Raw genomic sequence first — 57,671 nt, 5'->3', positions numbered from 1 at the left:
GCATCCCCCAAAGTTCATCCACCCTGCCCCGGCCTGCGCCGTGTGACATCCCCAGCTATACGATCCAACCCTGCTAACGCTTCCTTCACGGAACGTCCAGCGATCTCAAGCTCCGGCTCCAGCTCGGCAAGGGGTTCCAGCACGAAGACACGGTCAAAAAGATGACGATGAGGGAGCGTCAGAAGAGGATGGCACACGGTGCCGTCCCCATGAAAAAGCAGGTCCACATCCACCGCCCGCTCCCCCCAGCGTCGCCCGGGCACACGGCCCAGCGACCGCTCGATCTCCTTGCACAGCCCCAGAACGGCCTGCGGGGGCAGGACCGTCCGCCCCAGGGCGGCGATGTTCACGAAGGGAGGCTGATCTTCCACACCCCACGGAGCACTGTCGTAAAAAGAGGAAACGGCCTCGATCTCCAGCCCCGGCTGATGGCCCAGAGCCTCCACGGCAGCCCGCAGCACGGCCTCCCGCTCGCCCAGATTGGCCCCGAGCGAAAAACCGACCCGATATTCCCGCTGCTGCGTCACCGTGACGGACACATCCTCCACCGCATGAGGCACGGGGGCTGAAGGCTTGCGCACCGTGACGGACACATCCTGCACGGCGGGACAGTCTGCCAGCACGGCAGTGCCTATCCGCCCGGCCAGAGTTTCGATCAGCCGGCAGGGACCAGCCTGAAAGACCCGCTCGGCACTCTGGCAGAGCTGCCCGTAACAGACGGCCTGCGTATAATCATCCCCGGCGATCGCTGCCGACAGGTCAGCCCGAACCTCCAGCGACACATAGAAACGCTGGCCGAGACGGTTTTCTTCCTCATGCACGCCATGATGCCCGAACAGGCAGAGATCATGCACCCGCACATGGGTCAGGGACGGAATGATCACCCAACATCTCCCTTCACCATTCCATTCACGGCCAGCAGGGCGGTCATGTCCAGCATGTCCCTGTGTGCCTGCACGTCATGCACCCGCACCATGCAGGCCCCCTGCGTCACCCCGTAAAGATTGACCGCCAGCGTCGCTGGCAGACGGTCATGCACTTCCCGCCCCAGCAGCCTGCCGAACATGGATTTGCGGGACACGCCCAGCAGCACGGGCAGGCCGTAATAGGCCTCCAGCCGCCGCATGTTCTGCACGGCCCAGAGATTCTGCATCACCGTCTTGCCGAACCCGACGCCGGGGTCCAGAAGGATGGTCTCACGGGCGATGCCTGCCCGGTCGGCCAGCTTCAGGGACCTGTCAAAGAAACGCCGCCAGTCATCCCAGAGATCGATGCTGGCATCGACCACCTCACGGTTGTGCATGACGGCCACCACGGCACCGGCGGAAGCCACGACGGAGGCCATGTCAGGATCGGCCTGCAACCCCCACACGTCATTGACCATCTGCACGCCAGCCACCAGTGCCTTCCGGGCCACGGATGCTTTTGTGGTATCGACGGACAGGACCGCCCCCTCCCGGGCCAGAGGCGTCAGGACAGGTTCCAGACGCCGCCATTCCTCTTCCGCATCCACAGGCGTGAAACCCGGCCTCGTGGATTCCGCCCCGACATCCAGCAGGTCGGCTCCCTCGGCCAGAAGGGCATGGGCCTGCTTCAGGGCAGCCTCCGGGGCGAAGAACTTTCCGCCATCTGAGAAAGAGTCCGGCGTGACATTGACAATCCCCATCAGCAGGGGCTGCCTCCACGAAGGAGAAGGACGTGCGGCCAGCCAGGCGGCCATCTGCTCCGCAAGGGTCATCATCTCAGCCTTTCACCGGCAGGGGGAGGATCACCCCTTGCGGGCTGCCTCGAGAAACTGCTCCATCTGCTCCATGCCCAGCGCACCGGGTGCCACGGCAGCCTGACCGAACAGGAAGGTCGGCGTCCCCTGCACGCCCACGCTCTGGGCCTGACCAAGATTGGCCGTCAGCAGCCCCATGACGGCCTGCCCCTTCAGGTCCTTCTCGAAGCGGGCCACGTCCAGCTTCAGGCTCTTTGCCACATCACGGAGATGCTCCAGGCTGGGCCTGGCCGTCTCCTCCATCAGGCGGCGGCGCATGGCGTCATACTGCCCCTGGAAGGCTGCCGCATAGATGGCCTGTGCATCCAGCAGGCTGGCATCACCCAGAACGGGAATGACCTTCTCCACCAGCCGGACATCCGGGTGTCTGGCAAGGAACTGGTCCACCACCGGGGCCATGCGGCGGCAGTAGGTGCAGCGCGGGTCCAGAAATTCCACGACCGTGACCTGCCCCTGCGTGTTGCCCCGCACGGCATAGGAGGGAGCCGTGGACAGGGCCTGCCAGTTGGCCCGCACGGCCGCCTTCACATGGGCTTCCTGCTGGGAACTGGCCTGCTGCTGCATGGACCGGATGGCATCAGACAGGATGCCCGGATCATTCTTCATGGCCTCACGGACGATCTGCACGATCGCCGCCCGCTGCCTTGCGGTAAAGACCTCCTCATCCGCCGCCTGCCCCACGCCGGGAGACAGCGGCCCCGCCATGAAAAGACCGGCCATCAACGCCAGAGACAATGACTTCACATGGTTCTTCATGGCCGTATCCTCCACAGGGCCGATCATCACGGCCCATCTGCAACCTGCATTCTCCGGTCCCCGCCCTGACAGGGCGGCCCCGGCAACCAGCTCCGTTAAACAGCAAACCCGCCCGTTTTTGAAGCCCTGTCATGCCGGGAGAGGCCCGGAAACCTGTTCTCAGGCTTACAGCCCAAGCATGAAGGAGCGGTTAAAACCGCCAGATACGGACTTGCCCTCCCCTCCCCGGCAGTTTAACGCTATGATGCCTGGGCATGGGAGCTGCCTGCGGCTCCCGCCATCCCTGCCCCATGACCTTGTTAGTTGCGACCTGAAACACTGGAGAGCTGCCACCGTGGTAAAGCATGACAGCCAGACCCCCCATCATCCCTGCCTGTCTGACAGACCAGCCCCCCGGTGGGCACGCAGGCTCAGCCTGCTGGCCTCCCTGAGCCTCCTGGGTACCAGCCTCGTCGCCTGCTCCAGTGGCAGAAGCCTCAAGCATCACCTGTTCGGACCGACGACGCCTGCCGTCAGGAACGGCACGGGCATCGTCGTCGCCGACGAGCCACAGGCCGCCCTGATCGGCCGTGACGTTCTCGCCCGTGGTGGCAATGCCGCCGATGCGGCCACGGCCACCGCCTTCGCCCTGTCCGTCACGCTGCCATCCCGTGCCTCTCTGGGTGGCGGGGGTGCCTGTCTCGTCTCCCGTCCCGGCCAGCCGGCCGAGAGCCTCTCCTTCCTGCCCGTTGACGGTACGGGTGCGGGCGGAGACCGCCCCGCCGCCGTGCCCATGACGGCCCGTGGGCTGTTCCTGCTCAATCTCCGTTACGGTTCCGTCCAGCTTGGTGACACGATCGACCCGGCCATCACCCTAGGGCAGCAGGGCATCACCGTCAGCCGCCAGCTGGCCGCAGACATCGCCGCCGTCAGGGGACCGCTTTTCTGCAACGAGGGGATGAGAAACCTCTTCGGCAGGAACGGCACCGACGTGCCGATGGGTGAAGGTGACCAGCTGACCCAGCCACGCCTGACCTCCTTCCTGTCCCGCCTGAAGCTGGTCGGGGTCGGGGACCTCTATACCGGTGCCCTCTCCGACGTGTTCGTCACGCAGGCCAACCGGGCCGGGGCTTCCCTGACACGGGATGATCTCCGCCGCTCCCTGCCGGGCGAGACATCCGCCCTGCATTTCACCAGCGGGGCCTACCGCCTCAGCTTTCTTGCGCCACCGGCTGATGGCGGACTGGGCAGTGCCATGGCCTTCCGCCAGAACCTGCGGGCCGAGAACGCCATCAGCGCATGGCGGCGCACGGGGCAGAAGACCCTTCAGGAAGGCCAGATATTCATGGCCTCCGGCCAGAGTGATGCCAGTGGCCTGCCGCCCCTGCCCGCCTCCACCTCCTTCGTCGTGCGGGACGGGCGTGGCCTGAGCGTGGCCTGCACCCTGACCGAGAACAACCTGTTCGGCACGGGCCGTCTGGCAGGCAGCACGGGCGTCATCCTGGCCGGGGCACCCCGTTTCTATCCCCGCCCGCTCCTCAGTGCGGCCATCCTGGATGCACCCCGCCAGCGGATGCAGGCCATTCTGGCCGCTTCCGGGCAGAATGACGCCGCCCAGATTGTCGCCGATGCGCTGCGGCAGCTCACGCAGGGGCAGCCCGTCACCGCCTCCACGGGAACGGGGCAGCTGAACAGCATCATCTGCTCCGGCAGCCAGTGCACGGGACGGGCCGCACCCAACGGAATGGGGCTGAGTGCCCAGACGGTCACGACCCGCAAGACATCCAAATGAAGGACGGACCGGGCAGGCATGGAGCCTGTCCGGCCCCAGCCTGAATGCCACATACCGCTCCACAACCCGGAGCATGACAGTCACGAGGTCTCCATGTCAGCAGACAAGAACGCAGAGAAAAGCAAAGCACTGGAAGGCGCACTCAGCCAGATCGAACGCTCCTTCGGCAAGGGGTCCATCATGCGGCTGGGCCAGCGGCCCAAGGAGCAGGTGGATGTCATTTCCACGGGATCGCTGGGACTGGATATCGGACTGGGCATCGGTGGGCTGCCACGGGGCCGCATCATCGAGATTTACGGGCCGGAAAGCTCCGGCAAGACCACGCTGGCCCTCCATGCCGTGGCCGAGGCCCAGAAGAAAGGCGGCACGGCGGCCTTCATTGATGCCGAACATGCGCTTGACCCCATCTATGCCCGCAAGCTGGGCGTGGACATCGACAATCTCCTGCTCAGCCAGCCGGATGCCGGGGAGCAGGCTCTGGAAATCGCCGACACGCTCGTACGCTCCGGGGCCATCGACATTCTGGTCGTGGACTCCGTGGCCGCCCTCGTGCCCAAGGCCGAGCTTGAGGGGGACATGGGCGACAGCCATGTCGGCCTCCATGCCCGCCTGATGAGCCAGGCCCTGCGGAAGCTGACAGGCTCCGTGTCCCGCTCCAACACCACCATCATCTTCCTGAACCAGATCCGCATGAAGATCGGCGTGATGTTCGGCAACCCGGAGACCACGACGGGCGGCAACGCCCTGAAGTTCTACGCCTCCATCCGTCTGGACATCCGCCGCATCGGCTCCGTGAAGGACAAGGATGAGGTCGTGGGCAACCAGACACGGGTGAAGGTCGTCAAGAACAAGATGGCTCCTCCCTTCCGGCAGGTGGAATTCGACATCATGTATGGCGAGGGTGTCAGCAAGATGGGCGAGCTGCTGGACCTCGGCGTGAAGGCCAACGTGGTGGAGAAATCCGGTGCATGGTTCTCCTACGACAGCACCCGCATCGGCCAGGGCCGGGAAAATGCCAAGCAGTATCTGCGTGAACACCCGGAAATGGCGGAAGAGATCGAAAAACGGGTCCGGCAGGGTGCCGGTGTCATCGCCGAGGACATGATGGCAGGCGAATCAGCCGATGACGCTGATGATGCCAGCTCCGCCTCCGACGAACTGCCCCTGAACAGCAGCAGCTCCAGCAGCAAACGCAAGGGCTGATCCACCATCAGGGCCAGCACCGTCCCGGTCGGGACGGTGACCGCCGGTCATGAAAAACCCCGCTCCATACATGACGGAACGGGGTTTTTTCTGTCTGGCCTGAAACTGGCCAGAGGCTCAGGCAGCCTGCCGGGCCTCGGCACCTTTCTGCCCACGCAGGCGACGCCATAGCCTGACACCACCCAACGCCATGCGGGCTGCAAACGGAGCCATCTGCGGGCGCAGCAGCCGAGGGTCATAACCGGCAAAGCGACGCTCGTTCTCCTTGAGGCACAGCTCCATCAGCTCGACAAAGTCGACCTGCTTGTCCGTCATGCTCTGCGCACCGGTCACGGTGAAGTTGTTGTCCTGCGTATGCTCCACGCCATCATCGTCGAAGCTGCGGACGAGGCTCAGACGCTCATAGAGCAGGAAGAACAGCACGCCGATCACCCGCATCTCGAACCACGGGCGACGCCAGAGCGGCATCACCGCCCGATGATAGGCCAGCCAGTTGGCGAACAGCAGGATGTGGCGACATTCCTCCTGCATGACCGGCTCGAATGTCTCGATCAGCTCCATCGGGAACAGGCCCGCCTTCTCGGCAAGGGAGAAGAGACCGAAGGCGAAGAAACTGTCCCAGCACTCGGAGAAGCCTGTCACCAGATAGGCCCACTCCGTGTCACGAGGTTCGATGTAGGGGTCTTCAGGAGCCAGCGGGATGCCGTAATGCTCCACCATGCGGGCCAGAACCTCCTTGTGGCGGTTCTCTTCCCACGCATTGCGGGCGATGGCGTCCTTCACATCCGGGTCTTCCAGCATGTCGGCATAGGCGGCCATGCGGAGGCGGGCCTTGCCCTCGGTCTGCACGGCAATGTCCCAGATCGGCAGGGAGGTGATGCGATGCAGCGTCTCGGGGTCCAGCTCCGGCCAGGGGATGACGGACGGCTTGTAGGGATTGAACGTGTCACGGAACATGTCGGCCATGGCCTTCTTGTGTTCCGGCGTGCCCGGTTTCAGCGGTCCCTTGACGGGGCTGCTCCAGTGGCGGGCATCATAGTCCACCTGCTCCAGAGTTTTCTCCGAAGGGCTGTCCGGCAGGTGGGAGTAAATGTCTGCCAGAGAGCTCTTCCCGGCTGCTTTACGTGCATCGCTCACGATAAGGCTCCTTTTCCTTGTAGGACTCAGCCCTGCTCGAGATCGGCTGCCGACGAAATGATGCGACTGACTAGCCCGTACGCAACCGCCTCCTTCGCCGACATCCAGTAGTTGCGGTCCGTGTCACGGGCCACCTTCTCGTAGGGCTGTCCTGTTTCATGCGCAAAAAGCCTGTTCAGACGTTCGCGCATCTTGATGATCTCGCGGGCCTCGATATCAATGTCGGTCGCCGGTCCCCGCACGCCGCCCATCGGCTGGTGCAGCAGAAACCGGGTATTGGGTAGACACACGCGCCGCTCCGGCCGCCCCGCCGCAAAGATCAGCGCACCGGCGGAGGCCACCCAGCCCGTGCCGATGATGTTAACTGGAGCGACGGAATCCACGAAGCGGATCATGTCATGGATGGTGTCGCCACTTTCCACATGGCCACCGGGAGAATTGACATAAACATCAATCGGTCTGTCCGATTCTCCGGCCAGAGCCAGCAGCCGCCCCGTGATGTCACGGGCCATGCGGTCATTCACCCCACCAAAGATCAGCACCTTGCGCTGTTCGAAAAGGTGACGTTCCACCTCCGGTGCGGGGCCGGACTTCCTGTCCTCCGCTCCAGCTTCCTCCGGCTCATCTTCCATGACAGGATACATCATGGCGGCACCATGCCGGACAGCCCCTTCGGCAGGGGAAGAAGCCCTGTGGCGGGCAGTGTCATGATTGTGGCGTTCATCATATGTCATCATGGTGCTTATCCTGCCCCTGCTTGCCCTCTCTGCCAAGCCATAAAAACGCCCTTCCATGCAGCTTTTTCATCGTTTCCAGCGATAAAATCAGGACCCTTTTTCTCCCTTTCTTTCCCGGTAAGGAATTGCGTCCGGGAGAAGAGACACATATTCTGACGGCTCACCGTTCCATTCTGGGGCTTTCCTGTTTTGGCCCTGCCCCCTCTCTGCCCCTGTTGCACGCCGGACCATGACACTCAGCCTTTCCAGACGTTCTTTCCACATCATTTCCGCCTCCGCCACACGTCGTCCCGGCCTCCTCAGGCTCGGTCTCTGCCTGCTGGCCCTGCCCCTGCTCACCGCAGGCTGCCAGCACCGTGATGCCATCGACACGACACGGGACATCACGCACGACATCTTCGGCGGGGAGATCACGAAGCTGCACCCCCCGACACCGGGTTATGACCGGCCAGCTCCCAAGATCACCCTCATCCCCACCACGACGCCGGAATTCCCCAGTGCGGATGCCCGGGCCATGATCACGAATCGGCTGGAACAGGACCGCAACTATTCCCAGCGGGTCGCCGCCTCCGGCGGTGCCCTGCCTGTCGGCATGGTCAATCCGCCACCTCCCCGTCCCCAGAACGGTGGCTCCATGACCCTGGGGAGCAGCAGCTCCGGTCCGGCCGCCAGTGCACCTGCCGTACGCCAGAGCCGTGAAGCGGACCCTGCCATCACTTCCGATGGTGGCTCGAGCCTGACATATCAGCCCATCTCCCACGCCCTGCCCATCGTGCTGCCGGACCCCGGCCAGCCCCCCCGGCCCCTGCTTTTCCCCGGCTTCACACTGCCCCGCACCATCCTGCCCGTCATTCCGGATTTTGACAGGGCCACCCCCGCCGGAACGCTCGTCCGCTTTCAGGCAGACACGGATCATCTGGACGGCGACCAGACCGACACCTTCACCCAGATCGTGGCGCACCGCCGCCATCACCGCCTGCTCATCCGTGGTTTCGGCACGACCCTCAGTGCCCAGAGCGGCCTCTCCCCCGATGAACAGGCCCATGAGATCGGCCTTGCCCTGCTGCGGGCAAGGGCCGTCGCCCAGCAGCTGGCCCACCTCGGTGTCCCGCAGGCTGACATGCGCCTGACGGGCGAGGCCATCGGTGACGGTGTCCGTGTTTCCTACGAAATGAACGTCCGGCCCGGAAAAGCCGCCACTCACTGAAACTTTACCCGGCTCCGTCAGGCCTTTCCGCCACGGCCTGACGGGGAACGGCATGAAAAAGAAGGGGAAATTTTCCACCTTTTATGGTGAAAGCCCCTTGTCGGACCGGCCTGCCTCATGAAACATGGGATGCCCACCCGTACGGGAACACCTGCCCGGGACGGGACACCCTTTACTCCGGTGGAGCCCATGAAGCCCCCGTCCTGCTGATTGATTGAGTGTCATGACCGAAGAGTTCCACAAGATTCGCCGCCTGCCGCCCTATGTCTTTGCTGAAGTCAACAAAGCCAAGGCCGCCGCACGGGCCGCCGGGGAAGACATTGTGGACCTCGGCATGGGCAACCCGGACAGCCCTCCCCCCCAGCATGTCATCGACAAGCTGGCCGAGACGCTGCGCAACCCCCGGGTGCATGGCTATTCTGTCAGCCGTGGCATTCCCGGCCTCCGCAAGGCCCAGGCCGCCTATTATGAACGCCGCTTCGGCGTGAAGCTGGACCCGGAGACGGAGATCATCGCCACGATCGGCTCCAAGGAAGGACTGGCCAACCTGGCCTCAGCCATCACCAGCCCCGGTGACACCATCTTGGTGCCGAACCCGTCCTACCCCATCCACCAGTTCGGCTTCATCATTGCCGGAGCCTCCGTCCGCTCCGTCCCGGCCTCACCGGATGATGCGATGCTGGAAGCCCTGTACCGGGCCGTGCGCCACTCCGTCCCCAAGCCGACGGCCCTCATCATCAACTTTCCCTCCAATCCGACCGCCTATCTGGCCTCGAAGGAGTTCTACAAAGAAATCGTCAAGTTCGCCCGGAAGGAAAACATCTGGGTCCTGTCCGACCTCGCCTATTCGGAAATCTATTTCGGTGACGAGCCACCGCCATCCATCCTCTCCATCGAAGGTGCGAAGGACATTGCGGTGGAATTCACCTCCATGTCCAAGACCTATTCCATGGCCGGATGGCGCATCGGCTTTGCCGCCGGGAATCCCCGTCTCATCCAGGCCCTGACACGCATCAAGTCCTATCTGGACTATGGAGCCTTCACGCCGGTGCAGGTTGCCGCCACGGCCGCCCTGAACGGCCCGCAGGATTATGTCGAGGACATGCGCCTGCTCTACAGGGACAGGCGGGATGTCCTCATCCGTGGTCTCCACGCCGCCGGGTGGGATGTCCCCTCGCCGGAAGGTTCCATGTTCGCCTGGGCACCGATCCCCCCCAAATTCGCCCATCTGGGCAGCGTGGGCTTCTCCAAGCTCCTGCTGAAGGAAGCCAAGGTCGCCGTGGCACCGGGGCTTGGCTTCGGTGAACATGGGGACGGGTTTGTCCGCATCGGCCTTGTGGAGAACAACCAGCGTCTCCGTCAGGCCACACGCTCCATCAAGAACTTCATGAACCAGCACAACGCCCTCAAACCGTAACGCCTCCCGGCCCTGCCTCCGGCAGGGTCACAGCCTGACAGGACCACGCCTCCCATGACCTCCGTGCATCACGACACTGCCCCATCCTCCGCCACATCCCCGCTCCGGCTGGGCATCGCCGGCCTCGGAACGGTGGGCACGGGCGTCATCCGTCTTCTCCGCCAGCATGAGGACCTGCTGCACAGCCGCACGGGCCGGAAGATCGAGGTCGTGGCCGTCAGTGCCCGCAACCGTAACCGGGACCGTGGGATCGACCTCTCCGGCCTCCGCTGGCATGACGATCCCGTGGCCCTGACCAGCGACCCTGACGTGGATGTCGTCGTCGAGCTGATGGGGGGAGCCGAAGGGACGGCCCGCACACTGGTGACGAACGCCCTGAAAGCGGGCAAGGCCGTCGTGACGGCCAACAAGGCCCTCGTGGCCCGCCATGCGGAAGAGCTGGCCCATCTCAGCCACACACACAAGGCTCCCCTGCTGTTCGAGGCCGCCGTGGCCGGTGGCATTCCAGCCATCAAGGTGGTGCGTGAGGGCGTGGCTGCCGATGCCCTGACCCGCCTGGGCGGCATCCTCAACGGGACAAGCAACTTCATCCTCACCGAGATGGCCGAAACGGGTCGTGCCTTCGAGGACGTGCTGAAAGAAGCGCAGGATAAAGGCTATGCCGAGGCTGATCCTTCCGCCGACATTGATGGCTGGGACGCCGCCCACAAGCTGAGCATCCTGACCGCCATCGCTTTCCGCCCGATCGTTTTTGACAGTCTGGCCGTCAGCGGAATGCGGCGCATCACCACGGATGACATCCATCAGGCCCGCAGGCTCGGCTATGCCATCAAGATGCTGGGCGTGGCCCGCCGCCTGCCGGAAGACCGTGTGGAAGCCTGGGTGCAGCCCTGCCTCATCCCGGCCCGGTCAGGACTGGCGCAGGTCAATGGCGTCTATAACGCCCTGACGACAGAAGGTCCCTTCAGTGGCCCGATCACCATTTCCGGACAGGGTGCCGGGGAAGGCCCCACGGCTGACGCCGTCATGGCCGACGTGATCGACCTTGCCCGTGGGCACGGCCTGCCCCTCTGGGGCCGGGTTGATGAGCAGGCCCCCATCCCCTGCGAACCCGTGGAAGGTCTGGTCAGCCGTTTCTATCTCCGCATCACGCTCGGCCAGGGGACCGAAGCCGAAACGGCCCTGAGCGACATCAGGACCTTCCTCGGCAATGAGGACATCGCCGTGGAACAGGGTCACCATCATGCGTCCCAGAAGGGAGCCACGCAGCTCATCCTGCTGACAGGCCCTGTCACGCTGAACGATATCAGCCGCATCCTGCCCATGCTTGAGGAAAGCCCTCTGGTGGATGGCACGCCGCTGGCCCTGAAAGTGGAAGACCTCCCATGACAGCGAAGCAGAACCACCACGTCCCGCATGAATATCGTGTCACGGGCCGCAATCTGGGACTGGACCTTGCCCGCGTGACCGAGGCCGCCGCCATCGCCTCCGCCCGCTGGACGGGCCGTGGCGACAAGAATGCTGCTGACGGTGCCGCCGTCGCCGCCATGCGCAAGGCTTTCGATACGGTCGCCATCAACGGCACCGTCACCATTGGCGAGGGGGAAATGGATGAAGCCCCCATGCTGTATATCGGTGAGAAGGTGGGCTGTGGTGGACCGGAGATGGACATCGCCGTGGACCCGCTGGAAGGCACCAACCTCTGCGCCCGCAGCCTGCCCAATGCCATCACGGTCGTGGCTCTGGCACAGAAAGGCTGCTTCCTCCATGCTCCTGACATCTACATGCAGAAGATCGCCGTAGGCCCCGGCCTTCCGGAGGGCGTGGTGGATATTGACGCCTCCATAGGCCAGAATCTCGCCAGCCTCGCACGGGCCAAGAAATGCGACGTCAGTGATCTGGTCCTCTGTGCGCTGGAACGTGAACGCCATGAGGAGCTTGTCGCCAGAGCACGGGAAGCCGGTGCCCGTGTCCGCCTGCTCAGCGATGGCGACGTGGCCGCCGTGATCGCCACATGCCTCCCCGGCAGCGGCGTGGACATCTACGCCGGTAGCGGGGGCGCACCGGAGGGCGTGCTGGCCGCTGCGGCCATACGCTGCATGAACGGACAGATGCAGGGCCGCCTGCTCTTCGAGAACGAGGCGCAGATCACCCGCACCCGTGGCATGATTCGCCCTGACCTCGACCCCACACAGGCCCTCAGCCTGACGGACATGGCCGCCGGACCGGTCTTTTTCTGTGCCACGGGCGTCACGTCCGGAGACCTGCTGCGGGGGATCGAATACCCCTCCGACAGCTACATCCGCACCCATTCCGTCATGATGCGCTCGGAAAGCGGCACCATCCGCTACATGGAAACCTACCACCATTTCGACCCTCACAAGGCCTGATGCCTCCAGAATCCTCCAGACAGCCTGACACCACCGTCCTCAATGTCCGGCAGAGTGCGGGACTGCGACGCTGGGTCTGGCGTCATCCCGTGCTGGCGGAAACGGACAGCCGGCTTGCGCTGGCCCTCGCCCAGAAAATGGACATCTCCGAGCTGGCCGCCCGCATCCTGGCCGGGCGGGGCGTTTCTGCCGAGACGGTGGAAGCCTATCTCCAGCCCCGGCTGCGGGACGCCCTCCCTGATCCGTCCATCCTGAAGGACATGGACGCCACGGCCCTGCGTCTGGCCACGGCCGTGGAGCGGCAGGAGACGGTCGGCATCCTGGGCGATTACGATGTGGACGGGGCCTGCGGCACGGCCCTGCTCGGTTCCACACTCACCGCTCTTGGCTGTACGATCGTCACCCACATTCCCGACAGGCTGACGGAAGGATACGGCCCCAACATTCCGGCCCTGCAATCCCTGCTGGACCGGGGAGCCTCCCTGCTCGTCTGCGTGGACTGCGGCACGGCCGCCATCGACATTCTGGACCATTTTGAAGGACAGGCCGACCGGATCGTCCTAGACCATCACAAACCGGACGGACTGCGCCTGCCCAAGGGGCTGGTCGTGAACCCGAACCGGCTGGACTGTGATTCCGGTCTGGGCCATCTTTGTGCCACGGCCGTGGCCTTCCTGACCGTCATAGCCCTGCAACGCACCCTCCGCCAGCAGGGCTGGTTCGACGCACACCCCGCACCAGACCTCATGTCCCTGCTGGACCTCACGGCCTTGGCCACCATCTGCGACGTCATGCCGCTGCGGGACCTCAACCGTGCCCTCGTGGCACAGGGGCTGAAGGTGATGAACCGCCGTGAGCGGATCGGACTGGCCGCCCTGGCCAACGTGGCGGGCGTGAAAGCCAATGCCAGTGCCATGAGCTGTGGCTTCGCCCTTGGCCCACGCATCAATGCCGGAGGGCGCATCGCCAAGGCGGACCAGGGATTGCAGCTTCTGCTCAGCCGGTCCAAGACGGAAGCCCGCCTCATCGCCGAGGAACTGGATGAAATCAACCGCAGACGCCAGACCGTGGAAAGCCACATTCTGGACGCCGCAACGGAGCGTGCCCAGAAGCAGATTGAGGCAGGCCATGCCGTCATCTTTCTGCATGGCGGTGACTGGCACCCCGGCGTGGTCGGCATCGTGGCCGGACGGCTGAAAGAACGGTTCAACCGCCCTGCCCTGGTCGCCGCCCTGCAGGATGGTGTGGTGAAAGGCTCCGCCCGGTCCGTGACGGGTCTGGATATCGGGGCCGCCATCATACACGCCCTTCAGTCCGGCCTGCTCCTGACAGGAGGAGGCCATGCGATGGCTGCCGGTTTTTCCATAGCCGAAGACCGCTGCGACGCCCTCCATGCCCTGCTGGATGAAACCCTCAGTGACGCCCTCTCCCTTCCGCCCCAGGAAGACCTGCTGCTGGACGGTGTCATCACCATCAAAGGAGCCACACCCGACCTGGCCCGGCAGATCGCCCTGCTGGCCCCCTTCGGCCCCGCCAATGAGGAACCCCTGCTGGCCATGAGGGACGTCCGCTGCGTGAAGGCAGACCGGATCGGACAGGATGGCAACACACTCCGTGTCATCCTTCAGGGAGCTGACGGATACAGCCGCATCAAGGGACTTGTCTTCCGGGCCGGGGACAGACGCTTCACGGACCTGCTGGAAGACCTCAGCCGCCCCCTGCTGCATGTAGCCGGGCAGCTGCGGCTTGAAACATGGCAGGAACGGGAAAATCTCACTTTTTTCATTTTTGACGCCGCACGGGCTTGACGCCACCCCCTTTCCTGCCTATTAACCGCCTCACGCCTTTAGTCCCGTTCGTCTAGAGGCCTAGGACACCGCCCTTTCACGGCGGCAACACGGGTTCGAATCCCGTACGGGACGCCAGCTTCTCCTTCATATTTCAGAGAGTTCATCCTCAGGGTACCATGCTGTGGGTATGTTTCCTATATGCTGGTCGCCCTCCTGCTGGCTGTCCACATGAAACAGAATGGCTATAATTCTCTAAAATATTAGAGCAATAATACCTTTTCCCGAAAGGGCCATTATTTGCCTTACATAACAAGGTTACTTTAAACTTCTCTGAAGACTGAATTATGCTACCCGGATAACGTCATAGCCATTCTGAGAAAGACCATCATGCCATCATCCTCAGAACAGAAAATCAACAAACTGATTTCCCAATGCATTGAAAATGCCATGAAAGGCGATGCCACCGCACAATTCGACCTTGATGCGATGTACCATGATGGTGATGGGGTGTCCCAAGATGCTAAAAGAGCACTTTTCTGGTACCAGTCAGACAGATGCGGGGAATAGGAAAAAATCTCATTCCAGTTTAGAGGCGTGGCTGAGCAGACTATTCAGCCAACACAAATAGATCTGGCCACCTCACCCCACAAAAACCCCCTCAACCTCCAGCAGCAGTTCTGTCCGGCAGATGTCGGCAATGAAAAGCGGGGACTGTTCCAACGGGCACTGGAAAGCCTGTGAAATACCCTCCCTCACGACCACAGCATCTTCAGGATGGCGGACATAGAGTTTCATGCTTTCGAAACGGCCATTCTCGAGACGGGAAAAACGTTTCCGGGCCGCATCAAGCAGTGACCTGATCGTTTCGATCGTGACGGAAAGCTGCTCCTCCACCGTCTCCCCGACGGATTCATGTCCCCGGATGCTTGCCGTGCCGGAAAGATACAGGACGGTCCTCTCCACTCCCTCCATGACGGTGGCCCGGGCAAAGGACGGCGAACGACGCCCGTAACGGGGCGGATAATGATAGGCAGGAAGCTGGCTGGGATTCTCCAGATTGATGCCTCTCACATGACGGTGGGCAATCAGGAAGACGGCCACGCCACCGGAAGACAGACCAATGCCCGTGGCCGCAGGCAGCTCACCCAGACTGACATTCATGACCTCGAAGGCCTGGGAACGACCACTGCAGAAATCCCGGTAGCGTTCCTCCCCCCGGGCATTGTCCTGATTGATGGCTCCCAAATAGTTCCACATCCGGTAGACATGACCAAAGCCCTTCTCACGGGCCAGCGCAATCAATCTTTCATAATGGGACTGGACGGCCTCACACAGTTCCGGCTGGTCCTGCACCCAGAACCCCGCAAAAAAGAGGTCGCCTTCACAGCTCCAGCCGATGCCATCTTCCAGACCACTCAGACTCTGCCCGGTGGACACGTCTCCCATGCCCTTTCCAGACAGTGACACAGGATGCCAGCTTTCATGAAGGACGGGAGGATGCCCCGGCAGTGTCATGAAGACACGGCCATCATCCACATGCAGCCCGGCTTCCGTTCCCCCATAACGGATGGTGGCCAGCGGGGATGCCCCGGCTTCAACGGTTCCAGAATGATAGACGGGCAACAGTACCATCATGTTTCAGGCCACCTCATGCAGATTCATAATGTTCCGGCATGTTGCAGGACATGACGGAAGACAGGACATGGCCAGATACCATGCCAGCAAATGAAATTTAATCTTTTCTCATGAACACCGACCGGCCCGCCATGACATTCTGCTTCAGGGAGGAATGCGCATAGTTCCGTATGACGAGACGCCGGACCATCATTTCCACCATGAAACAGACGACCGCTGCCAGAACCGTCCCTCCCCTGAGCGGAATGCGCCACCAGTCTTCATGCGGGGCGAGGAGCCACGCCATGAATGGAGCCAGAAGGGCAAGAACAAAAAAGACACTCCATGTCCATGTCAGGCCAACCGTGTATCTCTGCACGTCCGGCCGCAGGGGACTGCCATGCACCGCCTCCGCCAGACGGGTCACCAGCGGCACCTGCCCCCTCCGGAGAGACCGGACAAACATGGCCAGCATTCCCCACAGCATCAGCTCATATATGGCCAGCTGATCGCAGAGCCGGAGCAGGACCGGAGCATACCAGCCCGACACCCCCACGACGGGCACCGCCACCAACCAGACCGGATGCCGCCCGAAGAGAAAACCGGCCAGCTGCATCATGAGGCCACAGCTGACACAGCCTGCAAACCAGGCCGATCCGACAGGGGCCAGACTGACCACGGCAAGCCCCCCAGCCAGCAGGAGAAACCGCCCTGTCCGGCCTGCCCACCTCTTGCTGAAGCATGAACCCGCTGCTAGATTGTGATAGACCTTACCTATCATCAATGGATTAACCTCTTAGTGACGACAGTTCCCTCTTCTCACGAACAGTCACCTCTGGAACGTGAATTGGCTGCCCATTTAACAGAGGCTGTCCAGCTGGATATGGACCCCCTGGACATTGATCCCGAAATGCCCCTCTTCGGCGAAGGACTTGGCCTTGATTCCATCGATGTGCTGGAAATAGCCCTGATGGTCAACACGCAATACGGGATCAAGCTGGAATCACACGATGACAACAACCGTGAGATATTCCACTCCCTCCGCTCGCTTGCACATCATATCAGCACACACCGTCCTGGCTGATGGCCGCCCAGCCTGACCTGTCTCTCATCACGGCACCAGACCGTCCCGTCTTCCATACGGCTACGGGGCCTCTGTCCGGCAGGCAGCTGCTTGCCCACGCCCGGGCACTGGCAGACCGGCTGCCTGCACGGCCCGTCATCAACCTGTATACCAGCCCGGTCCAGTTCACCCTCGTCTTTCTGGCCACCCTCCTGAACGGGCAGTACTGTCTCCTCTCGAGCAATCATGCCGTGTCCCAGCTTCTGGCCCTCCAGAAGGACCATGATGCGCTCTGCACGGGGCCGTCCCTGCCGGAAGCCCTCACCGGCTTTTCCCTGCCTCCGCTCTCCGAGCTGACATCCACCCGGCAGGACAGCATCCAGCTGCCCGCCGACCATGAGGCGGCCCATGTCTTCACCTCCGGCAGCACGGGGCAGGCCAGGGTCCACAGGAAATGCTGGGGCGAACTCGTGGCACGCAGCCATGCCGCCCTGCCCCTGCTGGCTCCCTCACGCCCCGCAGAAACCACCCTGCTCGGGACAGTGCCTCCCTATCACATGTACGGCTTCGAGACCCTCATCCTGCAGAGCCTGCACACCCCGACAGCCACCGCCAGCGGCCCCTGTTTCTTTCCGGGCGACGTGGAGAAACTTCTGGCCAGCACGCCAGCCCCGCACACCCTCATCACCACGCCCGTTCATCTGCGGTCTCTCACGACGGCCGACATTCGGCTGCCGGGGCTGGAACGCATCATCTCGGCTTCCGCCCCCCTGCCACGGGACCTTGCCCTGGAGGCTGAAAACCGGTTCCAGGCCCCGGTCATGGAAATCTATGGCTCGACCGAAACCGGGTCCATCGCCAGCCGCCGGACCATCAGCCCCAGGCCGTGGCAGCTCTATGACGGCATCACCCTGACCGCAGACCCCGCCGATGAACAGACCCACATCTTCAAGGCTCCTCATGCCACGTCGCATCCCCTGAATGACGTCATCACGATGCAGGGGGACCGCCACTTCCATCTGGCCGACCGCAAGGGAGACCTGCTCAAGATAGCTGGCAAACGCACCTCCTACGGTGCCCTCAACAGGACCCTGCTCCAGAGGGACGGGATCATCGACGGCTGCTTCGCCCCCCTTTTCAGCGAGCAGGAACTTGAGGAAGGCCGGACCGAACCGACCCGCATGCAGGCCTTCATCGTCACCCAGTCTGATGACACCGCCGCCATCATGAAGGCCCTCCGCCAGCATGTGGACCCGGTCTTCATGCCACGGCGGCTGGTGCGCCTGCCCGGCCTGCCACGCAATGCCGTCGGCAAGCTGACACGGCAGGCCCTGGAGACACTCGTGCGGGACCATGCTGAGAAATGCGCCCATCCGCCTTTTTCCGTCCCGGCCACCCATCCCGCCCTGCCGGGACATTTCCCCGGGAATCCCACCGTTCCGGGTGTCATCCTGCTGGAAAAGATTTTCGCCCTGCTGGACCTGAAGGTCCATGCGATCAGCAGCGTCAAGTTCCTTTCCGTCGTGCGCCCGGATGAACCCGTGCAGCTTTTCTCGAGTGCGCTGGGGGATGGGCAGATACGCTTCACCCTCCATCACCTGTCCGAACCCATGAAAGGAACGGTGATTCTCCGGGGGCATGTCAGGAGCCGACACTGATGCGGCGCAACACGTGGCTCCGTCCGGAAAAGGGCAACCCGCTGGCCGCACGCCTGCTGATATGGATTGCCCTCCATCTGGGCTATCGTGCCACCTCCCTCCTGCGCTGGCCGGTGACGCTCTATTATGCTGCCGTCTATGCCACCGTCAGACGGGCCTCATGGCACTATCTCCACCGGCTGCATGAAGTGGGAAAACGGCCCCGCCCCCACTGGGGCATGGTGCTGGCCCATGTCCACGCCTACAGCACCAACATACTGGACAGGATCTACCTGCTCAGCGGCCGCTTCCCCCACGGGAACATCACGGTCAGCGGGCAGGAGGTGCTGCTGGAGGCCATGCAGGAGGGAACGGGCTGCATCATCATGGGTGCCCATATCGGGTCCTTCGACGCCCTGCGCCAGTTCGGTCTGGACTCCTCGGCCTGCTTCCGCATGCTGATGTACCGCCGCTTCGTCGGGGCCACGTCCCGTTTCATCGAGGCCCTCGCCCCCGACTTCAACGCCGACATCATCGAGCTGGGCCAGCCCCACAGCATGCTGACGACCCTGAAGGCCCTGCGGAATGGCGAGTTCGTGGGCATCCTGGCAGACAGGGCACACGATGACAGCCGTTCCATACCCGTCCGCTTTCTGGGCAGGGACGCCCCCATCCCGACAGGCCCGTTCCATCTGGCCATGCTGACGAAGGCTCCGGTCATTCTCGTCTCGGCCATACGGCAGAAAAATGGTACCTACCATATTGCCTGCAGACGCCTGACTGATACTCTCCCTGCGGAGACCGGATCAGCCACATCAGAAAATGAGCTGCTCCCGCACATGCAGGCCTATGTCCGCTGGATGGAGGAGCTGTGCCTGCACCACCCTTATGCCTGGTTCAATTTCTTCGATTTCTGGGAAGAAGGCCTCTGACATCATGAAATGCCTGCCTGCGTTCCTCTGTGCCCTGCCTCTCCTCTGTGCAGTGGCGCAGGCCGCTCCTGCCGCCATGCAGGACGGAAACACCGTCACCCCGGCTGCCGACGGAGAAAGCCTGGCCGTGGACATCCTCCACCGCATCGGCCTCGTCTCCCGGCGGGACAACCATTTCACGGAGACACGTCAGCTCCATGCCCTCAAGGCCCCGCTGCACAGCGAAGGGCAGCTCCGTTTCATTCCGCCTGACCATGTGGAAAAGCTCACCCTCAGCCCTGTCCGGGACAGCTTCATCATGCAGGGCGACACGGCCCGGCTCCAGCATGGACAGAACGCCGCCCGGACCATCTCCCTGAACGTCAGTCCCGCCCTCCAGATCATGGCGGCCACGATCAGGGGGCCGCTACAGGGCGACGTGGCCCTGCTCCAGCATTATTACAGCCTGTCCGCCGAAGGGGACATCGGCCACTGGAGCCTGACCCTGACACCCCGCACGCAGGAAACGGCCCGCATCATCCGGACGGTCCGTCTGGAAGGGCGCAACAACACGCTGGACAGTACCCATCTCGTCCAGGCCAACGGCGACGTGACCGACACCTTCATCACGTCCCCATGAAACGCCACCTCCCCCTCCTGCTCACCCTGTTCTGCGCCATCATGGCGGCGGCCGGGACCTTTGCGACCATTCCCCTCCGCATGGGGATGGAAGCCTTCCTGCCCCGCCCGCATGACGAGGCCTCCCGGTTCCTGCTGGATGAGCTGAACCACGGAGCCACCCAGTCCATCATGATCGCCTCCGTCAGGAGTGACAGGACGGACACGCTGGTCCAGACCGGCCACAGGTTCCATCAGGCCCTGGCCGCCACAGGCCTGTTCAGCCTCATCCTGGATGGCCCGGCCTCCCTCTCATGGCAGAAGGACCAGCCCGTCTTTTTCGCCCATCGTTACGGGCTGGCACCCCATGACCGGACACGCCTGTTCTCGCCCGCCACGCTGAAGACCGACACTGACCGGCTCTACGATCTTCTCCAGTCCATGGCCGCCCCGCTTGTGGAAGAGATCGGGCTGAAAGACCCGACCGGGGCCTATGCCGACTATCTGGCCAGCCTTGAAAGAAGCAGCCCGCCCACGAGCCTGGACGGCCTCTGGCTGACAGCGGACCATCACGCCACCCTCATGCTGCTTCAGCTCCGGCATCCCAGCCTCGACCCCGCCCGGCTGAAACAGCTTCATCAGGCCATCCAGCAGGCTTTTGACAGCAGCAGACCCCATGATGACACGACCTGCCAGCTGCTCCTGACAGGCTCCCCGGCCTTCTCCTTCTCGGCGGCCCAGTCCCTCCGCCACGACATGGACCTTCTGGCCCTGCTGTCACTCGTCCTCGTGACTGGCATCCTGTACTGGCGGTTCCGGTCCCTGTGGGTTCTGGCCGTCATGGCCGTGCCATTCCTGTTCTCCCTCTCCCTCTCCATGCTGGTGGTCCAGCTGTGCTTCGGCTGGGTGCATGGCATTGCCGTCGGGTTCGGCATGACCATGCTGGGTGTCTCGCTGGATTATCCCGTCCTTCTGCTGGGGCACCGGGACAGGGGAGAAACGATCCCCGTCGTGCTGGGCCGCATCGGCAGCAGCCTCAAGCTGGCCACCCTCACGGCCATTGTCGGCCTGCTGAGCATGATCTTCTGCGGCCTGCCCGGACTGATGGAGCTGGGCCTGTTCTCCGCCACCGGCATCCTCGCCGCCTCGTGCATCACCCTCTGGCTGCTGCCCCGTCTGGTCACGCAGGCCGATCTGGCCGCCCACCAGCAGGGCGTTTCCCCCGCCCTGCTGCGGTGGGAGAACCTCCGCCGTTACCGGGTCTGCACTCTTCTGATCCTGCCACCCGCCCTGGCCCTTCTGCTCCTGTCTCCTTTCCGGATCGAGAGACAGGGTGAAATCCTCAATCCCGTCCCCACCGCCCTGCTGGCCACGGACCGTCAGCTGCACCAGCAGCTCGGCACGCCACAGCCAAGCCTGATGGCCGTCATCCACGCTCCGGACAGCCAGACGGTCCTGCAACGGGAAGAGACCCTGCTGGCTTCCCTGCCCGACAGCAGGGACATGGACTATGCCGCCCAGCTTCTGCCCAGCAGGCTCCTCCAGCAGCAGCGGCTGGACAGCCTCCCCTCGGCCAAGACCCTGAAAGCCGCCCTCCAGGCCGCCCTGCGGGAATCGCCCTTCCAGCCGGACGCCTTCGCCGGACTGCCTGATGACGTGGAACAGGCCAAACATCTTCCGCCCCTCGGGCTGGGTGACATTGCCGGTACGGTTCTCGCCCATCGTCTCGACCTCCTGCTCATGCCCCGGAGTGACAGCTGGTACGGCCTCATCCTGCCCCGCACGCCACAGGCCGCCACCGCCCTGACCCGGCTCCATGAGGAAAGGCCGCAGGACCTCCTGCTCGTCAACATGAAGACAGCCGTGGGCGACCTGCTTCACCCCTATGTCCGGAAAGCCGCCTTCTGGCTGGCGGCCGGGATCACGCTCGCCCTGCTGGTCCTGCTCATCTGCCAGAAGGACCCTGCCCGCACCGGACGCATCGCCCTCACGCTGTGCCTGACCGGGCTGGGCACGCTGGCCGTCCTGCGCCTGCATGGTCCCGTCTTCTCCATCATCCACATCGTCGCCCTGGCCTTCGTCCTGGGGATCGGCATGGATTACGCCCTCTTCTTCAGCCGTCCCCAGCTTGATGCTGCCGAACGCACCAGAACGCTGCGCACGCTGCTGACCTGCAACCTCATGACCATCCTCTCCTTTGCCATTCTGGCAGGCTGCCAGACTCCCCTCCTGCGGGAACTTGGCCTCACCATTTCCTCCGGAGCACTCTTCGCCATGCTGTTCAGCTTCCTGCTGATGGGAACCGTCCCAGCCTCCTCCCGGCAGGGAGACCCCGCATGACCGGCCTGATCATCACGGCCGGCACGGCCATCAGTGCGATGGGACGTGGCGTGGAGGCCACCCGGACCTGCCTGATGGAGAAACGGTACACCCTGCAACCCGACACGTTCCAGCCACAGGGGCATGGCCATGTCGGGCGGGTCGCCGGGGTGGAAAATCACAGGCTTCCATCAGCCCTGCAAAATTTCGACTGCCGCAACAACCGGCTCGCAGACATGGCCCTGATGACGGACGGCTTCATGGAGGCCGTGGCCGAGGCCTGCGCCCACTATGGCCGTCACCGCATCGCCGTCATCATGGGCACCAGCACGTCCGGCATCCTGACGACCGAAGAGGCCTATACGGCCCGCCGCTCCCGAGACGAGGCCCTCCCGGTCGGCTTCCCCTATGCCGACACGCAGGACCTCTCCTCCCTGCCACGCTATGTTGCGGCACGGCTGGGTGTCACAGGCCCCGCCCTGGCCATCTCCAACGCCTGCGCCTCATCCACGCGGGCCTTCATGGACGCCACGCACCTGATCACGTCCGGTCTCTGCGATGCCGCCATCGTCGGTGGAGCGGACAGCCTGTGCCGCATGACCCTTCAGGGCTTCGCCTCTCTCGGGCTGATCTCTCCCAACCCGACCCGACCCTGCGATGCCCGCCGCAGCGGCATTTCCATCGGGGAGGCCGCAGGTCTCACCCTGCTGGAACGGGACGGAGCCCGGCCACGCCCGCCACGGCCTGCGGGTTATGGCCTGCGTCTTCTCGGTTATGGTGCCAGCAGTGACGGCCATCACATGTCCTCGCCCGACCCCACGGGCAGGGGAGCGGCCCTGGCCATGCAGAAGGCTCTGGATCGGGCAGGGCTGCCGCCGGACGCCATCGGGTACATCAACATGCACGGCACCGGCACGCTGGCCAATGACAGGATGGAAGACCGGGCCATCTCCTCCCTCTTCGGCCGGAACGTGGCCTGCTCCTCCACGAAGGGCTGGTCCGGCCACACGCTGGGAGCCTCCGGCATTCTGGAAACGATGATCTGTGCCATCGCCCTCCAGCACCAGTATCTGCCCCACTGCATGAACAGTGAAACACTTGATCCCACCTTTGAGAGTGATATTCTCCTTGAACCCCGCCATGACAGGCTTGACCATGTCATGAACAATTCTTTTGGCTTTGGCGGGACGAACAGCAGTCTCATCTTCGGGCCATTGACATGATCATTTCCATAAAGGGTATCGGCTGCTGGGGGGACGGCCTGCATGGCTGGACGGAAACGGCGGCCATCCTGCGGGGCGATGCCACCCACAGTCCCGACAGCCTGAAACTGCCTCCTCCGGCAAGCCTTCCCGCCAACGAACGCCGCCGGGCCAGCCAGATCATCCGGCTGGCCGTTCTCTGTGCCGAGGAAGCCTGCCAGCAGGGCGGCTTTCAGGCTGTCAACCTGCCTGCCGTCTTCGCCAGCTCCAACGGCGACGGCTTCATCATGAACCGTATCCTGGACTCCCTCTCCACCCCGGATGGGGCCGTCTCCCCTTCGCTCTTTCACAATTCCGTCCACAATGCCCCGGCCGGTTACTGGATGATCGGCCATAAGAGCCACCAGCCCGCCGTCTCGCTGGGGCTGCATGATGAGACGCTAGCAGCCTCCCTCCTGAAAGCCGCAGCCGAGGCCCATGTGGAGGCCAGCCCCGTCCTCTTCTGCCTCTATGACGCCCCCATGCCCGGGTCTCTCGGCAGTGCCCGGCACACCGAACATTCATTCGGCTGCGCCTTCATCCTGACACCGGGCCATGAATCCGGCATCCGGCTGGCCCTTTCCCTGAAAGAAGGGCCATGCGAGACTGATCTTCCCCCATCCCTGCCCGAAGGTGTGACCGGCATCGCCCGTCACAACCCCGCCGGGCAGGTCCTGCCGCTGCTCCAGGCCATCGCCCGGAGGCAGGACCGCTCCTTCTCCCTCCCGTACGGGGCCAACCACGTGACGATCGACCTGACCCATGCTCACCCGTGACGCCATTCTCCGCCACATCCCTCATCAGGGAAACAGCTGCCTGCTGGATGCCGCAACGGAATGGAACGACACGCAGCTTGAAGCCCTGACCCGCCGCCACAACGACCCGGACAATCCCTACCGGGTAGACGGCCAGCTTCCCCCCGTCACAGGTGTGGAGATGGCCATGCAGGCTGCCGCCCTGCATGGTGCCCTGACCGCCCATGAGGCACGGCAGGGCTGGCTGACCAGCGTGCGTGATGTCCGGATTCACTGTGACCGGCTGGACAATACGGACTGGGACACCATCACCATCACCGTCACCCAGAAACATCAGGCCCATAGCGGCATGATATATGACTTCACCCTGTCCGCCCCCTCCGGCACTCTGCTGCTGGACGGGACGGGCACCGTCATGCTTCCAACGGACTAGACCCATCATGACCCAGTCTCCTACCCCCTGCGATGTCCTGATCATTGGCGGCGGCCCTGCTGGCAGCACGGCCGCCACCGTACTGGCACGGCGTGGCCTGAACGTCGTCATGCTGGAAAAGGAACAGCATCCCCGCTTCCACATTGGCGAGTCGCTTCTGGCCTGCAACCTGCCCATTCTGGAAAAACTGGGTGTGCTGGACGAGGTCGCTGCCATGGGCGTCTACAAGCCCGGGGCCGAATTCGTGACGGATACGGGTGAAGGGCGTCTCTCCTTCCCCTTCCGCTACGCCATCGACCGGCAGGCCGACCACGCCTATCAGGTCCGCCGGTCCGAGTTCGACGAGCTGCTCTTCCGCAATGCGGCTAGGGCGGGTGCAACAACCTTCGAGAAGACCCGTGTCATGAAGGTGACCTTCCCGACACCGGAGGCTCCCCTTGTCGAGGCCAAGACGGACGGTGAACGGGTCCGACTCTTCTCACCCCGTTTCATCCTTGACGCCTCCGGCCGGGACACGCTGATGCTCCGCCAGCACGGGAAGAAATACAGCGACCTCCGCAACAACAAGGCGGCAATCTTCAGCCATTTCCGGAACGTGCCCCGTGCCGAAGGTGAGGGCATGGAGGGCTACATTTCCGTCCATCTCGTCAAGGGGGGATGGTTCTGGATGATTCCCCTGCCCGATGACGTCATGAGCGTAGGCTTCGTGGGGGACCATGACAGCTTCAGGAAGCATGGCGGTTCGCTGGACAATCTCTTCTGGAAGACCGTGCAGTCCAGCCCCAGCGTGCGGGAGCGCATGAGCAGGGCCGAGGCCCTGGCCCCGCTCACCACGACGGGCAACTACTCCTATAAGGGAGACAGGGCCTGGGGTGAGCGTTATTTCATCATCGGTGACGCCTTCGGCTTTCTGGACCCCGTTTTCTCATCAGGCATCATGCTGGCCATGAAAGGTGCCCTCCGTGGAGCTGACGTGGCCTGTGCCTGGCTGGCAGACCCGGCCAAAGGCCGCAAGGCGGCCCGCAGGGCGGAACGCCAGACAAGGCGGGAAATGAAACTGATCGGCTGGCTCGTCTATCGCATCAATGATCCACTGCTGCGCTACTTCTTCATGAGGCCCAGGAACAGCCCCCTCCGGATGAGGGACGCCATCATCGCCCTTCTGGCAGGCAATTTCTCCCCTTCCTGGCGGATCATGCTTCCCTTCCGGGCCTTCACGGCCATCTTTGCCCTGACCAGACGCTTCGGCCGCTACAGGACTGGAGCTGTCTGACGGGACCATTCCCGACAGGCCTTCAGCCTGCCTCCAGCCAGTCTGCCGCCACACGCTGCACGTTCTGGCTCAGCCGGTTCAGTGCCGAGCCATACAGCCTCGGCACGGACCAGAACAGTGGTACGGAGGGTCGCTCACCCGGGCTGAGTTCCACCAGCTCTCCACGCTTCAGATGGTGCTCGACCAGTGGCAGGGGATGCAAAGCCCAGCCCAGACCGTACAGGCAAAGATCAAGAAATGCCCTGGACGAACGTATCCAGCAGGCCGGTGCACCCAGCGTGACGCCATGTACCGCCTCTGCCCATCGGGCCTGAAACAGGTCACTCCGGTCAAACCTCAGATAGGGAGCTTTCCGCAGGGCGTCAGCCGTCACACCCTGCGGAAAATGACGGGCCATCAGGGACGGGCTGGCACAGGCCACATAGACCATGCTCCCCAGAGACACCGTCCGACACCACGGCACGGGATTTGATGACGCCGTCACGGCAGCCATGACATCGCCGGACCGCAGACGCTCCGCCGTGCACTGTTCATCATCAATGGAAATGTCCAGCGTGATCTCCGGCTCCTGTCGGGAGAAGGCCATCATGGCATGAGAAAACCATGTCGTGATGCTGTCCGCATTGACGGCAATCTTCACCGTTGCCGGGAGGGACGCCTCCTTGCCCTGCCAGGCCAGACGTGTTGCCAGATCACTCTCCAGAACCCTTACGCAGTCAAAATGACGGCACAGAACCGTCCCCAGTTCCGTCAGCCGGCATGGCTGGCCACGGATGACCAGCACGCTTCCCAGACGTTCCTCGAACCCGCGCACACGCTGGGACACGGCCGAGGGCGTCAGCCCCAGCACGGCAGCCGCCCTCTCGAAACTGCCTTCCCGCACGACGGCACTGATGGCGGCCAGAGCTGCATAGTCGAACATGATGAAGTTTTCCTTCATTCAGTGAAGTTGAATAAGCTTTCCTGCATACAGGGCACCTGCCATAGACGGACCATGCATACAATCATTGCCCCCATCATCACCGGTTTCTGCCTTGGTGCCTCCGCCATCATTGCCATTGGCGCACAGAATCTCTTCATCCTGCGTCAGGGGCTGAAACAGGAACATATCCTGCCCATCATCCTGCTCTGTGCATGTGTGGATGCCATCCTCATCATGGCCTCGGTTCTGGGTGTCGGCCGGACTGTCGGAACCCTCCCCTATGTCACGGACATCCTGACCTATGCCGGAGCGGCCTTTCTCATCTGGCAGGGCATTTCGGCCCTACGCCACATGATGAGCAGCACCACCATCATACTGGATGAACAGCCCAGACAGAGCCTGCGCAAGGTCATGACCATGACCTGCGGCTTCACCCTGCTGAATCCACATCTCTATCTGGACACGGTCCTGCTCATGGGGTCGGTCAGCCTATCCCAGCCCGAAGCAGGCCGTCCCTATTTCGGGCTTGGGGCCGTGCTGGCCAGCTTCGTCTGGTTTCCCCTTCTTGGCTATGGAGCACGGGTTCTGAAGCCCGTTTTCAGCAGCCCCCTTGCCTGGCGTGTTCTGGACGGACTGACTGCCGCCATCATGCTGACCCTTGCCGGAACGCTATTATACCACGCCGCCGGACCAGGCTGAGGACTGACATGAAAAAAGGGGCCGCCATCTGGCGACCCCTTTTCCCTGATCTCCGCTCTTTCCACCCATTCGGGCTGGGAAGACAGAATTTCTCAGAACTTGACCTTGACGGACCCTGTGGCTCCACTGTCGATGGAGTGCTGACCATACTGGCCCGTATAGGACAGGTCGAGGTCAACACGGTCATTGACCTTGCCGGAAACACCAGCCTTGACCACGGCCGCATCACGAGACAGCAGCACGCCATTGATGTTCATGTCACTGCCGCCATCAATGAAACGCTCCGTCCGGCTGGAACCGAGGCTGCCATAAGCCCGACGGTAAGCCATCATGGCATGGGCACGCAGCCACATCTCGCCAAGCTGGAAGCTGCGGGCAAAGCGGAACCCGAAGGTCGTGAACCCTACGCTGCGATCCTTGGACTGACCATAAAGGGCGGCCACACCATGCTCCTGGAAGCGGCCCGCATACTGGTTGACATAGGAACCTTCAAGGAACGGCTCGAACTGGAGCTTACCGAAGTCAAACCGGTAGCTCAGCTCCGTGAAGGCACGGGCCGTACCGTCACGATAGTTGCTGGTCTGACGGCCACCAAAATCGCTCACCTGAACATGACGGCGCATGTTCATCAGGTTCCATGTGTAGAACGCACCGAGACGCAGGTTGAACCGACCCCAGTGAGACCCGGCATAACTGCCGACGCTGATGTTGTTACTGTTGCCAGAGGAGTTGCTGGACCCGTTGTTGTTGAACATGGAATGCCCGTAGGCGATCATGCCACCCACGCGCCAGCGGTCACCCACCGGTGCATCCGCACCGGCAACGAATCCGGCCGTCTGATGATGCAGCAGGGTGGCGTTTCCACCGCCACCATTGTGACCCAGGCTGCCATAAGCCTGACTCCACACAATGGCGTGGTCGCTGTAGCACTGCGATTCCTTGCGGCGGGTATACAGGTCGTAATGGCCATGTGAGGAAAACGTGTCATCGCCACCGCTGCATCCGGCATCAGCCAGACGGTCCAGAACGGCCTGCTCAAGCAGGTAGCTGTCCTGGATCATGGCCGTCCGAGCGGACGCATGAATGTCACCAGACAGGTTGGTCATGGCACGACGGGCCTCACCCGCCGTGGTGATGCCACTCATGGCACGGACCGCCGCATTGCTGTCCGGCAGGCCATCCAGCGCACGTCCGACCTCACGCTCGTTGCCAGTACCGGCCACGCTGCTGAACGTCGTGGAGCTGCGGGAATAGATCACGTCCACGGCCTGATTCTCGAACACCAGATACGGTGCCAGGAACAGCGTGTCCGGCAGATTGCCCGTCAGGGCGTTGTCATGGTTGGCACTGACCGTACCTGTCGTCGTCAGGATACGGTAACCGTCACCGATATAGACACGCCCATCATCATTCTTCACGACATTGATGGTCGCACTGTTCAGCTGGGCATCACCATTCACATGGATCAGACCGCTGTTGAGCTGACGGTAGGAACCGCTCAGGGTGCGGCCCGTCGTGTCGATCACGCCACCGCTACGGTCATAGGCCGTTGCATTGTTCAGGTTGATGTAGGAGTTCGACGCAACCGGCTTGGAGTCCGTTCCGACGGACAGCACGGACTGGTTGCCGGAGCTGCCATTCATCGTCAGGGCGGTACCCTGATGACCAGCCGCACCGATGTTCAGCGTACCGGTGGACTGGTTCCAGTTGGCTTCAACCGTGCTGCCACCCTCAACCGTCGTGTCAGCGGCGGCACCATCGTCGGTCGTGTTACCCGTCAGGCGTGCGCCATCCTCAACCGTGATGCCGGAAGAAGAGGAGTTGTTGCTGCTGGAAGCCTCACCATAACCGGAAGCCAGGGCCAGTGTCGTATTCTCGCCGGAAACGACAGTCTCACCCTCATAGCTGTTGTCATGATTGGCAAGATACAACGTACCGCCGCCGGTAGCTGCCAGCCCGCCAGTCCCCGTCACCTTGCCCATGAGGTAGGTGTTCTGCTGGTTCGTATCGAACGTCCCGTGGCGGACAGCCTCGCCGGAAGGCTGGCCATCTGCCAGATAGAGATTCGAGTTCACATGCAGGTCGCTGCCCTGACGGTTCTGGATGACACCATTGCCATACAGGACAACGCCGCCATTGTTGGTCGGGACACTCTTGTCCACCTGCGTCGCATCGCTGGTGATACCATTGGCACCGTTGGTGTCACCCACGATGAGCGTGCCGGTACCGGCGTTCGTGGTGGACTGGTCCTCACCACCGACCTTCAGCTGACCGTCGCTCTTGATGTTGACGGTACCGGCATCATTGATGACACCGCCAGACGTTACGCCAGCAGAATAAAGCGGTACGGACCCCGTGCCCGTACCAACCGTCAGGCCACCCTGACCGACATTGAGCTGACCACCGGCCTGGGAAGTACCGTTGGAGGCGGAGCCGACATTGAGGGAGCTGTTGGAGGCCAGATGACCGTCAGTGTCCTCACCGCCAACGGACACGCCGTAAGCCGTCACCTCACCGCCCTGACGGACATCAAGATGACCCGTACCCTGGTTACCGACCGTCAGGTTACCCGTACTGCCGGTTCCCGTCAGGTCCAGCTTGGACTGGCTGTCGCTGCTGTCTGAAGAACCACCAACAACCACCGTACCCGTGGAACCAGCCTGATTACCGACGACAAGATTGCCATTGGTGGTGAACGTACCGCCATTCTGGACGGTCATGTTCCCCTGGCCCTGACCGGCAATGACCGTCGTGGAGGTGCTGTTCTGACCATTGTTGACGGTCAGGGAGGAGCCGGAACCATCAACGGTCACGCTGCCCTGGGACCCGGAATTGACGCCCACGGTCGTGTCGCTGCCCACGACGACCTTGCCGCCCTGGTCAACATCAAGGGAGCCCTGACCGCTCACGCCGATGCCCATGCCACCGGCGTCAATGGTCATGCCGCTGCCGGACCCCGTGACGGTGACGGCACCGTTGCCTTCCTTGTAGTTGCCGACCACGAGATTCTGTGCACCAGCCTGACCGCCATTCTGGACGATCAGACGGTTTTCCAGGTTCGTCGGGCTGGCACCATAGGTCGTGTCACCATTGCCGACCACGAGCTGACCATAAGGCTGAAGCGGCTGGCCGCTGCTGTCCGTCTGGCCGCGAAGGAGAAGAATGCCATTCTTGTCCACCACCATCGTGGCAGAGTCATTGGCAGCAAGACCAATTTCCGTCTCACCACCGGAAATGATGCCCCCAACCTTGTCACCATTGCCTGTCAGGGTGAGGGTGGAGTTGCCACGCATGAGCGTGTACCCGTTATAGACGTTCTGGCCGGTGAAAGTCAGGTTGTTGGCCTGGGTCTGCTGCGTGTCGTTCACGGTCTCGCCCGTGTTGACATCCACGCCACCGGCCGTCTCCAGGGAAGCCGTGCTGTCGGTATTGCCACGGATATTGCCCGTGAAGACCTGATTCGTATCGGTACCGTCACCTTTGATACGGATCACGTCACTCCCGACATTGACGGCATCCTGATCCGGCAGTGTCGTCACTTCCTTGAAGGTGACATCCTTGTCGATCAGGGCGTCAGCAGCACGGGCAGAGGTGAAAACATGCCCGAAGGGAGTGACCTCCACACAGAACAATGCCGCCGTGAACAAGAGTTTATTACGCATGTTTACTCCCCATGCCATGCTTAACCGCTCCCCTTTCCTGCCTTCGCTGCCATCACAAGGAAAAAGCCCGGAGGGTACACGTCTCAAGAAATAAAGCCTTCTCGCCCGGGGCATAACAGAAGATTAACGAATATACAACTAGGTCACGAACAGTTAAGTGCCCTTAAAGATAAGGGGAACGCTTTTTTCACATTAACAGTCAAAAAAAGTTTATTTACAGAGTATTAACAGTAAAGAATCCCTGTTCCTCTGCCGATTCTCAAAAAAATCCGGCAGGAAAATCAGATGGTAAAGGAGATGGGGGCCTGCCGGGGCCGTTCCAGGCCCTCCCGCTCGGCCTGCTGCAGCAGGTCCGCCAGTGTGATGGCAGCAAGGCGTTCTTTCACGCCCTCATTCAGTTCCGCCCACAGAGGCGAAATGACCAGAGACTGGAGAGGATTGTTTTCCTTCCCCTGTTGCAGGGCGGCCACATCATCCCGGACACCGACAGCACAGACGATCTCATGCAGGTTCACGACACGTGGGGAACGCCCCAGCCTGTATCCTCCCTTCGGCCCGCGTACACTGTCCAGAAGGCCCGCCCGGGACAGGGACTGGAGCACGGGTTCGATGCCCCGCCGCAGCAGGCCACTGCGCTGTGCAATGTCCGCCCCGCTCACGACCCCGGAACGCCCGGCATGAAAAGCCACGTCAAGCATGATGGACAGGGCTGTCAGGATACGGTCATTCTTCAGATACATCATTCACTCTTCGGCCACCAAAGCATCAGCTTCTTTTAGCTCATCTCACGTCTTAGAAAAGGGGTTCATGAGAATGACTCTCGTTTCTTTGAGAATTCTTCGGGCAATCCATCAGGAGCAGCATGACGAATGCCAGGCAGACCTGCTAGGCTGCCTGTAACACTCATCATGGCAAGGAGCACCAGCGATGACAGGATCATCCTCTTCGAAATTTCCCTTTCCACTTTCCCGCACCCCTTTCGCAGAACCGCGCGGCCATGTCTATCCATCCTTCATGGAAGTCGTGGGAGGCACGCCTCTGGTGGCCATCCCCCATCTGACGGAAAAGGAAGGGCTGAAGGCCCACGTACTGCTCAAGCTGGAGTTTTTCAATCCGCTTGCTTCCGTCAAGGACCGCATCGGCGTGGCCATGCTGCGTGAGGCCCAGGAAAAAGGCCTGATCACGCCCGGCAAGTCCATCCTGGTGGAGCCGACCTCCGGCAACACGGGCATTGGCCTTGCCTTCGCCGCCGCAGCCATGGGCTACAGGATGATCGTCACCATGCCGGAAAGTGCCTCGATGGAACGCCGGAAGATGCTGGCCCTCATGGGGGTGACGCTGGAACTGACACCCGCCCAGCAGGGCATGAAGGGAGCCATCACCAAGGCGCAGGAAATTCTGGCCAGGACGAAAGACGCCTGGATGCCCAGCCAGTTCACCAACCCGGCCAACCCGAAAGTCCATGAAAAAACGACGGCTGAAGAAATCTGGACCGACACGGCCGGAGCCGTGGATGCCGTCGTGGCAGGCCTGGGCACCGGAGGAACGGCTTCCGGCATTGCCCACGCCCTCAAGCCCCGCAAGGAAGGGCTGAAGGTTTTCGGTCTGGAGCCTTCCGAAAGTGCCGTCCTCAACGGTGATGATCCCGGTCCGCATGGCATCCAGGGCCTTGGGCCGGGTTTCAAGCCGGATACGCTGGATGTCCGTGCGCTGGACAAGGTCATTCCCGTCACCGAGCATGACGCCCTGACCACCGCCCGACTCTGCGCCAGCACGGAGGGCCTGCCCATCGGCATTTCTGCCGGGGCTGCTCTCTTTGCCGCCATGGAGCTGGCAAAGAAAGATGAGTGGGCAGGCAAGACCATTGTCGCCATCATTCCCGACTTTGCCGAGCGTTATCTTTCCACGCCGCTCTTTGCCGGCCTGTAAGATCAGGACACCATAAAAAAGCCTCCGCTCCTCACGACAGGAGCGGAGGCTTTTTTCATGTGGGGAAGGTCCAGTCCGCCTTCCCCAGCGAAAGACGCCTCATTCAGACGTGTAACCGCCGTCGATCACCAGCTCGGTTGCCGTGACGAACTTGGATTCATCAGACGCCAGATACAGGACGCCATAGGCCACGTCTTCCGGCGTGCCCAGATGACCGACCGGGTGGATGTCCACCAGATGCTGGTAGGCGGCCTTGTCGGTACGGGTCAGCTCATCAACCAGCGGTGTTTGGATGTAACCCGGGCAGACGCTGTTGATGCGGATCTTGTACCCGCTGCGGGCACAATGCAGGGCCGCAGACTTGGTGAGCATCTTCACGCCGCCCTTGGAAGACCCGTAAGCGGCCAGATTCGGAATGCCGACCAGTGCGGAGCTGGAACACATGTTGACGATGGAACCACCCTGACCGCCATTCAGCTCACGCATGATCTCGACGGCATATTTGGTGCCGAGGAAAACACCATCCAGGTTGATGGACTGCACACGCCGCCAGTCTTCGAGGGACGTGCTCTCGATGGTGCCGTCAAAGGCGATGCCCGCATTGTTGACGACGATGTCCAGGCGGCCATCATGCTCCCTGATGGCGGCCATCGTCTTTTTCCATTCCTCTTCCTTGGCCACGTTCAACGGCAGGAAACAGGCCTTGCCACCAGCCTTGCGAATTTCTTCGACAACCTCTTCACCACCCTTCGGGTTGAGGTCCGCCACGATGACCTTGGCACCTTCCTTTGCGAGAACCTTGGCAATGCCCTTGCCGATTCCGCTGCCTGCGCCAGTCACGAGTGCGATTTTTCCAGAAATCCGTCCCATCTGTCATCTCCTCAGATAAAGGGTCCGTTACCACGCTACTCTCTTCGCACGAAATATCTTTGACTTATATCAAAATAACCCCGCCCCCGTGACTGCACGAGGCCGGTTCTTTTCACGGGCTTTACTGCACCCCGCAGTCTACGGCGATTTTCGGATTCATTCCCCATTAATGCATATCATCCATGCCCCCATGACACGCCCCGCCTGCCCATCCGAGAACATGGCGGAACGGGATTCCTTTATGACGAAATCATATCGTCATTCATTCCTCTTCCCCTGAAGCCCGTTCCAGAGGCGGAAAGGCAGGAGCAGACCCTCTGAACAATTATTATAAAACAGCATGATGTAAAAAAAATTGTCTCAAAATTCATTTTTCACTTTCAAATCTGAATGATTACCCCATTATGACACTCAATCCTGTTGTTTCAATAAATAACTATCATATACAGTGTTATGGAGTTCCCCTCATGGCTTCCACCGCCTTCGCCCCGTCTTTTCCCCTCCCCGCCAACACGGAGCTGAAAGCCACCCCCCTCAGCCCCGCCATCGGTGCCATCGTGGAAGGCGTGGACCTCTCCCGCCCCCTGTCCCCTTCACAGAAGAACAACATCCATCAGCTGCTCCTGCGCCATCAGGTTCTTTTCTTCCGCAGCCAGACCATATCTCCGGCCCAGCAGCGTGATTTTGCCCGCAACTTCGGCAGGCTGCATCTCCATCCCATCTTTCCCACCGTCCCTGACGTGCCGGAAGCCATCGTGCTGGACACCGCCAAGAATGACCTGCGGGACAATGCCCTCTGGCATACGGATGTCACCTTCCAGCAGGAACCGCCAATGGGGGCCGTGCTGACCAGCCGCCTCCTGCCAGAGACAGGCGGCGGAGACACGCTCTGGGCCAGCGGCACGGCCGCCTATGACGCCCTCTCCGACGGCATGAAGCGGAGGATCGACGGGCTGACGGCCCAGCATGACTTTCTCCGCTCCTTTCCCGTCTCCCGTTATGGGCGGACGGAAGCGGAACTGGAAAAATGGGCCGAAACACGCAATAACTTCCCACCTGTGACGCACCCCGTCGTGCGCGTGCATCCGGAAACTGGAGCAAAGGCCCTGTTCGTGAATGAAGGTTTCACGACCGAAATCAATGACGTGGACCCCGAGGAGAGTGCCGCACTGTTGGCTTATCTGACCCGTCATGCCACAAGGCCGGAGTTTTCCATCCGCTGGCGGTGGGAGGAAGGCGATGTCGCCTTCTGGGACAACCGGATCACGCAGCATTATGCCGTGAATGACTACCTCCCGGCCCGGCGGATCATGAACCGTGTCACAATCATCGGGGACCGCCCCTATGGCCCCGCACGTCAGGAAGGATAAGAACAAACCCGATGAGCCAGCCTACCAACATGACGGCAGCCTCTGCCACCCCCAGCATGAACCGTTTCAAGGGCCTGCATGTCGCCATGATCTCCATTGGCGGGATCATCGGTGCGGGCTTGTTCGTCGGGACATCAGCCACCATCGCCGCCGCCGGCCCTGCTGTCCTGCTCTCCTATCTTGCGGCGGGTCTTGTCGTCTGGCTGGTCATGCGTCTGCTGGGGGGGCTGGCCATCAATGCCCGTGGCCAGGGGTCATTCATCACCCACATCGCCACCCATAACGGCCCAAGGGCCGCCTTCGTCACCGGCTGGAGCTACGCCTTCCTCTGGGCCGTGACGGCCGGGGCGCAGGCGGTTGCCGGTGGCATGATCATCGGCCGCCTGGCAGGCATCGCCCCGCTCTGGGGAGCACTCGTCCTTGTCGCCATCGCCTGGACCATAAACCGTCTCTCCCTGCGCCATTACGGGCAGGCGGAAACCGGCCTCTCCATCTTCAAGCTGCTTTTTCTGGGCGGCTTCATCGCCCTCGGGCTGGGCTGGCTCATCCTGTCCGGCCATCCGCTGGCACTGGCCCTCAACAACATGACATCACATGGAGGTCTCTTCCCCAAGGGCAGCTGGGCCGTCATCGGGGCCGTCCCCATGATCGTGCAGACCTTCACGGGCTGCGAAATCGCCATCATCGCCGCAACGGACAGTGACCGCCCCCTGCGGGCCATCGCACGCACCATGCGGCGTTTGCCCCTCCAGGTCCTGTTCTTCTATGCCGGGTCGGTGCTGGTCATCATCTCCCTCCTGCCGTGGAGCGACGTCCATGTCGGGCAGTCCCCCTTCCTGAGCGTCCTGGAATATCTCCGGGTGCCTCTGGCCCGTTATGCCGCCATTGCCGTCACTCTGGTGGCGGTCCTTTCCTGCCTCAACTCCGCCGTCTATGTCGTGTCCCGCACCCTGCGTGAACTGGCCGACCTCCGCCTGGCCCCGCAGAAGCTAACCCTTGAGACGGCCCAGCAGGTACCCATCTGGTCCCTGCGCCTGACGACCCTTCTGGAACTGGCCGTCATCGCTGCCGCCATCGGCTCACCGGAGACGCTCTATCCCGTTCTTCTTGGCTCATCCGGCGGGCTGATCCTGTTCATCTATTTCATGATCGCCATAGCCTACTGGCTCTGGGCACGGCAGTCACAGACCGCCACGGCCCTGCCCCTGGCCAGAAGCCTGACCATCCTCATTCCTGTTCTCGGGGCCATCCTCCTCATCCTGCCATCGGCACGGGGAGATGCCCTGCTGTCTCTTGCCGTCATTCTACTGCTGACACTGGCCAGTCTGGTCGCTGTCGCCCGGCGATGTCTGCACAAGGCCTGACACCACTCCGAAACGCCGGGACACCGTCACCAGAACAGGAACGTCCCGGCCGCCTTACTCTCATCGCCCCATGGACCTGTTATGAAAACATACCGCCATCTGTTCTGGATGGGCCTCACCGGCCTGTCCGCACCTTTCGTCATGCCCGCCTCAGCCCAGCCCGCCAGTTTCCATGACGGTTCGGAAACGGACCATCAGACCCATCACGTCACTTCCCGCCACGCAGGCGGAAAAGCAGGCCGGGTCCGGTCTCCATCTCTCCATCCGGCAGGCACCGCCACCACACGTCAGGCTCACCCCACCACCGCCAGGGCAGGACACCATTCCCGCAGGACCGTTCATGGCGGCTATGAGTCCCTGTCCGTCCGCACCCGTCACATCGTGCAGGGCACGCAGCTCGTGCTGGGGCACAAGCAGCTGGAACAGCAGGTACCCGGCACCAACCCCCTCCGCACGCTGGCCCAGATGCCGGGCGTGCAGTTCCAGTCCGACGATCCGCAGGGTGTGGACACCTACTCGACCCAGATTTACATGCATGGCTTCATCCAGAACGAGATCGGCATGACTCTGGATGGCCTGCCCCTCGGGGAGCCGACCTTCCGCAACTATAACGGGCTGAACCCGCTACAGGCCATTTCCTCGGAGAATGTGGAGCGGCTGGAGGTCACCCAGAGTGCCGGGGCGGAAAGCACGGCCAGCACCAACAATCTGGGCGGCAGCATCAACTACGTCTCCAGCAACCCCAAGAACAGAACGGGAGGACTGGTCGCCCAGACCTTCGGCAGCAATGCGCTGTTCCATTCCTTCTTCCGGTTCGATTCTGGCAGGCTGAATGAGAGCGGCACGAAGTTCTACGTCTCCTACATGCGTAATCAGGGCGACAAATGGAAAGGCGGCGGAGATCAGTTCATGCAGCAGGTCAATGCCAAGCTGGTCCAGCCCATCGGAGAGCGGAGCCAGGTCTCCACCTTCTTCAACTGGGATGCCCTCCAGATGGTGAACTATCAGGACTACGCTCCCAGCTGGCTGGACCAGGCAGGGTCCCGGCTGGACAATTTCTACGGGCGGCCCGGCGCATGGGCCAGAGCCTACCGGGCCGCAAAGGGCCAGTACCCTGCCGCCTATGAGCGGCTGTCAGACCCCAAGGATGTTTCCTACTACGACAGTACGGCCAGCTCGTCCGACCTGTTCGGAGGCATCAAGGCTGACCTTGCCCTGACCGACCGCCTGACATGGAAAAGCAGCCTCTATGGCCACAGCGAGACCGGCCACGGCACCTATGCCAGCCCCTATGCGTACCAGAATGGCGTCGATACCGTTCAGCTCAATGGTGGCCCCATTTTCGAGCAGGTCCGCCATCCTTCCATCGAACGGTTCGGCGGGCTGACTTCCTTCGATTACCGCCTGAAGCGGCATGATCTCTCCGTGGGGTTCTGGTACGAGAACAACCGGTATGATTCCTACGCCTATGCCTACCAGCAGCCCGACAGCCCCAACGGCACACCCCTGAATCCATTCGGGAGCTTCAGGAACGTTCCCGGCCGGACCCTCTGGGGGCAGCGTTACAACACCAACAGCTTCACGGCCTACGTGCAGGACACCTATCACCCCATCAGGTCCGTTGCGCTGCATTTCGGCTTCAAGTCCATCCTCAATACGACCCGTGTGGGCCATGCCACCAACTGGGAGCCCCGCTTCCCAGCTCTGGCCAGCGGAGAAAGCCTGACGACCGCCAAGGCCTTCCTGCCCCACATCAGCGGGGACTGGCACTTCCTCCACCATCATGAGCTCTTCTTCGACATTTCGGAGAATGCCCATGCCTACAGCCAGTCCGGCTACAACTCCAGCAACTCACCTTTTGCGGTGTCCCAGCTTGCCTACGACGCCACGAAGAACAGCCTGAAGCCGGAAACGGCCTGGACCTTCGCCGGAGGCTACCGCTACACCGACCATCTCATCCAGAGCAGCCTGTACCTGTACCGCACCAACTTCCATAACCGCCTTCAGCAGATTCTGGGCAGTGCGGGGGCCGGGTCCATCCTCACCAACAACACCTCCACCGTGCAGAATGTGGGGGGCGTGACCATGAATGGCGTGGATGGGGCCATCACCATCACGCCGCGCCCGGCCTCGCCCTGCTCAACAGCATCAGCTACGACAAGGCAACGTACGACCAGAACATACGCAGCGGCGGAACGCTCTATGCCACGAAAGGTCGGCAGGTGGTGGCGTATCCCCGCTTCATGTACAAGGCCCGCCTCTCCTATGAGTGGCGGCATCTGCAGGCCTATGTCGATACCCAGTATTATGGGAAGCGCAGCTATGACTATGTGGGCGACTACAAGCTGCCAACCTACTGGCTGGCCAATTTCGGCCTGATCTACACGCTGGACATGACCCATCTCGGAATGCGCAACCCCACGGCCGTGCGGAATCTGGTCTTCGCCTTCAACATCTACAATCTGGCCAACACCAGATACGCCTCCACCGTGGGCCAGAACGGCTTCACGATGGATAACCAGGGCGGAGCAGCCTACAACAACCAGTCCATCCTTCTTGGCGCACCCCGCCAGTTCTTCGGCTCCGTCAAGGCGGAGTTCTGAGACACCCCACCTGCAAGAACGGGCCGGAAAGGACAGTCCCTTCCGGCCCGTTTCTGTAACCTCTTCCAGAAGCCACCCCCTCAGGCGGGGCTGACGGCGGTATTCTGATAATAGAACTGATAGCGTCCCAGCTGGTCTTCCCAGTCCTTCACGTTGGCTCCTTCCGGCAGGACCACGCTGTCAAACCCGCAACGTCTGAAATGAATGGCCTGATCCGGCAGAAGATGGCCGGACGCCCGGATTTCCCCTTCATACCCTTCATATTCCCGCAGGGACCGTGCCTGCGTGAATGCCCGCCCGTCCCGGAAGACGGGGAACTCCAACACGATCAGGGTCAGGCTGCCAAGATGGGAGCGCAGCTCCTCCACCTCGACATCCGGTGCCAGAGAGATGGCCGTGCCCTGCCGGGTTTCCTTCCACTCCTCGAAAGGAACGGGAGCGGCCGCCTCCAGCGGTTTACGCCCGCTGAGATCAAACAGTTTCATAAGCCACCTCCTTGAAAGCCTTCAGGCCACACCGCTTGAGCATCGCAGCGAAGGTCTCGCCTTTCTGACGTTGCCCGAGATAGAACTCCACGATGCGGGCCACGGCATCCACGGCTTCATCCTCTGCAAAGGACGGACCCAGAATTCCGCCAATGGCCGCATTCTCCCCGGCATCCCCACCAAGAAGAATCTGGTAGGTCTCGGCCCCCCGCTTGTCGACCCCCAGAAGACCGATATTACCCACGTGATGATGCCCGCAGGCATTGATGCAGCCCGACATGTGGATGCTCAGAGCCCCGATCTCGGCCTGCAGGTCGGCATCACCGAACCGGGCCCCCAGCTTCTGCGCCAGTGGCAGGGAGCGGGCATTGGCCAGATTGCAGTAATCCAGCCCCGGGCAGCTCACGATGTCGCTGATGAGACCGACATTCGGTGCAGCAAGGCCCAGCGCCTTCAGGCCCTGCCACAGTTCATGCAGCTGGTCCTTGCGGACATGCCCGAACACCAGATTCTGAAGATGCGTGACCCGCACCTCACCAAATGAATGACGCTCGGACAGATCAGCCAGACCGTGCATCTGCTCGGCCGTCACATCACCGGGAATGGCCCCCGGTGTCTTCAGGGAGATGACGGCACAGATATGGCCTTCATCCTGATGAGGATGGGTATTGCTGGCCACCCAGCGGGCAAAGACGGGATCAGCCTTCTTGTGCTGCTCCAGCACGTCGGCCGCATCTGCCGGGGCCTTGAGGTCCGGCAGGGCGAAACGGGCACGAATCTGCGCCACATGCTCCGGTGTCAGCCGGTAAGCAGAACGGTCCATGCGGGCCAGCTCTTCCTCCACGGCCTTACGGAAGGCCTCCAGACCGATGGTCTGCACCAGAATCTTGATGCGGGCCTTGTAGAGATTGTCCCGCCGTCCAAACGCATTATAGACACGCAGAACGGCCTCCAGCGTGGCGATCAGGTCTTCTTCCTTCACGGAATCGAAAAGTTCCTGCCCGACGACCGGCGTCCGCCCCAGTCCACCGCCCACGAAAAGACGGAACAGCGGACCATTCTCACCAGGACGGGCCAGCAGGCCGATGTCATGGAAACGGGCCGCCACCCGGTCTTCCGGGCTGCCGGAAATGGCGATCTTGAACTTGCGGGGCAGAAAGGTGAACTCGGGATGCAGGGTGGACCACTGCCGCACGATCTCGGCATGGATGCGGGGGTCCATCAGCTCATCCTTTGCGGCCCCGGCAAACTCATCCGACGTGACGTTACGGATGCAGTTGCCGCTGGTCTGGATGGCGTGCATGTCCACCTCGGCCAGCTCCCGCAGGATGGTCGGGACGTCCTTCAGCGCAATCCAGTTGAACTGGATGTTCTGCCGGGTGGTGAAATGGCCGTAATTCCGGTCATACTTGGCCGCAATGTCGGCCAGCCTGTGCAGCTGGCGGCTGTCCAGCACGCCATAGGGAATGGCCACCCGCAGCATGTAGGCATGAAGCTGGAGATAGACCCCGTTCATCAGCCGCAGGGGCTTGAACTCTTCCTCGCTCAGCTCGCCGGAAAGACGACGACGGACCTGCCCTTCAAACTCGTTGATGCGCTCCTGAAGGAAGGTCCGGTCCCGCTCCTCATACTGGTAATGCCCGACAGACCGTGACGCAGGCTGTGTCATCCTACCTTCTCCTTTTCCCGCACCGGGGCATGATCGTAAGAAAAATCCGGGTGAACGCTCGGCCCGTGGGCCCGGATGGCTTCCCGTGTCGTGACAGGCTCGGGAGGCCGGGTATCCCTGGCCACGACCTCATATACGGCCACGACCTCTTTCTGTTCCGCCTCGGCCAGGGCACGCTCCAGAGCCGGACCGGCCTCCTCATAGGTGAAGCGGACAGCCTCGGCGATGGATTCATGCCAGTGATCCCCCTCGCCAAGCCAGACAATACGGCCATCCAGCAGACGGCTGGCCGTCAGCAGCAGGATTTCCCCTTCTCCCGGGCGGGAAAGACGTTTCATCAGGCACTCTCCTTCGATGTGCTGTAACCGGGCACAGCCTGCACCACCTCGCCACGGTGATGCACCACTTCTCCCACAATGATCAGTACGGGACTCTGCAGCCTCTGACGACGGACATCTTCAGCAATCGTGCCCAGCGTGCCCGTCACGCAACGCTGGTCTGCACAGGACCCCCGATGGACGACCGCCACCGGCCAGCTTTCCGGCAAGCCATGATCCTGCATCTGCCGGCACAGCTCTGCCATCGAGCTCAGCCCCATATAGATGACGACCGTCTGCCCTCTGCGGGCAAGGCTGGGCCAGTGCAGGTTCAGCGTTCCATCAGCCCGGGCATGGCCTGTCACCACCACGCAGCTCTGGGCGCAGTCCCGATGGGTCAACGGAATCCCGGCGGCGGCGGCACAGCCATTGGCCGCCGTGATGCCGGGCACGACCCGTACCGGCACATTGGCAGCCAGCAGGGTCTCCATCTCTTCCCCCCCACGGCCGAACACGAAAGGGTCACCCCCCTTCAGCCGCAGGACACGTTCACCCCGCCTGGCCCGGCGCAGCATCTCGGCCTCTATGTCGCTCTGCGGCAGGGTGTGATGGCTCCGCTTCTTGCCGACATAGACACGCTCGGCATCACGCCGCACACGGTCCAGCACGTCCGGCGCCACGAGATTGTCATACAGGACGCTGTCCGCATTCTGCATCAGGCGCAGAGCCGCAAGGGTGAGCCAGTCCGGGTTTCCCGGTCCAGCCCCCACAAGCCAGACCTCCCCCTGCGGACGGTCCGCCTCACCTTCGGCCACCGCCACGAGCTGCTCCAACTGCTCCCGTGCCCGGTCTTCCTCCCCGGCCAGAGCAGCCTCATAGGCCGGGCCATCCACGAAAGATTCCCAGACACGCTGCCGCTGCTTCATCCCCGGCAGGCGGTCCTTCAGCCAGCCCCGCTGCTTCCGCATGAAACGGGCGGCCTCGCCCATTCTGGCCGGGAGCATGGCCTCGACCATCTGCCGGACACGACGGGCCAGAACCGGAGAGGCCCCGCCAGTCGTGATGGCCACCTGCACGGGGGACCGGTCCACCAGAGCCGGAGTTATGAAGCTTGAAAGAGCCGGGGCATCCACCACGCAGACGGGCACCCGCAGCGCATGGGCCTGACGGGCCACCATCTCATTGACGGCCTCATCATCCGTGGCGGCAAAGACCAGTGCCATGTCTGGCAGGACGGCCTGAAGGGCGTCTTCTTCCACCCTGCCCTGACGGAACGCAGCCTGCCCCTGCTCCACCAGAGCGGCCAGCTCGGGATGCAGTGTTTCCGCCCAGATGTGGATCATCCGGCATCGCCCCTTCAGCAGACGCATCTTCTGCACGGCCACCTGCCCGCCCCCCACAAGGAGGGCGTCACGCTGGTCCGTCCGCAGAACGATGGGCAGATAGGAAGAGGGCTTCGTCGTCATGCGGGGAGCATGTCAAATCTGGGCCAAAAATCAACTTATTATTTTGTTGTTTTTATAAATCACGATGTTTTTTAGTTCAAATTGCCTGTCCACCCTTCTCCGAAAGCCCCCCTTCAACCAGCCCCATGTCGACTGAACAAGCCCCTCCTGCCTTCCACTCCCTTTTCCATCACCTCCGTCTCTCACGACAACGTGACACACGGAGGCGTCATGACGGACAGGTTACGGCCGTCATCCTTCATCAGACAGCCTGTCACGGGCCTGCCGCCGCTGCTTCCAGGGGGCATCACTTTCACCGGCCATGATGGACCCGTGCGGCACTATACGGTCCACCACCTGGGCCAGAGCCATCCGTTCGATCTGATCCACCACCGCCTCGGCCTTCTTGTAGGCTGAAGGCAGCTCGGAGGTATCAATCCTCCCGGACTGGAAGCGGGCATCAATATGCGCCGTCTCCTCGGCAAATACGGCCTCCAGGCTCCTGCCCTGCAAGGTCGCCTTGTGCGCCTTGCGGGTCATGTTCCGCCCGGCTCCATGTGGAGAGAATCCCAGAGCCCCCGGGCTGTCGCTTCCCTTCACGATCAGCACTGGCTGCCCCATGTTCAGCGGGATGATCGTCCGCCCGAGCCTGTCATGATCGTCAGAGAAGTCCTCCCAGGCTGGCGTGGCTCCCTTGGCGTGATAGTACAGCCCATGACGGCGGAAGACGAAATTATGCTCGTTCCAGAACCGGTCCCGGACATCCACGCCCAGGTCTCTGGCAATCAGGTCATGCACGGCTGAATGATTGAATCTGGTCCAGAGGCGGGCGAGCTGAAGGGCCTCCCAATAATCCTGCCCCACCTGGGAATCAGCCTCAATCCACGAATTGACAGGCAGGGTCTCCGGCGACCGGCACTGCGTATATTTCATGGCTTCCTTCATCCCCAGCTTGTAGAGATGGGACCCGACACCACGGGAACCATGATGGCTCACGACATAGGTATCCCCGGTCTTTTCAGAAACGCCCACGAAGTAGAAGTGATTTCCGTCCCCCTGGGTTCCCAGCTGGACCTTGGCATTGTGCAGTATTTTCTCAGCCCGCATGAACGGATTGTTCGCAAATGACCTGAGAAGCTGCGGATCAGGTGTCAGACGGTCTGACGTATTTCTGGCCAGTGGACCGAAACGCACATGACCGAAGGCTGTATCCATGACCAGGGCAGGGTCCACAGGCCCCAGATTGGTTGCCATCATGGAACAGCATATGTCCGCAGAATGCATTCCCGGATGGATGGCATTCTCTGTCGCCATGACACCCCCGACCGTGATGGTGCCTTTCGGTCCGGAAGGACAGGCATCCGGCAGGATGGCTACCCCCCGAACGGTCGGCGTTCTAGCAGCCTCCGTCATGGTGGCGATGCAGGCCTCCAGATTGGCCTGCTCCATCTCATTGTCGGCCTCAAGATTGATTTTCAGTTCCGGCACGTCGTCCTGAAGAGGAAGCCGGGCCACCGTATGTTCAGCCTCATATACATCCCTTACCTGCCGCAGGACCTCCTCACGGGAATGTTCTGACAGCAGCCTGTTGCCAAGAGCCGTAAGAGACGGAAGATAACTCCCTCCCGGAATACCCGCTTCGACCAGATCACGGTTCGTAATTACTTCAGTCATGAAAATCTCCTTTTCAGGATGACGCCTCTACAGCACATGAGGACATAAGGCGATACTCAATCAGGCTGTTCCTCATACTTCTCCCATCTTCTCCAGTCGGCCGGCTTCTTTTGACGGCCAGCCCTCTCCTTCACTCTCACAGGAATGTGAAACCGCTTGCAGGAGTAAACTGTTTTTTATATCTGCTTATGAGAATCATTCTCATATTGGAGAGACAGTCTTGCTCCGTCCCGTTTCGTCCAGACCATTTCAGGAGCTTCTCATTCTGGGAGGTTTCATCCTTCCATCATGCGTCATGGCGGCCGAGGCACCGCCCCCGCCAGGAACACGAAAAAACACGACACACAGAACATCTGCGACAGTTAACCCACCTGTCGAATCAATCCTTGTCCGTGGCAGGGCCCGTACCCTCCTTGCCGGTACGGGACAGGCAGCCCTGAAAACAGCCACGCCACTGGAAACCACACCCCAGAACCTGACGGTCATTTCCCGGGCCAGAATGGACATGCTCAACAGCCGCACCCTGACGGAGGCCATCCGCTACAGTGCGGGTGTCTCCGACTATGGCGGGAAAGATGACCCACGGGGCTATTTTGGTACCATCCGTGGCTTCACACCCGACATCTATCTTGACGGCACACGCACACCTAATGCCGCCACGTCACAGTCCTTCTCCATAGAACCCTGGGGCCTGGAGGAAATGGACATCATCCGTGGCAGCAGCTCCGCACTGTATGGGTCCGGCCAGCTTGGCGGCATCATCAATGCCGTCAGCAAGCGTCCCACACAGCACCAGACCAACATCATCTCCGTACAGGGAGGCAGCTATGCCCGGCGGCAGGGAGCCGTGGACATTGGGGGTAGCCTTGACAGGCAGGGCCACTGGCTGTGGCGGTTCAACGGGCTGATCCGCAAATCGGGCACCTTTGCCCACCACATCAAGAACAATGGAATCTATGTGGCTCCCTCCCTGCGCTGGCAGCCTTCCTCCCGTACGGACTTCACCTTCCTGAGCAGCTATGAGCAACTGGATGCGGGGTCCAGCTCGCAGTTCCTGCCCTATGTCGGCACGGTCGTGCCCACCCGGCATGGCTATCTGCCCCGCAACTTCCTGTCCGGCGACCGGAATTTTGATGTCTATTCCAAACGTCAGCTTTCAGTCGGCTATGCGCTAAGACAGGAGCTGCTGCCGGGCTGGACGCTCTCGCAGAACATGCGTTTTGCCCACATGGACGTACTGTATCGCACGGTTGCCCAGCCAAAGCTGGTCAACACGGACACGATATCCCGCACGGCCCTTTTGCAGTCCGGCAATTACAACACCACAACGCTTGATACACGATCGGAATGGAAAGACCATTTCGGTTCCCTACACAGCACCCTGCTTGCCGGGGTCGATTTCCGCAGCGACTTCATGGCGGAACGGCGTGGCGAAGGGAAAGCACCCAACCTGTCCCTCTATCAGCCGGTCTATCGGGCCATCGCCATGCCCGCCTATACGTCCAAGCGAAATTACAACACGACCGGAACGCAGACGGGCCTTTACGGGCAGGAGCAGGCGGACTGGCACCGCCTCTTCCTCACCCTCTCCGGTCGTGGTGATTTCACCCAGAGCGTGCAGGTCGACAACAGCACGGGCAGACGCACACCCCAGAAAGACAACGCCTTCACTGGCCGGGCGGCCCTGCTCTACCAGTCGGTCTGGGGTGTGGCTCCCTATGTCTCCTATGCCACGTCCTTCAGCCCTCAGCTTGGCACAACCTATGATGGCACCGCCTTCTCCCCGACACGGGGACGCCTGCTGGAGGCCGGGATAAAATACAGGCCCCGCAAGGACTCCATCTTTGGCGATCGTTTCCTGCTCACACTGGATGTCTTCACCCTGAAAGAACGGAACGATCTGGTGCAGGACCCTCTCCATTCCAGCGACAAGATACAGCTCGGTGCCCAGCGGACCCGTGGTTTTGAAACGGAATTTGTCGGACGTCTTCCCTACAGGATCGACCTTCTCGCCTCCTTCACCGTGCAGGACCCACGCATCACCAGAGGCAGTGCCGCCACACGGAACCAGGTAGGCCAACGCCCCGTGACGGTCCCTTCCCGCATGGCTTCCTTCTTCGTGCGGCGCAATTTCATCATCACACGTACCTTCAGTGCCGGAATTGGTGGAGGTGTCCGCTACACAGGCACAACGGCCGGTGCCCTGCCAGCCACCATCATCGTGCCCTCCCAGCTGGTTGGCGACATCGAGGCCCATCTTGATTACCAGAGATGGCACCTCCAGCTGAATGGCACGAACATTGCCAACTCCAAATATGTCTCCGTCTGCACCAACACGACCAACTGTTCCTACGCACCCGGCCGTGCCTTATTTGGCGATCTCTCCTATCGGTGGTGAACACCGATTGGACCATCCCCGCATGGGCGGGGAACAGGTTTTGTCATTTCCCGCATGTCGGCCTTCACGGGGTTCATCCCCGCATGGGCGGGGAACAGGGAGAACGCCTACCTCATGACAGGGAGGAAATCGGTTCATCCCCGCATGGGCGGGGAACAGAATGTGATCGGATATTACGATGACGGGACGGGCGGTTCATCCCCGCATGGGCGGGGAACAGGTCTCCGCTCTGGAAGGGAAGCGGTGTCGTGCCGGTTCATCCCCGCATGGGCGGGGAACAGGAGGTGATGCCCCAGTGGGCCACCAGCCTCACCGGTTCATCCCCGCATGGGCGGGGAACAGATCAGAGAAAATCGGCCAGTCCCCCGTGAGTACGGTTCATCCCCGCATGGGCGGGGAACAGTCCGTCAGGTATCTGGCCAGCTTGCCGCCGCCCGGTTCATCCCCGCATGGGCGGGGAACAGTCTGTGCTGGAGAAATCGGACCACACGCCCACCGGTTCATCCCCGCATGGGCGGGGAACAGAGATTCTGCCGGGGGACCAGAACGCTGGCCCTCGGTTCATCCCCGCATGGGCGGGGAACAGAGTCTTGAGACAAATGGAAGCGTCTCCAGTTCAGGTTCATCCCCGCATGGGCGGGGAACAGGCACGGATAGCGTCCCACACATGCTTGGTTTGAGGTTCATCCCCGCATGGGCGGGGAACAGTACGTTTTCACGAAAAAGTTCTGTGTGGCCGTCGGTTCATCCCCGCATGGGCGGGGAACAGTTCCATCCATGAAGTCAGCGTAGGGAGAGAAACGGTTCATCCCCGCATGGGCGGGGAACAGACTTCCTACAACATACTGTAAGACATGACTTTTTTTATTGTCAAAGACCGTACCAACTTAAACCAGAATTTAACATCGCTCTTCTTCGCTCTATTCCGGTCGAAAAGCAACCAGTTTCAATCCATCAAAATCAACTGGCATCCGACGATTCTGACCAGCCGTAAGAAACTCATATCCCTGATCGTTGGGAACATGCCAAACCATGACAGCATCGCCTTCAGACCCAAGGCCGAGCAGTACCTGCTCCCAGATCATCTCCCGTGTCCGTCTGGAATAGTTGCCCACATAGACCCCGGCCCGTATCTCCACCAGCCAGGCTGCCAGACGGCCACGCAGACGGGGCGGCGCATTGGTGACCACCACGACCAGCATCAGCGATGCCCCGGATCGCCAAAAGTTTCATCTTCAAAAGCGACGGGAACGGCCTCCGGTGGAGGTTCGGGACGGGGCAGACCACCTGCGGAAAGAACCTGCTCAATGGTCAGAATGATCCTCTCCAGCAGCTTTTCCTTGCGGAACCTGTCCCGGCAGGCCAGGCGCACCGCCCTGTCTGGCGTCATGTCCAGCCGCCCCCTTTCCGCCTTGCCTGCGATACGGAAAGCCTCTGGCACAACGGTTTCCATCTTGAAGATGTCCGCCACGTCATAGACGAAAGAAAGAGGCTTCCCGCTATGCAGAAAACCTACCGCTGGCGCATAACCCGCTGCCAGCACCGCAGCCTCGGAAAGACCATGCAGACAGGCCGTTGCCGCCGAAAGACAGCGGTTGGGAATATCAGAGCCATCCCAGTCTTTCCGGTCATAGGCGCGACGCTTCCAGCTGACACCATACTGGGCGGCCAGCAGAGCATAACCTTCCCTGACCCGTGCTCCCTCGATGCCACGCAGCTGGTCCACCGACCGCCGGGCAGGTGGCTCCTCCTTGAAACGCCGCCTGTACATCTCCCGCACGACACGCAAACGGGCCTCATCATTCAAAGCCAGACTGGCCTGCCATAACAGACGGTCCGCCCGTGCTCCGCCGGGCTGGCCAGCCGAGTACAGCCGTACACCTGCTTCTCCGACCCATGTAATCAGCGTGCCCACACGGGCGGCCAGAGACACGGCCGCATGGGAAATCCGGGCACCTGGTTCCAGCATGATGCCCGCCAGACCACCAACAGGAATCTGTGTTCTAGTACCATCAGAATTAACGGCTACAAAAGCACCATCCAGCACGTCCAGCTGCGCCCGCTCCACAAAGATCAGGGAAGCCCTGTCTTTCAGGGGAATTGGTTTCGGCGGGGCCAGACCGGGTAACCCGCCTTTCCCCGCCCCGCTCATGAAGCCCGCCGGATCAGCATGAGGCCGCAACCAAAGGCCTTGGCCCGACCAAAACCCCGGACAAGCTGGGCCAGAAACGCTTCCGGGTCTGTCACCTCCAGCTGGCCTGAGAGATCCAGAATGCCGAAATCAGGCCGATTGTTCCTCTTCCGTTCGTTTCCAAAACGTGGAAGCGTCTCGGTATGATAATCATCGGCAGACACATGATGCGGCACAAAACCCGCTTTCTCACCCTGTCGTGTCAGCCAGGCGAGACCTTCTTTATAGGCAAGGTCCATGCGTTTCTCTGCCCGTTCCTTCTTCGGAATAGAATGAATCGCATCCAGAACGACATCCACACGCTTGCCGATATTACGCTTCATCCGTGTCGCATTGACCTGAAGCTGAAACTCAAGCCTGTCCCCTGCCTTCAGTTCAGGGGCAAAAAGCTTGCACTGAGGAGGCTCGAACAGCTCGTTATCATCCCGTGGAAGGCGCGGAGAGAGAGTAAGAAAGCTCCCGTCACTTTCTGCACGCCAGAGAAAATCCCGCTTCTGGTTGGGATCAGTCGCAAAGGCAGACCAGAGCATGTGATGCTGGGAGGACCGTCTCAACCCTGCGTCAGGCTCTCTCAGGGCAGCTTCCAGAACACGGACGGCCGGACTGCGGGAAAGGCGAAATCTGCTCAGATACCAGTTCATGTCAGCTCCTTTCTCAGCAGGTGGGCGTGACGTATCCTGACTTCCCGTGAGGCAAAGTGCCAGCGTTGCCGGTCCAGCGGAACATCATTCACAAGATCACGATGACTCCCTTGCTCACCAACGATCATGACCTCTTTAGAAAGCCCAACGTGTTTGGAGAGCCAGATAGGCACTTTCACCCGTCCCAGAGCCTCATCAACCGTATCAGCCTGTATGATCTGGGGATTTAACGGTGATGAAAGCGGACAGGATTTACGGCCAAGATAGAGCGTGAAATATGGCTTCTGTAACGCTGCCGCAATCTCTTCCAGCCCGTCACCCTGTACGGCCACACCGTAAAACACGCCTGCCCGATAATCACGCAGGGTGATGCTGGTCGTCAGCCGCCCCCCGGCGGCCCGGATGGCTTCCGGGCGTGAATTTGGCTTCTTCACCACTGCGGACGGAACGGACTGGATGGTATGGAAATCCCGCAGGGGTGCCCCGCTGTCAAACACCGCCACGTCAATCTTCAGACTGTCCAGCCCGGAAAAATCACCATCCCGCCGGATGCCCAGAGCAGCTCCCATCAGCCCGATCAGGGCGGAGCGTCCCGGCCAGAGCAGCGATCCTCGCCGCTCGTGCCCTGCCAGTTCGCCCATCGCTCCCAGAGAGGCCGAGAGCGAAAACACCAGATAAGGAGAAGCCATCACTTACCCCGCACGGCTTTACCTGCGAAGGCGGCAATCTCATCCACTGTTCCCTCTCGTCCAAGATGCATCACAGCTTCAGCGTCCCAGCACTGCCCGTAAGCCCTGTCGATGGCTCCACGCATCTTCTTCAGTTCCTCAATGGAAGTTTCCAGAAGAGGTCTTTCCTTCACAGCATTGAAGAAAGCTCCAGACAGGTCACGGGGTGCCTGCTCGCCCCGTTCCGCCAGCATGAAATGCGCCCGCGGATGATGTGCATGACTGTTCTGCTTGCCACGAGGCGTGGCCTGAGACAGTGCCCGAGCCAAGGCTTCCATGGCCCTGACCGCCAGCTCCCTGTCACCGGCAAGATTGTCGACCAGCAGGTCCACATTCACACAGACATACTGATAAAACACGCCCGTGCCGAAAGCACTTTCTCCAATATGGGCAGCTCCCTGCTTATCATCCCTGTTGAGATCATCCACGGCAGAGAACCAGTCCTCCTGTGAGATGGAACGATGGGTCGTGAAAGCGTGCGCCACCTGCACGGCAGCATCCCTGTTGAAATCCGTATCAGAGGCCAGCATACGCCCGAACATGGCCACGTCCACGGCTCCATCGGCACGCCGCAGGACAAGTTTCTTCAGTCCCTTGTCCTTGGGCAGCTTCTCCCCGGCTGCCGCTTTTTCCGCCAGCTCCTCTGCAAGCCTGCGTTCTTCAGGTGAAATGAAAGCCAGGGTCGTGGCGATTTTCGCATCAGACCCTTTTTCAACGGGTTCGAGCTTGCCAAAAATGGCCGCTACCGTATCCGCCGCCTCCAGAGCATCCTTTTCCACAACGCCTTTACCAAGCAGATGCTGCACCAAATCCCCATGCAGACGTTTGGTACGCTTGCCCATATGATCAGTCAGGTCCTGACTGAAGAACGTGCTCTCCCGCAAGGCCCGTTTGACCGACTGCGACGAATGCCGCAGGCGTACTTCGCCCCCCATCTCCACCTGTTTGGGTTTTCCCATGTCATCACGGTTGGGGTTGGAAGGCCCATATGTTGTCAGGACATGAAACTGAACAAATGTTGTCATGATGAAATCCTCTCCATACTCACGGATCATGACCCGCAGAACGCAGGCCTCAGTCCTCTTTTTCCTCGGGCATTTCAGAATCAAAATAATCAAGGCACCAGCGGGTTCTGACCTGATCATTCCAGAGAATCATGTCCCAAGCGAGCCTTGCCACATTGCACCGTCCCCCCGTCAGCCCCAAGGCACGACGCAGCAGATCGAGACGCTTGTCGTCATCAGCTGACATCAGCTGTTTGAAGCGCATGTGGGACAGCAACCGTTCACCGCTCGCCCCCCCCAGAAGACTGGCCAATGGTCTGGGATCATGTTCCCGAATCTCACCAAGAAGAATGAGCAGATGACTGAAGCGTTTCAGTTCATGCTCATTCAGGTTGAGCTGACATCTCAGCTGCTGTGTGGCAGGCTCAAACAGCACATCAGGGAAGCACCCACGGCGCAGTCTGGCACTCAGGCCACGGGCTGCCGTCTGATCCATCCTGACCAGCCCGTCCCCACTCGAGGTACGGGCGGACAGATTGGCACGCCACCACGCCAGCACCTGTACACCTATGTCTCTTTTTGCGCTCATGCCGTTTTCCCTTTCTTTTCTGGGCGGGAAATATTCAATGCAGTGAAAAGAAGATCACCAGCCCTGCCATAACCCCGCAGCTCCAGACCAAGAATCTTTCCGGCCGTCATGATTTTCTCCATTTCCTTCATCGGACGGTCCACCAGCCCTGACCGTAGCAGAACATCAAACTGGCTCCAGGCCTGCCTGCTCAGCACCCTGAGCCAGAAAGAGGCAGGATTGGTACCGCGCACGATTTTCTGGATACAGTCATGCAGATGCGTCTCCGTTTTCAGATAGAACTCTTCACGCTGTATCTCCCGTGCTTCACCCGTCGAGCACAAGGGAACCAGAGCACGATTGAGCATCTCCGCCACCATATGAGCGGCCTTGATAAGCGTTTCCAGCTGATCCAGCTCGTCAACTGACAGAATCCGCACAGGCTGGCGGGACTGTATGAAGTTTCTCGGACTCATGTTGTTCATGGCCCAGCCTGCCACGATGACCGAAAAACTGTCCTCCGGTCCTGCGTCTCCCCTTCTTCCCCCGTTCCATTCACGAATGATGAGAGCCAGCTCAGCCAGCCCATCAGAATGCTGACGGCTGGCAGGTTGCGCCACAATGACACCCAGCCAGTTTCGGTATCCGAACCGGCCCGGCCTTGGATGACGGGGCAACAGTTCCGACCCGGCCTTCAGCCGATAATAAGGACTTAACGGATGCTGCCACTGGGCATAGTTGGTGCCATAAGGTTTCTGTATGACACCCGTTATCCTGCCCCCCTCCTCAACAAGACGCAGACGGCGAGGCATTCCGAAAAAGGCCTCCACATCAAAGCCTCTTGTCTGATCAGAAGGCTGCACCACCTGCCCGGCTTCCGATGTCCGTGTTGGCCTCATCCAGGGCAGGGCCTTCATGTCAGAAGGACGGCCAAAAGGCACATTCAGCCAGACGAGATCCCACAGTTCCCTGCCAGGATCAACAAGCGTCACAAGCGGGCCACCGCCACGCATGGATGTCCGATTTCCGGCACCACCAGAAGGGGCGAAGTTCTGCAACGTATACAGGGCCATGGCCGCTTCCGACAGGGTCAGGGCCTCATACCGGTCACGATGCACCATGACGTCAATATTGTTACGCTTTGTCTGCCCTCCTGCACTATCGATGAACAGCATGTCGACAGGATTGGGCGCACCATCCAGCCGTTCATGATCCTGAAGAAAGCGAGGGCCATCACCAAGCAGGAAGAAAGCTGGCGCAAAAGAAGCCAGCCGTTCCTTGAGCCGTTCCGGCTCAGGCCGCTTCCGCCCATGCCACTCCTCTTCATCAGCAGGAGGATCAGCCATGTAAACAAGCCCGACCAGAAGCTCCAGACAGGCAATATTGAAATCCGCCCGAGGCCAGTCAGGCAGATACACGCCAGCCTCCGCCATCTGCCAGGGCGCAATAATCCGTCTCCTTCCATCGGTACATTTCACAGGGATCCACTGATCCATGATCAGATTCATCATGTCTGGGCCTTTCTCTCGATCAGACAGAAATTGCTCCATAAGATCACTCCCTGGACGCAAAGATTATCGATGATCATCAGCGTCCAACTCGGAATATATTTTCAGCAGGCCCATGCAGACCACGAAGCCACTCCATGATGGAATCGTACCGGATTTTATCACGAGAAGATTCTTTACGAATTCAACATCAGTCGCTTTCACAAGAAAATGAAAGTTCAAAGTTATGTCTAAGGACATGGAATACACTCCGGCCAACGACATCTCCCTTTCAGAAAACGTCATATTTTTTCAGGCGATAGAAAGATATCGCCCCTTGCTGCGATTTATGATTTTGCGGTACCGTGAGCGTCACGCAAAAAGGTAGCGTTAAAAGGTTACTTCATCTTTTCCCTCCTTTTTGTTATTCGGCCGCGCCAACGGCTGAATATGTGGAATGTGTGAGTCCTTGAGAATCTGATCCCTCTGGGACTCACACTTTATCATTAGCATTTTTCTTCCTGTCTCACAATATCCCTTAGATTTAGTCCACCCTTGGCTTCCAAGAAGCTCATATGAATTTATTCAAATTTCAACCCTCCAAAACATATGATATCCAAAAATCATCCCCGCATAAGCGAGGAACAGTCTGAGAAGACCACTATTGCCCTCCAAAAAGCTCGGGCCATCTCCGCTAAGGCGAAGAACCAAAAAAAAGTCCTCTTCCCTCATCATAGCACAGTCCCTTGCAAATTTCTCCCCCCGGCATTTGCACAGGACACAGCAGAATGTCTGCGTTTTCCCGTTTCCATTTCGGCCAGTCTTTTTTCACCGCCTGTATGGCCGGAGCGTCCTGATCAGGCATGTCCAGCGGCTTCAGCCACCGGCTGAGCACCGAGACTTCTGAAAGCATCCACAAAGCCCGCAGTTTCTGGTCATCCTCCTCCGCCTCCTGATGAAAAGACTCTCCCATCGAGGCCCACGGGACAAGTCCTTTCTCCGTCTGTCGGGCCAGAACGAGAATGCTGGTCGCCTCCCCAAGACGGGTGGGATACAGCACATCATCCTGCCTGCCGCCTCCACTCCGATAGTCTGTCTCAATATTCACCACATTCTGTAGGGCCAGCCCTTTCGCAGCGTTACCTTTCCCGATCTCATCCATATCAGCCCGGTCGAACACGGCCGGAAGAGGTTCGGCATCCTGCGCATACACGGCTTCCATCAGAGAACGCAGCCCCTCTGGGGCCGTAATCTGCCCTTCCCGAAACAGGACCAGAGCTGTTCTCCACATATCAGGCAGGGAATATATTCTGGCCCCCTTCCCAAACATGCCGTGCAGCCAACGGGCATCCCGCACATCGGCAGGGTCCGGAGAGAGGACCTTCAAAACAGGAGCCGGTACGGGACGCTCCTCAGCCGGACGTAAATCCATGTGCCGCCAGAGCCGCCCCACACGCTGGATCAGAGACCCGATTGGGGCTAGGTCAGAAACCATCAGATCAAAATCCAGATCAAGGGATGCCTCGACAATCTGGGTCGAAACCAGCACATACCCTCTGCGCTTCTTCCCATTACGCCCCACACGCCCCAACACGTCCTTTTCCAGCCTCTTCCGATCACAGAGAGCAAAACGGGCATGTAAAAGATGCGCCTCGATACCGACCTGCCGCAGAGCAGCCACCGCAGCAATGGCATCGTCCACAACGTTACGAATCCAGACACAGGCCGCCCCCTTCTCGACCCCCTGTGTCAGATACTGAAGAGCCTCATCCTCCGTACTGATCCGCTCCACCGTGACAGGTCCTTTCACGGGACGTTCATCAGCAGCGAACTCCGTCATGGTGGCCCCTCCTGCCACTGTTATGGCCGGGTAAGCTGATGACTCGGAACTGCCTTCATATGTGGCAAGCAACCGTTTGCGCCACTCAAGAGGAAGCGTTGCCGTCAGCAGAATGGCCGAACCTCCCATCGCCCGATGCATTTTCAGCAGGGTGACCAGTATCTCAGCCATATAAGGTTCACCCATTTCATGAACCTCATCCACCACCACAATCTTGGAGGCCAGCCCATAGTGCCGCAATGTCTGAAAGCGTACACGCAGGGTCGATAACAGGGCCTGATCCACTGTCCCAACACCGACATCAGCCAGCAGTGCCCGCCTGTTATCACCCGCCAGCCACTCCGAACTGGTAATGCCTTTCCCATCATCATCAGATGCCGCATTGGTTCCTTCCACCATGACATCCCTGAACAGGACAGACAGCCCGGCCCGCCCATGAGCCAGGGTGACAGACGGATTCTGAAAAATTTTCCCCACGATACGTGCCGTCCTGTCAAACATGGCATCAGCCGTAGCCATCGTGGGCAGGGCAAAGAACAGCCCCCTGCCTTTACCTGCCAATGCCATACGCTGCGCCAGAATGAGTGCGGCTTCCGTCTTACCAACGCCCGTTTCTGCTTCCAGGACAACCAGAGCCGGACCATCCGGTAGTGGCAGGGTTTCACAAGCTACCTGCAGGGGGCGCAAGACAAAATCAAACAGGGGTTCGGAGCATGGCTCCGCCCCTCCCAGCCCGGCCTCTTCCACCGCCGTTCTGGCCACCAGTCGAGTTCCCTCAAGATATTCGGCAGGCCCGCTGTTCAGTTCCTTGGGCAGGAACCATCTTGTATTGGACCCTACCCAATCTGCCGCCGTACAGAGACCAGACAGCCACCATGAAACATGTCGGGCCTGTCCCAAATCAAGAGACGCCAGAGAAGCCTCTGGCCACAAATCCCTGAAAACATCCAGAAAACGTCTGGCGGCTTCCTTCCCTTCACCAACGTGCCGTCTCACACATTCTCTGAATTCACGTCCATGCAATGCAAGATCTGGTGGACGTCCATGGTGGCCAGCTATCGAGGCATAAAGTATCCGACGGACTGTCAGTGTCCCTCCCAACCAGTCGGCCAGCATGTCGTCATGAGCCAGCAGGAGTATTTCGGTCAGCTCCCAGTGTGAAGGGATCCCCCCTCCTTCTCCACGCAACATCCTTCGAAACTGATGACTGAATTTCCCCAGATCATGCAGTCCTGCCAAGGCAATAAAGGCCTGCTTTAGTACAGCAGGCCAAGATGATGATGCAATCAACTGTTCGGCAACTGCTGCCACATCAAGCATATGATAAATTGCAGGATGTTCGATCATCTCGGGAGGGCGGGCACTCTTTGCGGGCCACTCAGACCATTCCTGCATGACGGATCACCCTTCCCGTTCAGTCGTCACTGACAAAGAAAGGCTAGCAAGTCAGGTGCGATGAAGGAAGCTTCATACCAACCCTTGCGTTTACCGACCTGATTTATATTTGAGGGGGAGTATATGGATGGATGCGGGGGTAGGATTTGAACCTACGACCTTCAGGTTATGAGCCTGACGAGCTACCGGGCTGCTCCACCCCGCGTTGGTGGGTGGTCTTTATGGGGGTGAGGTGAGCGAGGGGACCTGGCGGCGACCGACTTTTCCGCTCCTTAAGGAGCAGTATCATAGGCGCTGGAGGCTTTAACGGCCGAGTTCGGGATGGGATCGGGTATGGATCCTCCGCCATGGCCACCAG

At 60.9% G+C, this 57,671-nt stretch carries 47 protein-coding genes, 2 tRNA genes, 1 rRNA gene and 1 CRISPR repeat array; of the genes, 24 read left to right on the top strand and 26 right to left on the bottom strand.

The annotated features are described in order from the left end of the window. Positions 1 to 14: 14 nt before the first annotated feature. The 3 genes from folK to CPA56_RS08170 are packed head-to-tail and all read right to left on the bottom strand — an operon-like array spanning position 15 to position 2,563. Positions 15 to 884 carry a 2-amino-4-hydroxy-6-hydroxymethyldihydropteridine diphosphokinase gene (gene folK, locus CPA56_RS08180; RefSeq protein ID WP_182041526.1) on the bottom strand — a complete coding sequence of 290 codons (870 nt, stop codon included), beginning with the start codon at positions 882 to 884 and terminating at the stop codon, positions 15 to 17. Further along, complete coding sequence (gene folP / locus CPA56_RS08175; protein WP_229707555.1) at positions 881 to 1,741, bottom strand: dihydropteroate synthase; 861 nt, start codon at positions 1,739 to 1,741, stop codon at positions 881 to 883. The genes folK and folP overlap by 4 nt, the downstream gene beginning before the upstream one ends. 27 nt (positions 1,742 to 1,768) lie before the next feature. Continuing rightward, on the bottom strand, positions 1,769 to 2,563 hold the full coding sequence (locus CPA56_RS08170) for a DsbA family protein (protein WP_229707569.1): 795 nt from the start codon (positions 2,561 to 2,563) through the stop codon (positions 1,769 to 1,771). A 307-nt stretch (positions 2,564 to 2,870) separates the two neighbouring features. Between CPA56_RS08170 and CPA56_RS08165 the strand changes: the two genes are divergently transcribed. After that, positions 2,871 to 4,307, top strand: a complete 1,437-nt coding sequence (locus CPA56_RS08165; RefSeq protein WP_326831319.1) for a gamma-glutamyltransferase — start codon at positions 2,871 to 2,873, stop codon at positions 4,305 to 4,307. Positions 4,308 to 4,400: 93 nt separating this feature from the next. Then, positions 4,401 to 5,510 (top strand): recombinase RecA, encoded by a 1,110-nt coding sequence (gene recA, locus CPA56_RS08160; protein ID WP_182041624.1) that lies wholly within the window; start codon positions 4,401 to 4,403, stop codon positions 5,508 to 5,510. 117 nt (positions 5,511 to 5,627) lie between these two features. Here recA and CPA56_RS08155 read toward each other — a convergent pair whose 3' ends face one another. Then, entirely contained in the window at positions 5,628 to 6,647 is a 1,020-nt protein-coding gene (locus CPA56_RS08155; protein WP_182041525.1) for a ferritin-like domain-containing protein, read from the bottom strand. Between the two features lie 26 nt (positions 6,648 to 6,673). Beyond that, positions 6,674 to 7,291: an ATP-dependent Clp protease proteolytic subunit gene (locus CPA56_RS08150; protein WP_407645674.1), complete on the bottom strand. Its 618-nt coding sequence runs from the start codon at positions 7,289 to 7,291 to the stop codon at positions 6,674 to 6,676. A gap of 322 nt (positions 7,292 to 7,613) precedes the next feature. Between CPA56_RS08150 and CPA56_RS08145 the strand changes: the two genes are divergently transcribed. The 6 genes from CPA56_RS08145 (at position 7,614) to CPA56_RS08120 (ending at position 14,323) form a co-directional block, all read left to right on the top strand. Continuing rightward, positions 7,614 to 8,591, top strand: a complete 978-nt coding sequence (locus CPA56_RS08145; protein WP_182041524.1) for a hypothetical protein — start codon at positions 7,614 to 7,616, stop codon at positions 8,589 to 8,591. A gap of 223 nt (positions 8,592 to 8,814) precedes the next feature. Beyond that, the gene (locus CPA56_RS08140; RefSeq protein WP_182041523.1) at positions 8,815 to 10,008 is read left to right on the top strand and encodes an LL-diaminopimelate aminotransferase; all 1,194 of its coding nucleotides are present in this window, start codon (positions 8,815 to 8,817) and stop codon (positions 10,006 to 10,008) included. A gap of 54 nt (positions 10,009 to 10,062) precedes the next feature. Further along, positions 10,063 to 11,397 carry a homoserine dehydrogenase gene (locus CPA56_RS08135; protein ID WP_182041522.1) on the top strand — a complete coding sequence of 445 codons (1,335 nt, stop codon included), beginning with the start codon at positions 10,063 to 10,065 and terminating at the stop codon, positions 11,395 to 11,397. Beyond that, a complete protein-coding gene (gene glpX / locus CPA56_RS08130) occupies positions 11,394 to 12,398 on the top strand; it encodes a class II fructose-bisphosphatase (protein ID WP_182041521.1) in 1,005 nt (334 codons plus the stop codon). Before CPA56_RS08135 ends, glpX begins: the two co-directional genes overlap by 4 nt. Then, a complete protein-coding gene (gene recJ, locus CPA56_RS08125; RefSeq protein WP_182041520.1) occupies positions 12,398 to 14,206 on the top strand; it encodes a single-stranded-DNA-specific exonuclease RecJ in 1,809 nt (602 codons plus the stop codon). The genes glpX and recJ overlap by 1 nt, the downstream gene beginning before the upstream one ends. Before the next feature lie 41 nt (positions 14,207 to 14,247). Next, positions 14,248 to 14,323, top strand: a tRNA-Glu gene (locus tag CPA56_RS08120). A gap of 504 nt (positions 14,324 to 14,827) precedes the next feature. Here CPA56_RS08120 and CPA56_RS08110 read toward each other — a convergent pair. Together CPA56_RS08110 and CPA56_RS08105 are read right to left on the bottom strand one after the other, a co-directional pair. Next, complete coding sequence (locus CPA56_RS08110) at positions 14,828 to 15,823, bottom strand: chorismate transformation enzyme, FkbO/Hyg5 family (RefSeq protein WP_182041518.1); 996 nt, start codon at positions 15,821 to 15,823, stop codon at positions 14,828 to 14,830. A 97-nt stretch (positions 15,824 to 15,920) separates the two neighbouring features. After that, positions 15,921 to 16,586, bottom strand: a complete 666-nt coding sequence (locus CPA56_RS08105; protein ID WP_182041517.1) for a COG4648 family protein — start codon at positions 16,584 to 16,586, stop codon at positions 15,921 to 15,923. Between CPA56_RS08105 and CPA56_RS08100 the strand changes: the two genes are divergently transcribed. From CPA56_RS08100 to CPA56_RS08060, 9 genes are read left to right on the top strand one after another with little or no spacing between them, the layout of a single operon-like run. After that, positions 16,563 to 16,886, top strand: coding sequence for a phosphopantetheine-binding protein (locus CPA56_RS08100; RefSeq protein ID WP_326831318.1), 324 nt, complete (start codon positions 16,563 to 16,565; stop codon positions 16,884 to 16,886). The genes CPA56_RS08105 and CPA56_RS08100 overlap by 24 nt on opposite strands. Further along, complete coding sequence (locus CPA56_RS08095) at positions 16,886 to 18,523, top strand: AMP-binding protein (protein ID WP_182041515.1); 1,638 nt, start codon at positions 16,886 to 16,888, stop codon at positions 18,521 to 18,523. Before CPA56_RS08100 ends, CPA56_RS08095 begins: the two co-directional genes overlap by 1 nt. Continuing rightward, positions 18,523 to 19,434, top strand: coding sequence for an LpxL/LpxP family acyltransferase (locus CPA56_RS08090; protein ID WP_182041514.1), 912 nt, complete (start codon positions 18,523 to 18,525; stop codon positions 19,432 to 19,434). Before CPA56_RS08095 ends, CPA56_RS08090 begins: the two co-directional genes overlap by 1 nt. Before the next feature lie 4 nt (positions 19,435 to 19,438). Continuing rightward, a complete protein-coding gene (locus CPA56_RS08085; RefSeq protein ID WP_182041513.1) occupies positions 19,439 to 20,053 on the top strand; it encodes a LolA-related protein in 615 nt (204 codons plus the stop codon). Beyond that, positions 20,050 to 22,371 (top strand): MMPL family transporter, encoded by a 2,322-nt coding sequence (locus CPA56_RS08080; RefSeq protein WP_182041512.1) that lies wholly within the window; start codon positions 20,050 to 20,052, stop codon positions 22,369 to 22,371. Before CPA56_RS08085 ends, CPA56_RS08080 begins: the two co-directional genes overlap by 4 nt. Then, positions 22,368 to 23,573: a beta-ketoacyl-[acyl-carrier-protein] synthase family protein gene (locus CPA56_RS08075; protein WP_182041511.1), complete on the top strand. Its 1,206-nt coding sequence runs from the start codon at positions 22,368 to 22,370 to the stop codon at positions 23,571 to 23,573. The genes CPA56_RS08080 and CPA56_RS08075 overlap by 4 nt, the downstream gene beginning before the upstream one ends. Then, positions 23,570 to 24,367 carry a beta-ketoacyl synthase chain length factor gene (locus tag CPA56_RS08070; protein ID WP_182041510.1) on the top strand — a complete coding sequence of 266 codons (798 nt, stop codon included), beginning with the start codon at positions 23,570 to 23,572 and terminating at the stop codon, positions 24,365 to 24,367. Before CPA56_RS08075 ends, CPA56_RS08070 begins: the two co-directional genes overlap by 4 nt. Then, entirely contained in the window at positions 24,354 to 24,779 is a 426-nt protein-coding gene (locus CPA56_RS08065; protein ID WP_182041509.1) for a phosphotransferase, read from the top strand. The genes CPA56_RS08070 and CPA56_RS08065 overlap by 14 nt, the downstream gene beginning before the upstream one ends. Before the next feature lie 7 nt (positions 24,780 to 24,786). After that, on the top strand, positions 24,787 to 26,052 hold the full coding sequence (locus tag CPA56_RS08060) for an NAD(P)/FAD-dependent oxidoreductase (RefSeq protein WP_182041508.1): 1,266 nt from the start codon (positions 24,787 to 24,789) through the stop codon (positions 26,050 to 26,052). 22 nt (positions 26,053 to 26,074) lie between these two features. Here the strand turns inward: CPA56_RS08060 and CPA56_RS08055 are convergent, their stop codons facing one another. Next, positions 26,075 to 26,974, bottom strand: a complete 900-nt coding sequence (locus CPA56_RS08055; RefSeq protein ID WP_182041507.1) for a LysR family transcriptional regulator ArgP — start codon at positions 26,972 to 26,974, stop codon at positions 26,075 to 26,077. 72 nt (positions 26,975 to 27,046) lie between these two features. On the opposite strand from CPA56_RS08055, the gene CPA56_RS08050 reads away from it, so the two are divergent. Beyond that, complete coding sequence (locus CPA56_RS08050) at positions 27,047 to 27,673, top strand: LysE/ArgO family amino acid transporter (protein ID WP_182041506.1); 627 nt, start codon at positions 27,047 to 27,049, stop codon at positions 27,671 to 27,673. A 92-nt stretch (positions 27,674 to 27,765) separates the two neighbouring features. On the opposite strand, the gene CPA56_RS08045 is transcribed toward CPA56_RS08050, so the two are convergent. Together CPA56_RS08045 and CPA56_RS08040 are read right to left on the bottom strand one after the other, a co-directional pair. After that, complete coding sequence (locus CPA56_RS08045; protein ID WP_182041505.1) at positions 27,766 to 31,335, bottom strand: autotransporter domain-containing protein; 3,570 nt, start codon at positions 31,333 to 31,335, stop codon at positions 27,766 to 27,768. Between the two features lie 281 nt (positions 31,336 to 31,616). Beyond that, the gene (locus tag CPA56_RS08040) at positions 31,617 to 32,075 is read right to left on the bottom strand and encodes an RrF2 family transcriptional regulator (RefSeq protein ID WP_182041622.1); all 459 of its coding nucleotides are present in this window, start codon (positions 32,073 to 32,075) and stop codon (positions 31,617 to 31,619) included. Between the two features lie 187 nt (positions 32,076 to 32,262). Here CPA56_RS08040 and cysK point away from each other — a divergent pair, with 187 nt between their 5' ends. After that, on the top strand, positions 32,263 to 33,264 hold the full coding sequence (cysK, locus tag CPA56_RS08035) for a cysteine synthase A (RefSeq protein WP_182041504.1): 1,002 nt from the start codon (positions 32,263 to 32,265) through the stop codon (positions 33,262 to 33,264). A gap of 99 nt (positions 33,265 to 33,363) precedes the next feature. On the opposite strand, the gene CPA56_RS08030 is transcribed toward cysK, so the two are convergent. Beyond that, positions 33,364 to 34,134 (bottom strand): SDR family NAD(P)-dependent oxidoreductase, encoded by a 771-nt coding sequence (locus tag CPA56_RS08030; RefSeq protein ID WP_182041503.1) that lies wholly within the window; start codon positions 34,132 to 34,134, stop codon positions 33,364 to 33,366. 467 nt (positions 34,135 to 34,601) lie between these two features. Here CPA56_RS08030 and tauD point away from each other — a divergent pair, with 467 nt between their 5' ends. The 4 genes from tauD (at position 34,602) to CPA56_RS09490 (ending at position 39,471) form a co-directional block, all read left to right on the top strand. Then, on the top strand, positions 34,602 to 35,504 hold the full coding sequence (gene tauD / locus CPA56_RS08025) for a taurine dioxygenase (protein WP_182041502.1): 903 nt from the start codon (positions 34,602 to 34,604) through the stop codon (positions 35,502 to 35,504). 11 nt (positions 35,505 to 35,515) lie between these two features. Then, positions 35,516 to 36,868 carry an amino acid permease gene (locus tag CPA56_RS08020; protein WP_182041501.1) on the top strand — a complete coding sequence of 451 codons (1,353 nt, stop codon included), beginning with the start codon at positions 35,516 to 35,518 and terminating at the stop codon, positions 36,866 to 36,868. An 81-nt stretch (positions 36,869 to 36,949) separates the two neighbouring features. Continuing rightward, positions 36,950 to 39,247 (top strand): TonB-dependent receptor, encoded by a 2,298-nt coding sequence (locus tag CPA56_RS08015; protein ID WP_229707553.1) that lies wholly within the window; start codon positions 36,950 to 36,952, stop codon positions 39,245 to 39,247. Beyond that, positions 39,199 to 39,471, top strand: a complete 273-nt coding sequence (locus CPA56_RS09490) for a hypothetical protein (RefSeq protein ID WP_229707552.1) — start codon at positions 39,199 to 39,201, stop codon at positions 39,469 to 39,471. Before CPA56_RS08015 ends, CPA56_RS09490 begins: the two co-directional genes overlap by 49 nt. Positions 39,472 to 39,551: 80 nt before the next feature. Here CPA56_RS09490 and CPA56_RS08010 read toward each other — a convergent pair whose 3' ends face one another. From CPA56_RS08010 to CPA56_RS07990, 5 genes are all read right to left on the bottom strand, one after another. Continuing rightward, complete coding sequence (locus CPA56_RS08010; RefSeq protein WP_182041500.1) at positions 39,552 to 39,956, bottom strand: DUF934 domain-containing protein; 405 nt, start codon at positions 39,954 to 39,956, stop codon at positions 39,552 to 39,554. Next, the gene (locus CPA56_RS08005) at positions 39,943 to 41,625 is read right to left on the bottom strand and encodes a nitrite/sulfite reductase (protein ID WP_182041499.1); all 1,683 of its coding nucleotides are present in this window, start codon (positions 41,623 to 41,625) and stop codon (positions 39,943 to 39,945) included. The genes CPA56_RS08010 and CPA56_RS08005 overlap by 14 nt, the downstream gene beginning before the upstream one ends. After that, positions 41,622 to 41,963 carry a DUF2849 domain-containing protein gene (locus CPA56_RS08000; RefSeq protein WP_052349231.1) on the bottom strand — a complete coding sequence of 114 codons (342 nt, stop codon included), beginning with the start codon at positions 41,961 to 41,963 and terminating at the stop codon, positions 41,622 to 41,624. The genes CPA56_RS08005 and CPA56_RS08000 overlap by 4 nt, the downstream gene beginning before the upstream one ends. Beyond that, complete coding sequence (cysG, locus tag CPA56_RS07995; protein ID WP_182041498.1) at positions 41,963 to 43,408, bottom strand: siroheme synthase CysG; 1,446 nt, start codon at positions 43,406 to 43,408, stop codon at positions 41,963 to 41,965. Before cysG ends, CPA56_RS08000 begins: the two co-directional genes overlap by 1 nt. Before the next feature lie 231 nt (positions 43,409 to 43,639). Then, the gene (locus CPA56_RS07990) at positions 43,640 to 45,061 is read right to left on the bottom strand and encodes an RtcB family protein (protein ID WP_195805141.1); all 1,422 of its coding nucleotides are present in this window, start codon (positions 45,059 to 45,061) and stop codon (positions 43,640 to 43,642) included. Between the two features lie 220 nt (positions 45,062 to 45,281). Between CPA56_RS07990 and CPA56_RS07985 the strand changes: the two genes are divergently transcribed. After that, positions 45,282 to 47,459, top strand: a complete 2,178-nt coding sequence (locus CPA56_RS07985; RefSeq protein WP_229707551.1) for a TonB-dependent siderophore receptor — start codon at positions 45,282 to 45,284, stop codon at positions 47,457 to 47,459. 8 nt (positions 47,460 to 47,467) lie between these two features. Then, positions 47,468 to 48,289: direct repeats of the CRISPR family, unit length 29 nt; unit sequence CGGTTCATCCCCGCATGGGCGGGGAACAG. A gap of 90 nt (positions 48,290 to 48,379) precedes the next feature. On the opposite strand, the gene cas2e is transcribed toward CPA56_RS07985, so the two are convergent. The 10 genes from cas2e to rrf form a co-directional block, all read right to left on the bottom strand. Further along, positions 48,380 to 48,661, bottom strand: a complete 282-nt coding sequence (gene cas2e, locus CPA56_RS07980; RefSeq protein ID WP_182041497.1) for a type I-E CRISPR-associated endoribonuclease Cas2e — start codon at positions 48,659 to 48,661, stop codon at positions 48,380 to 48,382. Then, positions 48,661 to 49,611 carry a type I-E CRISPR-associated endonuclease Cas1e gene (gene cas1e, locus CPA56_RS07975; RefSeq protein WP_182041496.1) on the bottom strand — a complete coding sequence of 317 codons (951 nt, stop codon included), beginning with the start codon at positions 49,609 to 49,611 and terminating at the stop codon, positions 48,661 to 48,663. The genes cas2e and cas1e overlap by 1 nt, the downstream gene beginning before the upstream one ends. Continuing rightward, the gene (gene cas6e, locus CPA56_RS07970; RefSeq protein WP_182041495.1) at positions 49,608 to 50,291 is read right to left on the bottom strand and encodes a type I-E CRISPR-associated protein Cas6/Cse3/CasE; all 684 of its coding nucleotides are present in this window, start codon (positions 50,289 to 50,291) and stop codon (positions 49,608 to 49,610) included. Before cas6e ends, cas1e begins: the two co-directional genes overlap by 4 nt. Next, complete coding sequence (gene cas5e / locus CPA56_RS07965; protein ID WP_182041494.1) at positions 50,288 to 50,980, bottom strand: type I-E CRISPR-associated protein Cas5/CasD; 693 nt, start codon at positions 50,978 to 50,980, stop codon at positions 50,288 to 50,290. Before cas5e ends, cas6e begins: the two co-directional genes overlap by 4 nt. Next, entirely contained in the window at positions 50,980 to 52,044 is a 1,065-nt protein-coding gene (cas7e, locus tag CPA56_RS07960) for a type I-E CRISPR-associated protein Cas7/Cse4/CasC (protein ID WP_182041493.1), read from the bottom strand. The genes cas5e and cas7e overlap by 1 nt, the downstream gene beginning before the upstream one ends. 49 nt (positions 52,045 to 52,093) lie before the next feature. Beyond that, positions 52,094 to 52,612, bottom strand: coding sequence for a type I-E CRISPR-associated protein Cse2/CasB (gene casB, locus CPA56_RS07955; RefSeq protein ID WP_182041492.1), 519 nt, complete (start codon positions 52,610 to 52,612; stop codon positions 52,094 to 52,096). Then, positions 52,609 to 54,102, bottom strand: coding sequence for a type I-E CRISPR-associated protein Cse1/CasA (casA, locus tag CPA56_RS07950; protein ID WP_182041491.1), 1,494 nt, complete (start codon positions 54,100 to 54,102; stop codon positions 52,609 to 52,611). Before casA ends, casB begins: the two co-directional genes overlap by 4 nt. Positions 54,103 to 54,772: 670 nt before the next feature. Next, entirely contained in the window at positions 54,773 to 57,313 is a 2,541-nt protein-coding gene (gene cas3, locus CPA56_RS07945) for a CRISPR-associated helicase Cas3' (protein WP_182041490.1), read from the bottom strand. A 128-nt stretch (positions 57,314 to 57,441) separates the two neighbouring features. After that, positions 57,442 to 57,518: transfer RNA gene (locus tag CPA56_RS07940), tRNA-Met, on the bottom strand. 39 nt (positions 57,519 to 57,557) lie between these two features. After that, a 5S ribosomal RNA gene (gene rrf / locus CPA56_RS07935) occupies positions 57,558 to 57,671 on the bottom strand.

Source organism: Bombella mellum (assembly GCF_014048465.1).
GTDB lineage: Bacteria > Pseudomonadota > Alphaproteobacteria > Acetobacterales > Acetobacteraceae > Bombella > Bombella mellum.
This window is presented reverse-complemented; position numbering and strand designations above follow the sequence as displayed.

What these genes read in the sequence shown, in the direction of transcription:
- CPA56_RS08015 (WP_229707553.1), top strand. Translation starts at nt 36,950, where the DNA reads ATGAAAACATACCGCCATCTGTTCTGGATGGGCCTCACCGGCCTGTCC.
- cas6e (WP_182041495.1), bottom strand. Translation starts at nt 50,291, where the DNA reads ATGAACTGGTATCTGAGCAGATTTCGCCTTTCCCGCAGTCCGGCCGTC.
- CPA56_RS08135 (WP_182041522.1), top strand. Translation starts at nt 10,063, where the DNA reads ATGACCTCCGTGCATCACGACACTGCCCCATCCTCCGCCACATCCCCG.
- CPA56_RS08000 (WP_052349231.1), bottom strand. Translation starts at nt 41,963, where the DNA reads ATGAAACGTCTTTCCCGCCCGGGAGAAGGGGAAATCCTGCTGCTGACG.
- CPA56_RS08010 (WP_182041500.1), bottom strand. Translation starts at nt 39,956, where the DNA reads ATGAAACTGTTTGATCTCAGCGGGCGTAAACCGCTGGAGGCGGCCGCT.
- CPA56_RS08060 (WP_182041508.1), top strand. Translation starts at nt 24,787, where the DNA reads ATGACCCAGTCTCCTACCCCCTGCGATGTCCTGATCATTGGCGGCGGC.
- CPA56_RS08095 (WP_182041515.1), top strand. Translation starts at nt 16,886, where the DNA reads ATGGCCGCCCAGCCTGACCTGTCTCTCATCACGGCACCAGACCGTCCC.
- tauD (WP_182041502.1), top strand. Translation starts at nt 34,602, where the DNA reads ATGGCTTCCACCGCCTTCGCCCCGTCTTTTCCCCTCCCCGCCAACACG.
- CPA56_RS08150 (WP_407645674.1), bottom strand. Translation starts at nt 7,291, where the DNA reads ATGTATCCTGTCATGGAAGATGAGCCGGAGGAAGCTGGAGCGGAGGAC.
- cas5e (WP_182041494.1), bottom strand. Translation starts at nt 50,980, where the DNA reads ATGGCTTCTCCTTATCTGGTGTTTTCGCTCTCGGCCTCTCTGGGAGCG.
- CPA56_RS08045 (WP_182041505.1), bottom strand. Translation starts at nt 31,335, where the DNA reads ATGCGTAATAAACTCTTGTTCACGGCGGCATTGTTCTGTGTGGAGGTC.
- CPA56_RS08040 (WP_182041622.1), bottom strand. Translation starts at nt 32,075, where the DNA reads ATGTATCTGAAGAATGACCGTATCCTGACAGCCCTGTCCATCATGCTT.
- CPA56_RS08075 (WP_182041511.1), top strand. Translation starts at nt 22,368, where the DNA reads ATGACCGGCCTGATCATCACGGCCGGCACGGCCATCAGTGCGATGGGA.
- CPA56_RS08020 (WP_182041501.1), top strand. Translation starts at nt 35,516, where the DNA reads ATGAGCCAGCCTACCAACATGACGGCAGCCTCTGCCACCCCCAGCATG.
- CPA56_RS08050 (WP_182041506.1), top strand. Translation starts at nt 27,047, where the DNA reads ATGCATACAATCATTGCCCCCATCATCACCGGTTTCTGCCTTGGTGCC.
- cas3 (WP_182041490.1), bottom strand. Translation starts at nt 57,313, where the DNA reads ATGCAGGAATGGTCTGAGTGGCCCGCAAAGAGTGCCCGCCCTCCCGAG.
- cysG (WP_182041498.1), bottom strand. Translation starts at nt 43,408, where the DNA reads ATGACGACGAAGCCCTCTTCCTATCTGCCCATCGTTCTGCGGACGGAC.
- CPA56_RS08140 (WP_182041523.1), top strand. Translation starts at nt 8,815, where the DNA reads ATGACCGAAGAGTTCCACAAGATTCGCCGCCTGCCGCCCTATGTCTTT.
- casA (WP_182041491.1), bottom strand. Translation starts at nt 54,102, where the DNA reads ATGATGAATCTGATCATGGATCAGTGGATCCCTGTGAAATGTACCGAT.
- cysK (WP_182041504.1), top strand. Translation starts at nt 32,263, where the DNA reads ATGACAGGATCATCCTCTTCGAAATTTCCCTTTCCACTTTCCCGCACC.
- CPA56_RS07990 (WP_195805141.1), bottom strand. Translation starts at nt 45,061, where the DNA reads ATGACTGAAGTAATTACGAACCGTGATCTGGTCGAAGCGGGTATTCCG.
- glpX (WP_182041521.1), top strand. Translation starts at nt 11,394, where the DNA reads ATGACAGCGAAGCAGAACCACCACGTCCCGCATGAATATCGTGTCACG.
- casB (WP_182041492.1), bottom strand. Translation starts at nt 52,612, where the DNA reads ATGAGCGCAAAAAGAGACATAGGTGTACAGGTGCTGGCGTGGTGGCGT.
- CPA56_RS08110 (WP_182041518.1), bottom strand. Translation starts at nt 15,823, where the DNA reads ATGATGGTACTGTTGCCCGTCTATCATTCTGGAACCGTTGAAGCCGGG.
- CPA56_RS08080 (WP_182041512.1), top strand. Translation starts at nt 20,050, where the DNA reads ATGAAACGCCACCTCCCCCTCCTGCTCACCCTGTTCTGCGCCATCATG.
- cas1e (WP_182041496.1), bottom strand. Translation starts at nt 49,611, where the DNA reads ATGAGCGGGGCGGGGAAAGGCGGGTTACCCGGTCTGGCCCCGCCGAAA.
- CPA56_RS08055 (WP_182041507.1), bottom strand. Translation starts at nt 26,974, where the DNA reads ATGTTCGACTATGCAGCTCTGGCCGCCATCAGTGCCGTCGTGCGGGAA.
- CPA56_RS08085 (WP_182041513.1), top strand. Translation starts at nt 19,439, where the DNA reads ATGAAATGCCTGCCTGCGTTCCTCTGTGCCCTGCCTCTCCTCTGTGCA.
- CPA56_RS08170 (WP_229707569.1), bottom strand. Translation starts at nt 2,563, where the DNA reads ATGATCGGCCCTGTGGAGGATACGGCCATGAAGAACCATGTGAAGTCA.
- CPA56_RS08145 (WP_182041524.1), top strand. Translation starts at nt 7,614, where the DNA reads ATGACACTCAGCCTTTCCAGACGTTCTTTCCACATCATTTCCGCCTCC.
- recA (WP_182041624.1), top strand. Translation starts at nt 4,401, where the DNA reads ATGTCAGCAGACAAGAACGCAGAGAAAAGCAAAGCACTGGAAGGCGCA.
- CPA56_RS08065 (WP_182041509.1), top strand. Translation starts at nt 24,354, where the DNA reads ATGCTCACCCGTGACGCCATTCTCCGCCACATCCCTCATCAGGGAAAC.
- CPA56_RS08030 (WP_182041503.1), bottom strand. Translation starts at nt 34,134, where the DNA reads ATGGGACGGATTTCTGGAAAAATCGCACTCGTGACTGGCGCAGGCAGC.
- CPA56_RS08005 (WP_182041499.1), bottom strand. Translation starts at nt 41,625, where the DNA reads ATGACACAGCCTGCGTCACGGTCTGTCGGGCATTACCAGTATGAGGAG.
- recJ (WP_182041520.1), top strand. Translation starts at nt 12,398, where the DNA reads ATGCCTCCAGAATCCTCCAGACAGCCTGACACCACCGTCCTCAATGTC.
- CPA56_RS08070 (WP_182041510.1), top strand. Translation starts at nt 23,570, where the DNA reads ATGATCATTTCCATAAAGGGTATCGGCTGCTGGGGGGACGGCCTGCAT.
- CPA56_RS08090 (WP_182041514.1), top strand. Translation starts at nt 18,523, where the DNA reads ATGCGGCGCAACACGTGGCTCCGTCCGGAAAAGGGCAACCCGCTGGCC.
- cas2e (WP_182041497.1), bottom strand. Translation starts at nt 48,661, where the DNA reads ATGCTGGTCGTGGTGGTCACCAATGCGCCGCCCCGTCTGCGTGGCCGT.
- cas7e (WP_182041493.1), bottom strand. Translation starts at nt 52,044, where the DNA reads ATGACAACATTTGTTCAGTTTCATGTCCTGACAACATATGGGCCTTCC.
- folP (WP_229707555.1), bottom strand. Translation starts at nt 1,741, where the DNA reads ATGATGACCCTTGCGGAGCAGATGGCCGCCTGGCTGGCCGCACGTCCT.